Source organism: Massilia scottii (assembly GCF_030846495.1).
GTDB lineage: Bacteria > Pseudomonadota > Gammaproteobacteria > Burkholderiales > Burkholderiaceae_D > Telluria_A > Telluria_A violaceinigra.
On sequence record NZ_JAVCWM010000022.1, the window covers coordinates 56,587 to 114,257 of the forward strand.

The following is a 57,671-nucleotide window of genomic DNA, read 5'->3' on the forward strand; positions in this document are numbered from 1 at the left end:
TCATCGTGAGGACGGTGCGCTTTCAACGACGCGACCTGGCCCTTGGCGATGCTGCGGTACTGCCCCTTGCCGAAAGCGGGTGCATGGACGCTGTCGCCCCTGACATAAAATTTGGCGCACATTGCCGCCGGCGTAGCCGCGTCGTCGGGGCGCTCCAGCGATGTGCTTCCCAGATCGACCGGTGCGGCGCCGCCCGGTGCGAGGTAGCGCGTGTCGTACCTGGTAGCGCAGCCTGCCGGACGGACTCCGGCAGGCGCTTTGCAGTGCGCCTCCATCACAATACGGCCGCCCTGGGGCAGCACGCATTCCAGGGTGTCCCGGGCAAAGCCGGACCGGGCATGCAGGCCCAGCACCAGCACGGTCACGAGGGCGGTTTTCATTCGGTGCATTCTTCTTTCAGGCATGGCTGCTCAAGCGGCGTGGCGCCGCTCTCGTCGCGGTTGCGGTAATTGCGCAGGCTGCGCGCGGAAGGGTGGGCGAGGCCGGCTTGCCGCGCAAGCGCCATGCCGGTCTCGAAAAAGTAGGGCGCGGCCTCGATACTGGCCGGCTGCCAGGTGTCGCCACGGTCGCTCGAGCTCATGCGCAGCACGGCGCTCACCGGGCATTGCTGGGCATTGGTTTCGGCGCAGGCGGGAACGTCGGTCGCGTACAAGGGCAGCTCCTGCACCAGCTTGCCCTGGCGGATGGCCAGGGCGCCGTTTTTGCCCATCACGCGCAAGCCGCGCTGGGTTAACAGAGCATCGATACGCTTTTGTTCCTCTTTGTCGAGGTCGCTCTTGCCGGTGCGCGCCGGTACCCAGAAGCGTTTTTCTCCCGGCATGCGCAGGGACAGACCGGTACCCGGCTGGCCCTGGTGGCTGCCCAGGCGGGAGCACAGAAGTTCCAGAGTGCGCCGTTGCTGCAAATTCAGATATTCCAGGTTTGCGCCCGTGTACACCAGATTGCCGGTGCCGCGCGCGCGGTAATACACCTTGAAGTCTTGCTGGTCGTCGCGGTGGGTGCGACGGCTCGAGAAGTCACCCGGCTGCGCCCAGTCATGTTTTGCCTGCAGGATGAAAGCGCCGCCTTCGGCCAGCTCGCATTCGACAGTTTCGGTGCGCTCGACGGCGCAGGCCTGGCCCATGAACGCGGCGGCAAGGCAGAAGGAGAGCGTGTGCAGAAAACAGCGATAACCCATGGAGTTGCTTCCGGAAAGGTGATGGAGGTGGGCAGGCTTACCGGCGTTGCAGCGTGGCCCTGCCGGGCTGCTGTTCGAGCGCCTTACCTTGCGTGAAGATCCAGGAGGTTTTGGATACGGCCAGGTCTGACCAGCTGACCCCGTTGTCATGCGATTCGCTGCGCAGCACGCCGCCGACCGGGCAGACGGGGACCTGGTCGCCCCGGGCACCGTTGGCGCAGGCGTGCGACACGAGCGGGTATTCCAGCCCGATCAGCTTGCCCCGGCGGCTGACTGCCACGTTGATGCCATAAGTCAGTTCCTGACGCATCAGCATCTCCCTGACCTGGCGCGGCGGGTCGCCCGGAAACCAGATCTTCTCCGGATAGTCGAATCGGGTGAAGCGCTTGCCGTCCTGGTCGAGCATGGTGATGCCGATGTAGGGAACCCCGTTGGCAAGGCCGGCGCCGTTGCAGACCTGATCCTGCGCGGGACCCGCGGCCGCCGTCGGCAAGCCCATGAGCAAGGCCAGGTCGGGGTCCACGCTGATGGCGGCGCGGCCCGGTGCGGCCACATAGCTGACCGAGGCGAGCGGCACGAAGGGCTGCAGTTCGCCGCCGGACTGGCGGTTCTCATCTTCGTCATCCTGCAACATGCCGGAGAGAATAAATTCGGATTGATCGGGCAGGCGGCAACGCAATACCAGCTGCTTGCCTTGTTCCAGCAGCGCGCGCCGTCCCTGGCGTTTGTAGGCGATGGTCGAGGCAGCGGGTTTGGCGGCGTCCGGCTGGTCCTGCGCCGATGTGCCGATGGCGAATAATCTGGACGCGCTGGTGATGACCGGGGCGCTCCAGCTCTTGCCTTGGTCGGTGGACAGCGTTTGCGACACGTGCGACAGCGGCTGCCGGTAAAAATCGGCATCGGCATAGTGGCCCCAGTGCCAGCGCGTGAGCGCGTCTTCGACCACCCAGGTGGTGCCCTGCACCGCCATGCGCGTATAGCCGGGACGGCTCAGCGCACGCCGGGCCGATTCGCGGTTGGCCTGCTTTTCCACTTCTTTGTCGTAGTGCGGTTTCGCTTCCAGGGAAGCAAGCCGGCCCTTGGCGACGGTACGGTATTGGCCATACTCGGCGCCGCCCGCATGCACGGCACCGTCGCGGACATAAAAATTGGCGCACATTTGCGCCGGCGTACCCGAATCGTCGGTGCGGCGCATCGAGGTGATGCCCAGCTCGACCGGCGCGGCCCCGTCCGGCCCGAGGTAGCGCGTGGCGTACTGCGTATCGCAGGTTGCCGGGTCATTGCCGTACAGCGCTTTGCAATCTCCCTCCATCACGATGCGGCCGCCCTGGGGCAGCACGCATTCCAGCCGGTCCTGGGCAAAGCTCGAGTGGGCGTGCAGGCCCAGCACCAGCGCGGTCACAAGGGATGTTTTCATTCGGTGCATTTTTTCTGGCATGGCTGCTCAAGCGGCTCGGCGCCGTTCTCGTCGCGGTTACGGTAGTTGCGCAGGCTGCGCGCGGAAGGGCGAGCCACGCCGGCCTGCCGCGCGAGCGCCACGCCGGTCTTGAAGAAATAGGGCGCGGTTTCGATGCTGGCCGGCTGCCAGGTTTCGCCCCGGTCGCTTGACGTCGTGCGCAGCACGGCGCTCACCGGACACTGCTGAGCGTTGCGGTCGGCGCAGGCCGGCGCGTTGGTGTCGTACAAGGGCAGTTCCTGCACCAGCTTGCCCTGGCGGATGGCCATGGCGCTGTTTTTATCCATCAGGTGCAAGCCGCGCTGCTTCAACTGCGCATCGATGCGCTGCTTTCCCACTTCGTAGAGGTCGCCCATGCCGGTGGGCGCCGGGACCCAGAAGCGTTTTTCTCCCGGCATGCGCAGGGAAGCACCGGTGCCCGGCTGTTCTTCGTATATGCCCAGGCGGGCGCACAGGGCTTCCATATTGGCGCGTTGGTCCAGGCGCTGATGTGCCAGTTCTGCGCCGGTGTCCACCAGTTCCCTGCTGCCGCGCGCGCGGTAGGACACCTTGAAACCGCTCTGGTCCTCGCGCGCGCTGGCATGGCGCGCGAACACCGCCAGCGGGGTCCACTGATGTTTCGCCTGGAGGATGAAGGCACTGCCATCGGCCAGCTCGCACTCGACGGTTTCGGTGCGCTCGACGGCGCCGGCGCTGCCCATGAACGCAAGCGCAAGGCAAAAGGGGAGCGTGCTGAACAAACGGCGATAGGCCATGGAGACTCTTCCGACAGCTGACAAGGGTGGATGCGAGTAGCGATGTTAACACATGATCAACATGCGGCATCGATCGGATGCCACGTCACATAGTTGAATCCGAAATCGTGGGGCGGCCGAATAAAGGATGAGACCGCAGTTTATTTCACCGCTTTCCCACTTCATCACAGGCCTGCCCATGCACGATTACCGACTTGTACGCCATCCTTTTTGTGCCTTGCTGCTGGGCGCCTCGGCCCTGGTCCACGCCGGCGAGCCAGCGGAACCGCTGCCGCAAGTGGTGGTGGCCGCCTCGCGCGTCAGCCAGCTCGGCGTGGCCGATTCCGCCAATGCCGGCCTGGTCACCCAGCAGCAACTGGCGGCGCGCTCGGTGTACCGTCCCGGCGAGCTGCTGGAAGCCACGCCCGGGCTGATCGTCAGCCAGCACAGCGGCGAGGGCAAGGCCAACCAGTTTTACCTGCGCGGCTTTAACCTCGACCACGGCACCGACTTGCGCACTACGGTGGACGGCATGCTGGTCAACCAGCGCAGCCACGCCCACGGGCAGGGCTGGACCGACCTGAACTTCCTGATTCCCGAACTGGCCAACCGCCTGGAATACCGCAAGGGCCCGTACCATGCCGACGAAGGCGACTTCGCGGCCGCCGGCGCGCTGGCGGTACGTTACGCCGACACCCTGCCGGAAGGCATCGCCAGCCTGGGCCTGGGGCAGAACGGCTACCGGCGCGCGCTGCTGGCCGATTCGCCCGCGCTCGGCAAGGGCAGGCTGCTGTACGCGCTGGAATCGTTCCATAACGACGGGCCGTTCACCCGCGGCGACGATTACAACAAGGTCAACGGCGTGCTGCGCTTCAGCCAGGGCGACGCCGCCAATGGCTTGAACCTCACGGCCATGGCCTACCGGGCGCGCTGGAACGCGAGCGACCAGATTCCCCGGCGCGCGCTCGCCGATGGCCGCCTGGGGCGCTTCGACACGGTCGACGCCAGCGACGGCGGCAGTGCGCGCCGCTACAGCCTGTCCGGCGGCTGGCACGCCGCATCGGCGGCCGGCGTGACGAAGGTGAATGCGTCGGTGGCGGCGAACCGGCTTGAGCTGTACTCGAACTTCACCTATTTCCTGGACGACCCGGTCAACGGCGACCAGTTCAGCCAGCCGGACCGGCGCGTCACCAGCGCCCTGAACGCCGAGCACCGCTGGGGCAGCCACCGGGTCGGCGTGCAGTTCCAGAACGACAATATCCACAACGGCCTGTACGACACCGTCGCGCGCCGGCGCCGCGCCACCACGCGCGAGGATCACATCGTCGAAACCAGCGCCGCCGTGTTTTACGAGAACAGCACGCGCTGGACGCCCCTGTTCCGCTCGGTGGCCGGGGTGCGCGTCGATCACTATCGTTTCGATGTCGACAGCATCTTGCCTGACAACAGCGGCCGCGCCAGCGCCAGGCGCGCCAGTCCGACCCTGAGCCTGATTGTCGGCCCGTGGCGCAAGACCGAGCTGTACCTGAATGCCGGCACCGGCTTTCACAGCAACGACGCGCGCGGCACCACGATCCGCACCGACCCGAAAAGCGGCGAGCCGACCGACCGGGTGACGCCGCTGGTCAAGGCGCGCGGCTATGAAGTGGGCCTGCGCAGCGAAGCGCTGCCCGGCTTGCAAAGTTCGCTGTCGCTGTACCAGCTCGATGTCGATTCGGAACTGGTGTTCGTGGGTGACGCGGGGACCACCGAGGCGGGCCGGCCGAGCCGCCGCAGCGGCGTCGAGTTTTCCAATTACTACAAGCCGAGCGAGTCGATGAGCATCGATGCCGATGTGGCGTTTGCGCGCGCGCGCTTTCGGAATGCCGATCCGGCCGGACGGCGCATTCCCGGCGCGGTCGAAGGCGTGGCCTCGCTGGCGCTGGCGCTCGACAATCTCGGTCCGTGGTTCGGGGCCTTGCAGCTGCGCTATTTTGGTCCGCGTCCGCTGATCGAAGACAACAGCGTGCGGTCGCGCTCGACGACCACCCTGAACGGGCGCGTCGGCTACAAGCCGGGCAAGCGTCTCAAGCTGGAACTGGAAGGCTTCAACCTGGCCAACCGGCGCAGTTCGGCGATCGATTATTTCTACGAATCGCGCCTGCAAGGGGAGGCCGGGCCGGTCGAGGACATCCATTTCCACCCGACCGAATCGCGCTCGTTCCGGCTGACGCTGAGTTCATCATTTTGAGGCGTGCGGAGCAACAAGGCTGATAGACTGTGACGCGAATGCCTTACAGAACAGGAATTATCTATCAATCAACATCCCAACCGTGCGCACGCCGATGCGCTGAGCGCCCTGCGCATTGCCACAGCCGACCGCCACGCCGTGCTCGACGCCGGCATGCCGCTGGCCCAGCCCGACGCCGGCTTGCAGCACTACAGCGACCACCTGCACATGCTGCGGCGCTGGTTGTCTCCCTTGGAAACCTGGCTGGCGCGTTACAGCGATGGCCCGCAGGGTGAGCCCGGCTTGCCGGCGGTGGCGCGGGTGGCGCTGATCGATGCCGATCTGGCCGATCCGGCGCTGGGCGGCGTGCGTGCCGATACGCGGGCCGAGGACGATGCCGTGTGGCCGATGGGTGCCAGCGCGGCGTACCGCTGGGGTGTGACGTATGTGATCGAGGGTTCGCAACTGGGCGGGGCGGTGCTGTACCAGCGCCTGGCAGGGCCGCTGGCGCCGCATCCGCTGCGTTATCTGCGCAGTGGTGCCGAGGGGCCGGGTGCGCGCTGGCGCAACTTCATGCTGGCGCTGCGCGAGGGGGTGAAAAGCGAAGGGGAGATTGCCGATGCGTGCAGGGGAGCGTGCGATGCGTTTGACCGGATTTTGGCGATGAGGTAGGGGCAGTATCGTCATTCCCGCGCCGAGTGCCGCCTGGGCGCGGGAAGTCATTTCTGCCAATGGCGGGAATGACGGCAGTTAATTCCGCTCGCGTTCCACCCTGGTCACGCCCATCACGCGCCGCAGATTCCTGATCAGATGCGCCAGATGCACGCGGTCCTTGATCTGTATCGTAAACCGCAACTGCGTCATGACGTGTTCTTCGTCCTCGTCCATTCCCACATACGAAATGTTCGCATCCGATTCGCCAATCTCGGCGGCCACGCGCGCCAGGATGCCTTTTTCATTATTAATCAGCAGCCTGATCCGGCAATCGAAGCGGCGGTTCAATTCTCCGCCCCACTGCACGGCGATCCAGCGGTCCGGTTCCTTGCCGCGCAGCCGCTTGGCGCCGGCGCAATCGCTGGTATGCACGATCAAGCCCTGATCGCGCCGCAACTGCCCGATGATCTGGTCGCCCGGAATCGGCAAGCAGCACGGCGCCAGCTGCACCGACACGCCTTCGCTGCCATAAATGGTCACCGGGTCGAGTTCGCCCGGCGTCGCATTCGGATTGGCCGGCAAACTGACCAGATCGTCATCGACTAGGCCGAAAATATGCCGCGCCACCAGCGCCGCCATGCGCTTGCCGATGCCGATGTCCGCATACAGCTCATCCATCGACTTGGCCGACGATTCATTGAGCAGCTTCTCGACCGTCGGCTCGGGCAGATCCGGCTGGATATTGAGTGCCGTCAATGCCTGCGCCAGCAACTCGCGGCCCAGTTCGACCGACTCGTTCAGGTTGATGGTGCGCAGATGATGGCGGATTGCCGAACGCGCCTTGCCGGTGCGCACGAATGCCAGCCACGTCGGGCTCGGCCGTGAATCCGGATTGGTGACGATCTCGACAATGTCGCCATTGCGCAACTCGGTGCGCAGCGACGCCGCTTCGTTGTTGATCTTGACCGACACCGTATGGTCGCCGATGCCGGTGTGAATCGTGTACGCAAAATCGAGCGCCGTGGCGCCGCGCGGCAGGGCGATGATCTTCGATTTCGGGGTGAACACGTACACCGAGTCGGGGAACAGGTCGACCTTGACGTGCTCCAGGAACTCGGCCGAGTCGCCGGTCTGCTGCTGGATGTCGAGCAGCGATTGCAGCCAGGCATGGGTCTTTTGCTGCAGGTCCGACAGGTTCGACTCGCCATTCTTGTACAGCCAGTGCGCGGCCACGCCGGACTCGGCGGTGCGGTGCATTTCCTGGGTGCGGATCTGGAACTCGACCGGCGTGCCGTACGGGCCGATCAAGGTCGTGTGCAGCGACTGGTAGCCGTTGAGCTTGCGGATCGCGATGTAATCCTTGAACTTGCCCGGCATCGGCTTGTACAGGCCGTGCAGGGTACCCAGCGCCACGTAGCAATTGGCGAAGCTGTCGACCACGACGCGGAAACCGTACACATCGAGCACCTGCGAGAACGACAGATGCTTGCTGCGCATCTTTTTATAGATGCCGTACAGGGTTTTTTCGCGCCCGTAGACTTCGGCCGGCAGCTCGGCGACGGCCAGGGTGTTCTTGACCGATTCGAGGATCTTCTTGACCACTTCGCGGCGGTTGCCGCGCGCCGCCTTGACGGCCTTGGACAGGGTGCGGTAGCGCACCGGATACAGGTGCGAAAACGCCAGGTCCTGCAGTTCGCGGTAAATATTGTTCAGGCCCAGGCGGTGCGCGATCGGCACGTACACTTCCATGGTTTCGGAAGCGATGCGGCGTTTCTTGGCCGCCGTCATGTGCTCGAGCGTGCGCATATTGTGCAGGCGGTCGGCCAGCTTGATGAGAATGACGCGCACGTCCGACGCCATGGCCAGCAGCATTTTGCGGAAGTTTTCCGCCTGCGCTTCGATCAGGGTCTGGAATTCGATTTTTTCGAGCTTCGACAGGCCGTCGACGAGGCTGGCGACGGGGGCGCCGAAGCGCTCGATCAGCTCATCCTTCTTGACGTCCTGGTCTTCCATCACATCGTGCAGCAGCGCGGCCATGATGGCCTGGGCGTCGAGCTTCCAGTCGGCGCAGATTTCAGCGACGGCGATGGGATGGGAAATATACGGTTCGCCCGACTTGCGGACTTGTCCCAGGTGCATCTCGTCGGAAAAACGATACGCTTCCTTGACCTTTTTGAGTTCGGAGGCAGTGAGGTACTCGCTCAGCTTGGCCGACAGCTGGGAGACTGATGCCACGCCCGGGGCGGGAGCGGCGGGAACCGCGGCTTCTTGCGCCTTGGTGGCGGCGCGCGAAGACCGGGTCTTGGGTGTGCCTGAGAGTGTCGTATCCGGAGGAATCAGATTCATACGCAAAGTCAATCAGCCGAAATGTGAAAAAAGAAAATCAGGATGGCTTGTTGACACCGTTCGGGCACGAAAAACACTTACATCGGAACCTTTTTCAGCATCTCGATACCGACCTTGCCGGCTGCGATTTCACGCAGGGCGACGACGGTTGGCTTGTCCTTGGCTTCCACCTTTGGAGTGTGGCCTTGCAACAACTGACGCGCGCGATAGGTCGCGGCCAGGGTCAGCTGAAAGCGGTTAGGGATGTGCTTTAAGCAATCTTCAATGGTAATGCGGGCCATGTAATTTCCTCAATATGACGGTGTGTGCCGTGTCACGATTGTTGCGCATGGATACCCAGTTGGGCAAATAGCGAGGCGTTACGCGCAGCTTGTTGTGCAAAACGGCTGCGTGTCGCTCTGACAATCGCGCTCATCTCTGACAAGGCGACGTTGAACTCTTCATTGATAATAACATACTCGAACTCCCGAGCGTGAGCGATCTCGCCGCCGGCCGCCAGCAGACGGCGCGTGATCACGTTCGGTTCATCCTGGCCGCGCTTGTACAGGCGCTCTTCCAGGGCGGCGATCGAGGGCGGCAAAATGAAGATGCCGGCGGCGTCGGGAAACTGCTTGCGCACCTGGCGCGCACCCTGCCAGTCGATTTCGAGCAGGATGTCGGTGCCGGTTTTCATTTCCTTTTCGACCATCAGGCGCGAGGTGCCGTAGTAATTACCGTGCACTTCAGCCCATTCGAGGAATTCCTCGCGGCCGGCGCGCTCGACGAAGTCCTCGGCGGTGGTGAAATGGTACTCGCGGCCATCCTGTTCGCCGGGGCGGGGAGGGCGCGTGGTGGTCGAGATCGACAGCTTGATGCCCGGTTCCTGCGCCAGCAGGGCGTTGACCAGGGTTGACTTGCCAGCACCGGAAGGCGCGGCGACGACGAACAGGCTGCCTGAAAAACCATTGATTGGAGAGGGCATGGGTGTCTTTCTCGGGTACGGGTTGGTGCGTTATTGCGTTAGTACAGCTGCTTGCTTACTTATATACTTGCTACGGTAGTCCCAAAACGTCGTTCCTGGCATTGCCAGAAACGACTTCCCGCGCAGGCGGGAACCCAAGTTGATTGCGCAGCTGATGGCTACGGTACGAACTTGGGTTCCCGCCTGCGCGGGAACGACGAGCTGAGGGCAGGATGAAGGGTAGCGCTACTCCAGATTCTGCACCTGCTCCCGCATCTGTTCGATCAACAGCTTCAGTTCCATCGACGCATCGGCCAGTTCCTTCACCGACGCCTTGGCGCCCAGCGTATTGGCCTCGCGGTTCAATTCCTGCATCATGAAATCGAGCCGCTTGCCGACCTGGCCACCCTTTTTGAGGATATGCCGCGTCTCGGTCAAGTGCGCGGACAGGCGCGAGAGCTCTTCCGACACATCGATCCGGATTCCGTACAAGGTCACTTCCTGGCGAATCCGCTCGAACGCTTCCTGGCGCGTCAGGGTCGACGGCGTACCGTGCCCGGCCAGCCCCAATGCATCCTGCATGCGCTCGACCGCCTTTTGCTGGAATTGCGCGATCACCTGCGGAATGAGCGGCGTGATGCGCTTGACAATCACGTCCATCGCATCGATGCGTGAAATGAGCATCGCCTCCAGGGCCGCGCCTTCGCGCCGGCGGCTGTCGACAAACGCCGCCACGGTGGTGGCCGTGAGCGCGGCCACATCGGCCTGCAGCGACTCCTGGCCGACCTGGGCTTCCTCGATCACGCCGGGCCAGCGCAGCAGCTCGGCCACCGTCATCAGCGGCGCCGAGACGAAATGCCTGGTCACTTCGGTCTGCAAGCGCGCCAGATCGGCCAGCATGGCGGCATTCAAGGCTTGCGAACCGCCGGCGACCTTGCGCCCGAAACTCAGGCGTGCCTCGACCTTGCCGCGCGTGATGGCGGCCATGATCGCGGCGCGCAAGTCCGGTTCGAGCGCGCGCAACTCATCGTTGATGCGGAACTGCAGATCCAGAAAGCGCGAATTAACGCTCTTGATTTCAATTGTAAGGGTGCCCGCCGCGCCTTCGCTGGTGGCCACCGCGTAACCTGTCATGCTAGAAATGCTCAATGGAGTCCCCGGTATTTTTATCTTTTCTTTACAAAGCCGTGATTTATCCACACAATCGCCGTGTTAAGCAAGGAACACACAGATGGCTGCACAAAATAACGCTCCCCTGCCCGATGGTCTTGAAATTGCCGGATATCGCATTGTAAAGAAAATTGCGTCCGGTGGGTTCAGTATTGTATATCTCGCTTATGACGCCGAGGGGAACGCGGTCGCCATTAAAGAGTACCTGCCGAGCTCACTCGCTTTGCGGCAACCTGGCGAGCTCGTTCCGGTGATTTCACCACCCAATCTGCCGGTATTTCGCATCGGCCTGAAGTGCTTTTTCGAGGAGGGACGGGCGCTCGCGCTGATCTCCCACCCGAACGTGGTGCGGGTGCTGAACTTCTTCCGCGCCAACGATACTGTATACATGGTGATGGGCTACGAATCGGGCCACTCGCTGCAGGAACATATCGCCCGGCTCGGCAGCAAGGGCAGCCGCTTGTCGGAAGCCTTCATCCGCCAGATTTTCCTGGGCGTGTGCGGCGGCCTGCGCGAAGTGCACGCCAACAAGCTGCTGCACCTGGACCTGAAACCGGCCAATATCTACCTGCGCACCGACGGCTCGCCGATTTTGCTCGACTTCGGCGCCGCGCGCCAGACCATCAACGCCGATATCCCGAAGCTCACGCCGATGTACACGCCGGGCTTCGCCCCGCCCGATCTGTACTCGAAAACGGCGGCGCTGGGACCATGGTCGGATATTTACAGCATCGGCGCCACCATCTTCGCCTGCATGGCGGGCGCGCCGCCGCAGCCGGCCGACCAGCGCAAGACCGAAGACAAGATGCCGGGCTACTACGCCAAGCTGGAAGGCAGTTTTTCGCCGGCCTTGATCAACATGGTCAAGAACTGCCTCGACATGGACCCGCTGGCGCGGCCGCAAAGCCTGTTCGCGCTGCAAAAGGAACTGGCGCTGCCGCCACCGAAGAAGCCGGAAGCGCCGCGCGGTCTGGAAAAGCTCGGCGGCCAGGTCCGCGGGCTGGTCGACCGTTTGGGTGGTTTCGGCCGCAAAAAAGTCAACGATAAAAACACCTGATCCAGAAAGATATCTATGCAATTTTCCGTTTATCAGGAAAGCCAGCTCGGCGGCCGCAAGGTCAACCAGGACCGGATGGGATACAGCTTCACGCGCGACGCGCTGCTGCTGGTCCTGGCCGACGGCATGGGCGGCCACCTGCGTGGTGAAATGGCCGCGGCCATCACGCTGCAAACCATGTCGAGCATGTTCCAGCAGCACGCCACGCCGTATGTGAGGAAGCCCGAACGCTTCCTCGAAGAGGCGTTCCTCGAAGCGCACGACGAAATTCACCGCTACCGCATCGCCAACAACATGCCCGACACGCCGCGCACCACGGTGGTGGCGTGCCTGATCCAGCACAACACGGCGATCTGGGCCCACTGCGGCGACTCGCGCCTGTACTGGCTGCGCCGCGGGCAGATTCTGGGACGCACGCGCGACCACTCGCACATCGAGCACCTGATTGCCCAGGGCCTGGCCGATCCGGCCGAACGCGCGACGCACCCGGACCGCAACAAGCTGTATAACTGCATTGGTGCCAGTTCCCTGCCGAAGATCGAAGTGTCGCGCCAGGTCAGCCTGCTGACCGGCGACGTGGTCATGCTGTGCTCCGACGGCTTGTGGTCGATGCTGCCGGACGAGGAAATCGTCCATCGCCTCTCGACCCAGACCATCGTGCGCGCCATTCCCGACATGATCAGCACCGCGATTACCATCGGCGGCGAGACCTGCGACAACACGACCGCGCTGGCGATCATGTGGCAAGGCTCGCCCGAAGTGGAGACGGCGGGCGTGAACACGGACGGCAGCGCCGCGGTGATTTCGACCATGATGCTGCCCGAGAACCTGGTCAGCACCACGATCCTGAGCGCCCCGGAGCCGGAGCAGCCGCTCGAAATCGACGCCTTCAACGACGACGAGATCGAAAAGGCGATTGCCGAGATCCGCGACGCCATCGAAAAATCATCCCAAGTTTTGAAATAAGGTTTTTATGACATTTGAATCACGTCCGAGCGGCCGCGCCGTCGACCAGCTGCGCGACATCGTATTGACGCGCCAGTACACCAAGCATGCCGAAGGATCGGTCCTGATCGAGTGCGGCGACACCAAGGTCATTTGCACTGCCAGCATCGAAGAGAAGGTGCCGGGCTTTTTGAAGGGCAAAGGGCAGGGCTGGCTGACGGCCGAATACGGCATGCTGCCGCGTTCGACGCACACGCGCATGGACCGCGAAGCGGCGCGCGGCAAGCAAAGCGGGCGCACGCAGGAGATCCAGCGCCTGATCGGACGTTCGCTGCGCGCGGCGTTCGACCTGGAAGCGTTCGGCGAGCGTACCCTGAACCTCGATTGCGACGTGATCCAGGCCGATGGCGGCACGCGTACCGCGTCGATCACGGGCGCGATGGTGGCCGCGTACGACGCGTTCAGCAAGCTGGTGGCCAGCGGCGCGATTGCGGCGGTGCCGGTGAAGAGTTTTGTGGCGGCGATTTCGGTCGGCGTGTACAAGGGCATGCCGGTGCTGGACCTCGATTACGTCGAGGATTCGGGCTGCGACACGGATATGAATGTGGTGATGACCGAAGCCGGGCACTTTATCGAAGTGCAGGGCACGGCGGAAGGCGCGGCGTTCGATCGGGCGGGGATGAACCGTTTGCTGGACCTGGCGCAGGCGGGGATTGCGGATATTATCGCGTTGCAGAAGAAAGCGCTGGGGATCTAACCGCCCTCCGTTACCCTTTGCTCCGTCGTTCCTGCCATTGGCAGAAACGACTTCCCGCGCCAAGGCGGCGCTCGGCGGGAACCCAAGTTTGTACCGCAGATACAGGCGGCTCAACTAACTTGGGTTCCCGCCTCCGCGGGAACGACGGTTTTACGTTTACGAGTACTTACAACACCACCGTAATACTCCGAAACGTCTGCTCCTCCTCCGCCATCCCCTTCACATGCGGCCCGCCGTCATCACTGAGAATCTGCACCTTGCGCGTGCCTGGAATGGCAAACAGCGCCTCCGGCCGCACATCGTCAAAATCCTCATGCACCAGCTGTTCCGGCGCATCGTCCTTCTTGCCTGACCAGCGATACAGCGCAAACTCGCCATGATCGGCCGGCGGCCCGGCCACGATCATGTACGCCAGCCCCACCAGCTCCATGCTGCGGATCGCCAGGCCGCCCAGATCGAGTTCGAACGTCTCGCCAAACTCGGCCCGCTCGCCCTCGACCACTTTTTCCGGGTTGAGCAAATGCACCACCAGCGCCTTGCCTTCCGGAGCGGGATTGCGCAACCCGATCAGCAAGGTCCCTTCCGGCGTGGCCGCCAGCCCTTCGATGTTGAAAGCGCCATCGGCTTCCGGCGTCTTCCCGGACGCCTGCGCAATCGGATATTTTTTCAGCTGTTCGGCCGCGATCATGTCGTCCAGCAGGCCGCTGTAGGCCTTGCCGACCGGTTTCAAAAGCGTCTTGCCCTTGCCCGCCTCGGTCGCAAAGAAGCGGAAACGGCGCTCCTGCACCTCGCCCTTCTTGTTGCGGCCGTGCGAGGTAATCCAGTAAATCCGCTCGCCGATGGTGGCCGCGCCTTCCAGGTCCGATTCCTTGTTCTTCCTGGTGCCCAAAAAGTCCGACAGGTCGACCACCTCCACCGCATCGGCCACGCCGCGCTGGTAGATTTTCAGCTGGTTGCGTTCGTCGTTGGCGACCACGAACAGGTCCTCCCCGAGCGCGGCGGCAGCCGACGCATCGCACATGCCGCGATAAACGAAATGGTCTTCCAGTCTGGCGTGCAGCGCATCCGCGATCAGGGTTGCGCTGGCCGGTTCTTGGTGTTTGTTCACGGTGTTCTCCAGAGCGTTTGTCAAAAACGCCATGATAGAGGCTAACGCAGGCGCCGTGCCGCGCGCGTGACCAGCCAGCCCGCCACCACCGTGAAGGTGGCGATGACCGCCGCAATGATCCAGAAACCGGCCGGGTGGTGCGACAGCGGAATGCCTCCCACGTTCATGCCCAGCATGCCGGCGATGATGTTGATCGGCAGCGCCAATACGGTCACGATGGTCAGGATGAACAGGCTGCGGCCCGTCTCTTCGCTGACGCGCGCGGCGATCTCTTCCTGCAGCAGCTTGATGCGTTCCTGCAGCGACGACATATCGCTCAGTACGACCGAGAATTCCTCGGTCGCTTCGCGCAGCTCCTGGGTGTCCAGGTCGGCCATCCACAAGGGCGGGCGTTGCAGGAGCCGGAACAGGGCGGCCGGCTCGGGCGCCAGCAGGCGTTGCAGGCGCACCAGCACGCGCCGCATGGCGCCCAGGTCTTCGCGCTTGGCGGTGGGGCGGTCGGCCAGCAGCTTGTCTTCGATGTCGTCGACCCGTTCGACGGCGTCGCGCACGATTTTCACCAGCACGTCGGCCTGGTCGCGCAGCAGGTGGATCAGCAGTTCGACCGATGAGCGCACCGGCTCGCCCTGGCGTACCGCCTGGCGCACGCGTTCGATCGACTGCAGGGGCTTCCTGCGCGCGCTGACGACGACATTGCGCGCCACGCTGACCCACAGGGTCGAAATGTCCGACTCCTCGAACGAAAAATTGTGCAGCACATCGTTGACCACCGCGATCAGGGTGTCTTCAGCCAGTTCGATGCGGGTCGAACGCGAGCCGGTATGCAGCGTCTCGTAGAATTCATCGGCCAGGTTGGCGTGCGTGGTCAGCCACTTTTCGCTGGCCGCGTTGGACAGGTTGAAGTGCAGCCAGATGAACTGCGAGGGATTGTTGGCCGCGTGGTCGCGCATCCAGGCCAGCGCCGCGGCCGAATCGATGGCCAGCGCTTCCGGGCTGACGCCGAACAGATAGCCCCACACCAGCCCCGATGGGTCGGAGCCATAGCTCAAGCCGACCTTGTCCACGTCAAGCAAGGCAGCCCCCGGCGCGCATGCTTGCCTCATGGTCGGTTTGGGCGTCGCTTGGCGCGTCGCATGGCGCTGCTGTCGGCATCGGATCGTCGTCGTCAATTCAGGATGCCGATATAGTACAGTGTTTGCCCCGCAAAATCCCGCGAAAGCGGCGCCCGCGCCAGCCGGGCGGCCAATGGCGCTAAAATACGCACTTGCGGATGCCGCTGGCATCCATCACCCGCCAGACCAGACTCTTATGACCCAACGCCTTATCCTCGCTTCCAACAACGCCGGCAAACTCAGGGAGTTTGGCGAAATCCTCGCACCCGTAGGCTTCACCCTGCACGCGCAGGGCGAATTCGACGTGCCCGAAGCCGACGAGCCGTTTGCCACGTTTGTCGAAAACGCGCTCGAAAAGGCGCGCCACGCCTCGCGCCTGACCGGTTTGCCGGCGCTGGCGGACGATTCGGGCGTCTGCGTCAATGCCCTGGGCGGCGCGCCCGGCGTATGGTCGGCGCGTTTTGCGGGCGAACCGAAATCGGACGCGCGCAACAACGAGAAGCTGATCGCCGACCTGGCCGCACACGCCGACAAATCGGCGTACTACTATTGCGTTCTGGTGTTCGTGCGCCACGCGGACGACCCGCAGCCGGTCATCGCCGACGGCCGCTGGAACGGCGAGATCGTCGCCGAGGCGCGCGGCACGGGCGGTTTTGGCTACGATCCGCATTTCTGGATTGCGTCGCTGGGCAAGTGCACGGCCGAGTTGTCGCCGCTTGAAAAGAACGCGCTGTCGCACCGCGGCCAGGCCCTGCGCGCGCTGGTAGAGAAGCTGAAATGATTCCGATCAAAGTCGCCGGCAGCGCCGTCAAGACCGAGCCCCGCTCGCCGGCCGCCAGCGCCCTGCAGTACCTGCAGCCGGGCGCCCTGAACCTGGCTGCGCTGCCGCCGCTGTCGCTGTACATCCACTATCCGTGGTGCGTGAAGAAGTGCCCGTACTGCGATTTCAATTCGCACGAGGCACGCGGCGAGCTGCCGGAAAAGGAATACCTGGATGCGCTGCGGCTCGACCTGGAGCAGTCGCTGCCGCTGATCTGGGGCCGCAAGATCTACACCATCTTCATCGGCGGCGGCACGCCGAGCCTGATGTCGGCCAAGGGGCTGGACCGCCTGATGTCGGACGTGCGCACCCTGCTGCCGCTGGATGTGGATGCGGAAGTGACGATGGAAGCCAATCCGGGCACGTTCGAGGCCGAGAAGTTCAAGTCGTTCCGCGCCAGCGGCATCAACCGCCTGTCGATCGGGATCCAGAGCTTCAGCGGCAAGCACCTCAAGGCGCTGGGCCGGATCCATGACGACAACGAGGCGCGCCGGGCGGTCGAGATCGCGCATGCGAACTTCGACAACTTCAATCTCGATCTGATGTATGCCTTGCCGTCGCAGACCCTGGAAGAAGCACGGCACGACCTGGAAACGGCGCTCTCGTTCGCGCCGCCGCACCTGTCGCTGTACCACCTGACGATGGAGCCGAACACGCTGTTCGCCAAGTATCCGCCGGCGCTGCCGGACGACGATGCCAGCGCCGACATGCAGGACATGATCGCGCTGGAAACGGCGGCGGCGGGATACGGGCATTACGAAGTGTCGGCGTACGCGCAGCCGGGGCGGCGCGCGAAGCACAATGTGAATTACTGGGAGTTCGGCGATTATCTCGGCATTGGCGCGGGCGCGCACTCGAAGATATCGTTCCCGCACCGGGTGCTGCGCCAGGCGCGCTACAAGCAGCCCAAGGCGTTTATCGAAGCGGCGCGCGCCGGTAATCCGGTGCAGGAAGAACGCGAGATCGGGCGTGCGGATATGGGGTTCGAGTTCATGCTCAACACCTTGCGCCTGACCGGGGGGTTTTCACCGAACCTGTTCGGCGAACGCACCGGCATGGGGATCAATGCGATCGAGCAGACGCTCAATGCGGCCGAGGCCAAGGGCTTGATTTACCGCGATCACAAGATCATCCGGCCGACGGAGTTGGGCCAGCGCTTTTTGAATGATTTGCAGGAGATGTTTTTGTCGGCGACGTGATGGAGCCTAGGCCGCCAGTTTCAGCGGCATTTTGCCCGCAACCCGCTGCGGCCGGCCTTTCGGCGTCGCCGCCAGCTTGAACCCCCCAGCCACATCCGCCAGCCGCGCCGCCTGTTCTTCCAGGCTGCCGGCGGCCGCTGCCGCTTCCTCCACCAGCGCCGCATTCTGCTGCGTGACCTGGTCCATCTGCGCAATCGCTTCGTTGACCTGGTCGATGCCCACGCGCTGCTCGTTACTGGCGGCCGTAATCTCGGACATGATGTCGGTCACGCGCGCCACGCTGTCGACCACTTCGCCAATCGTGGTGCCGGCTTCCTGCACCAGGCGCGTGCCGTTGCTGACCTGGGCCACCGAGTCGCCGATCAAGCCCTTGATTTCCTTGGCGGCGCCGGCCGAGCGCTGGGCCAGCGTGCGCACTTCGGAAGCGACAACGGCAAACCCGCGTCCCTGTTCACCGGCGCGCGCCGCTTCCACGGCGGCATTGAGCGCCAGGATATTGGTCTGGAACGCGATGCCGTCGATCACGCCGATGATGTCGACGATCTTGCGCGACGACGCTTCGATCGATCCCATCGTATCGACCACCTGGCTGACGATCGCGCCACCCTTGCGCGCCACCTGGGACGCCGCCAGCGCGAGCTGGTTGGCCTGGTGCGCGTTGTCGGCGTTCTGGCGCACGGTGGAGGTCAGTTCTTCCATCGAGGCGGCGGTTTCTTCGAGCGAGCTGGCTTGCTGCTCGGTGCGGGCCGACAGGTCCAGGTTGCCGGCGGCGATTTCGGTCGAACCGATGGCAATCGCATTGGTGCCGTTCTGGACTTCCGAGACCACGCGCGTGAGCGAGTCGTTCATCGCCTGCAGGGCGCGCATCAGGTCACCGATTTCATCGCGCGCAGCGCGACCGAACTCGGTGGTCAGGTCGCCGCTGGCCACGGTGCCGGCCACCGCCACGGCGGCCTTGAGCGGGCCGGTGATCGAGCGCGTGATCAGGAAGGCGCACACGGCGCCGGTCAGCACCGCCAGGGTGCCGAGCAGCAGGAGCAGGCTGATGGTGCGGCTGTTGGCTTGTTCGATGGCGACGGCGGTGTCGTCGATGGTCTTGCGCTGCATGCCCAGCATGGCCTGAATGCTGTTCTGGTACGCGCTGGCGGCGGGGAGAAAGGTGCCGTTGAAGGCCAGGTCGGTGGTGGCGCCGTCGCCGGCCTTCTTGGCGGCCATGACTTTTTCCTTGGCCGCCTGGTAAGTGGCGCGCTGGGCCAGGATGGCCTGCATCGTCGCCTTTTCTTCGTCGCTGGTGAGCAGCGGCTCGATCTGCCTGATCAGCTCCGTGCTGCGTTTGACGCTGTCCGCAATCGCTACCGCGAACGTGGTCGACAGCGTCTCGTCGGCACTGCGGGCGATCAGCGAGGTGCGGGTGACGGCCGAATAGGTCATCACGTACCAGTCCGATATCATGCGTTCCTTGGTCAGCGGCTGCGCCATCATGCGCTCCGTGGCGCGCGCGTTGCCGCTCGCCGCCATCATGGCGTAGCCCGTGGACAGGATGGACAAAACCAGCACGATGGCGAAACCGATCGCAAGGCGCGATCCGATGCGGACGTTGGGGAACATGATGTTTTCCTGACAGTTGAGAAGTGAATAATTCCGGACGGCAATTATCCTATACGACAAGATACACATCCAGCTAACGTTTCTCGAACTGCAATTTCCCCATAAAATGTTGTTTTGAGGCAACGCCATCCCCCTTGCCGACCTGGTTTTTCCCGTTGGAATGGCAATTCAGCCTACTTTATTGTCATATTGGAATTATTCATCGGTCCGATATGCGTTGGACATGGCCGGCCATCAGGGCGACGGCGGCTGGTCGCGACTGTCGGATCGGCGCAACTTTTTGTTCGACTACACAGCGGTAACCGGCGCTTGCATACAGGCATCCCATCCGACTAGAATGAATGTCTGGGCGCTAACATGTCGCGCCGGGCAAGACACTGCGCCACCGCAAGGACATTGCGGCCGCCTGCGCCTGCCGGAGCTTGGATTTCCCTTGACCGGAGGGTCGATGTTCAGCACGCAAACGCTTGCCAGCCGTCTTCTCTACACCATGCTGCCGTGGTACCTGTTGCTATCGGTGTGCATGACGCTGCTGCAGCTGGGGATCCAGTACGTCGCGGTCAGCCGTGCCATCGGCAGCGATCTGGCTTCTCTTGGGCGCACCGTGGAACCGGGCGCGGCGCAAGCGCTGTGGGAGCTCGATACCGCCCGCCTGACGGCCGTGGTGCGCGGCGTGCGCCAGAATGCCATCGTCACCGGCGTGCGGATCAGTAATGCGGATGGCGTAGAGCTGGTCGGCGACGGCGACCGTCCCGCCTTGCGCGCCAGTCCGACGGCCCCGGCATCGCACCAGTACCAGCACGACAAAATGCCCTTGCGCTACGTTGAACGCGACAACAAGCAGCGCCTGATCGGCTACCTCGAACTGTATGCCAACGGCGACGTGTTGTGGGATCGCCTCAAGTCGAGCTTCTTTGTCGTGCTGCTCAATTCTGTGCTCGGCAGCACTTTCTTGTGGCTCATCGTTTCCTGGACCATCAGCTATCGCCTGTCGCGCAGCGTGACCGAGGTGGCGCGCGGGGTCGCGCAATGGCGTGCCGCGCCCGGCGAGAGCCGGGCCGGGGCAATCTCCTACCCCTACCAGGATGAACTGGGGCAGCTGGTCGGCGCGCTGAACTACAGCCATGCGCAGCTCTATGATTCGATGCAACAACTGAAGGAGATCAACCAGAACCTGGAAAACAGCGTGGCCGAACGGACTTGCCAATTGCAGCAGGCCAAGGATGCCGCCGAGGCAGCCAACCTGGCAAAGGGGCAATTCCTGGCCAATATGAGCCATGAAATCCGTACCCCCATGAACGCGGTGCTGGGCATGCTGTACCTGGCCCTGAAAACCGACCCGGCGCCGGCGCTCCAGAATTACCTGGGCAAGGCGCAAAGCGCCGCGCTGTCGCTGCTGGGCATCATTAACGACATCCTCGACTTCGCCAAGATCGAAGCGGGCAAGCTCGACATTGAAAACATCCCGTTCACCCTCGACAGTGTCCTGCAGCAACTGACCGACGCGGTCGCGTACCAGGCCGAGCAAAAGGGGGTGGAATTTTTGATCCGTTACGACCCGGCCATGCCGGCCGAGCTGGTCGGCGACCCCTTGCGTCTCGGCCAAATCCTGCTGAACCTGTGCGGCAACGCGATCAAGTTTACCGAGCAGGGAGAGGTCGAACTGAGCTTTCGCGCGGTCGCCAGCACCGACAGCGACACCACCATCGAGATGGCGGTGCGCGACACCGGCATCGGCATGTCGCCGCAAGTGCAGCGCGAACTGTTCGCCAAGTTCACCCAGGCCGACCAGAGTACCACGCGGCGTTTCGGCGGCACCGGACTGGGCTTGGCCATCAGCAAGGAATTGGTCGAACTGATGGGCGGGCGCATCTGGATTGCGCATTCCGCGCCGGGCCAGGGCAGCACCTTGTGCTTCGAGCTCACCCTGGCGCGGGCCGTCCCCGCTGCGCAGGCGCCGGCGGCGCTGCTCGATCCGGTCGGCCCCTTGCTCAAGGGAATCCGGGTGCTGGTGGTCGACGACAGCGAATCCGCGCGCGACATCATGGCCGACATGCTGCGCTTCCTGCAGCTCGACGTGGCCGTGGCCGCGAACGGGGTGCAGGCGCTGGCCGCGCTGGCCGCCTCCAACGACAAGCCGTTCGACCTGGTGCTGATGGATTGGCGCATGCCCGGCATGAACGGCGACGAAGTGACGCGCCATCTGCGCGCCGACAGCCGCATCGCCTACGTGCCCAAGGTGGTCATGGTCACCGCCTATGGCCGCGAAGATGTGTTCCGGCTGGCGCAGCAAGCGGGCGTGGATGGTTTCCTGATCAAGCCTGTCTCGCCGTCGACCTTGCTCGATTCCGTGCTCTCGGTGCTGGGCCGCAAACGCATCCTGGACAATGACGAGCTGCGCCGCCCGGCCGTGCGCCTGCGCGCGTCAGGCTTGTCGGGTGCGCGCCTGTTGCTGGCCGAAGACAATGACATCAACCGTGAATTCGCCAGCGAACTGCTGCGCAGCGAGGGCATCCTGGTGGACGAGGCGGTCAATGGCCGGCAAGCCGTCGATATGGTGCGCACGGGCAATTACGACGGCGTGCTGATGGATATCCAGATGCCCGTGATGGATGGATTCGAGGCAGCGCGCGAGATCCGCGCCATGGCCGCCACGGCCGACGGCGCGCGCTTCGGCACGCTGCCCATCATCGCCATGACCGCCCTGGCGATGGCCCACGATGTGGTGCAGAGCCGCGCCGCCGGCATGAACGACCATGTGACCAAGCCGATCGCGCCCGAGCGCCTGATGGCCACCCTGGCGCATTGGGTCCGGCTGGCACCGCAGCGCGTTGTCGTGGGCCCGCCGGCGCCGGCGCCGGAACGGGCACCGCTGCGCTTTCCTCCCGATTTGCTCGCGCTCACCAGCCTTGATGTGCGTGAAGGCGTGCGCCGGATCGGCGGCAAGGCCGATGCCTACCGCAGGCAATTGCTGCGCTTTCGCGACAACTACGGCGACGCCGCCGCGCAACTGAAGGCCTTGCTGGCGCTACCCGATCATGAACCTGCAGACGCTTACTGCCACAGCCTGCTCGGCGTGACCGGCAATCTGGGCGCCACCGCCTTGTTTTCCCGGCTGGGCGCGATCAGCGGCAAACTCAAGAACGGCGCGCCGCCCGCCGCGGCCGACCTGGAATCGATGCACGGCTTGCTTGCCGCGCTGCTGGCCGACATCGACGGCATGGCCGCCGCGAATGCGCGCGCGAACGCGGACGCGGACGCCGCCGCACCGGCCTTGCCGGCCTTGCCGCATGCCTCCCTGATTGCCTTGCTCGACCAGCTGGCAAGCGCGCTCGACTACGATCTGGGGCGGGCCGAATCCTTGCTGGCGCAATTGCGCGCGAGCACGGTCGGCACCAGCGCCGCCGCCGCGATGGCCGAGATCGCCAGCTGTGCCGACGCCTTTGCGATCGAACAGGCGGTGGAACTGGCCCAGGCCCTGCGCCTGCGCCTGAGCCAGGCCAGCGACGACCATTCCATGCCGCCGCCGCACAGCGACGGCGCCCTCCGACAGGCGCAACCCGGAACCCATCCATGAGCCGATTCAGCCGACACCGCCCGCGTATTCTGATCGTCGACGACGTGCACGAAAATTTGCATCTCCTGATGAATATCCTGAGCGCGACCCACACGATGACGGCCGCCACCTCGGGCGAAAAGGCGCTCGAGCTGGCGCACCGCAGCCCGCAGCCGGAATTGATTCTGCTCGACATCAAAATGCCGGGCATGGATGGCTACACCGTCCTGTCGCGCCTGAAATCGGACCCGGCCACGACCCATATTCCCGTCATCTTCGTCACCGCCCTGGACGACGCGGCCGACGTCGCCAGCGGGCTGGAACTGGGCGTGGCCGACTACATCACCAAGCCGGTCGATCCGGAATTGCTGCTGCTGCGCGTGAGCACCCAGCTGACCTTGCAACGCTATCGCGAGGACGCGGGCCTGTTCGACAGCGAGCCCAGCGCCGATCCGGCCAGCGCGCCGACCCTGCTGCTGGTCGACGACGTGCCCCAGAACCTGCACGGGCTGCTCGAAGCATTGCGCGACGATTACCGCATCATGATCGCCGGTTCGGGCGTAAAAGCGCTCGAGCTGGTGCAGGGCGCGGCGCCGCCCGACCTGATTTTGCTGGACATTATGATGCCCGGCATGGGTGGCCTCGAGGTATGCCAGCACATCAAGTCGCTGCCCGAGCACAGCCGCATTCCGGTCATTTTCGTCACCGTGGCCGACAGGGCGCACGACAAGCTCAAGGGCTTCGAGCTGGGCGCGGCCGACTACATCACCAAGCCGTTCGACATCGAAGAAGTGCGCGCGCGGGTGCACACCCACCTTGAGCTGAGCCGGCTGCGGCGCCACCTCGAACGCGTGGTCGCCCAGCGTACCGCCCTGCTCCAGAAGAGCGAGGAGAAATACCGCATCCTGGCCGACTACTCGCCGAACTGGGAATACTGGCTGGGGCCGGACGGCAGCTATCTGTATGTCTCGCCCGCCTGCAGCGCGGTGTCGGGCTATGCGCCGGCCGACTTTTTTGCCGACCCGGGCTTGATGGAAAAGATCATCGATCCGGCCGATCTGGCGGGCTGGGCCGAGTTCGGGCCGGCCTGCGGCATGGACGAGATCGCGCCGTTCGCGTGCCGCATCCGCGCCCTGGACGGCAGCGAACGCTGGGTCGAGCATGTGGCAAGGCGGGTGCTCGACGCCGAGGGCACGCCGCGCGGCTGGCGCGGTTCGTATGCGAATATCACCCAGAGGCGGCAGGCCGAACAACAGCTCGATTTCGTCACCCACCGCGATCCCCTGACCGGCTTGTCGAATCGCGCCCTGTTCGGCGAGTTGCTGGTGCACGCCGTCAAGCAGGCCAGGCATGCGCAATCCGACTTTGCGCTGCTGTTCATCAACCTCGACAACTTCATGACGATCAATGAAAGTCTCGGACACAGCGCCGGCGACCGCTTGCTGACCGAGGTGGCCATGCGCCTGCGCGCGCTGTTGCCCGGGGTGGACGCGATCGCGCGCGTGGGCGGCGACGAATTCAATATCGTCCTCGAGCGCGAAGCGAACGCGCCCGGGGTCGACCTGGTCGCGCAGCGCATCATCGATGCCCTGTCCCTGCCATACCAGCTGGACGGCACCAGCGCCTACGTCGGCGCCAGCGTCGGCATCGCGCTGTTCCCGGCCGACGGCGGCGATGTGGAGACCTTGCAAAGCAGCGCGGCCGCGGCCCTGCATCAGGCCAAGGCCAAGGGACCCGGCGCCTTGCGCTTTTTCTCGCCGGAGATGAGCAGCCGCGCCAGGGACAGGCTGGGACTGGAGGCGGACTTGCGCGGCGCCCTCGAACGGCGCGAGTTTTCGCTGCACTACCAGCCCCAGGTGGATCTGCGCAGCGGCGAACTGATCGGCCTGGAAGCGCTGATCCGCTGGACCCATCCGGTGCGCGGCAATGTGGCGCCGGCCGCGTTTATCCCGCTGGCCGAGGAATGCGGCCTGATCGTCGAACTGGGCGACTGGGTCTTGAAAACGGCTTGCCACCAGATCCGGCGCTGGAGCGACGCCGGGCTGGCGCCGCGCCACACGGCGGTGAATATCTCGGCGGTGCAGCTCAGCAGCGGGCGCTTGCTCGATTCGGTCAGGCGCGCGCTCGACGACGCCGGCATCGCCCCGGAACAGCTGGAACTCGAAATCACCGAGAGCTTCGTGATGCTCGAGCGCGAGCTATCGTTCCAGTCGCTGGCCGACTTGCGCGCGCTCGGGGTGCGCCTGTCGATCGACGATTTCGGCACCGGCTACTCGTCGCTTGCCTATCTGCAGCAGCTCAAGGTCCACAAGCTCAAGATCGACATGTCCTTCGTGCGCGACATGATGAACAACAGCGGCAACGCGGCCATCGTGCGGGCCGTGATCGCGCTCGGGCAGAGCCTGGGGCTGGAAGTGATCGCCGAGGGCGTCGAAGAGGCCGGACAGGCGCGCTACCTGCGCGACCTGGGCTGCGACGTGATGCAGGGCTATCTGTTCAGCCGGCCGCTGGTGGGGGAGGACACCGGCGCCTTGCTCGCCGATTTCACGACACGGCATTTTACTTTTTAGGCGAGCTGTACGTCTGAATGCGCAGTTTGGCCTTGAGTTTTTTCACATCGCCCGACGCGATCAACAGGTCGACGATGGCGTTCATTTGTTCCACGGAAATGGGGCCATCTTTCCTGACCAGGTTCGACAGTTCGACTTGCGAGTCGTAGTAGTCGGCCACGATCACTTGCTCGCGCACCTTGGGGTCTTTCAGGTATTTCGCCATGATGACTTCGGGCACGATGCCGACATCGGCGCGATCGGCCAGCACGAAGCGGATGACCCCTTCGTTGGAGCCGAAGAGATAGACCTTGAAGTTTTCCTTGATATAGACTTCGTCGGGGTTGTTGTTGAATAACTGGTAGTGGTAGCCGCGTACCCCGGTCACGGTTTTTTCCTTCAGATTGTCGAACACCTTGTGTCCGCCGAAGCGGTTGTCGCGGCGCGCGAAATAGATGTCGCCGCTGGTGAAGATGGTCTTGGTTGCCAGCAAGCCGTGTTCCGGCTTGGTCCATAAAATGGTGCGCAAAGGATACACGTCGGCTTGCTTGTCGAGGAAGATGCGGTCGAGGCGCATGCGTGGATAGATGACCAGTTCGAAACGAAACTTGTCTTGCACCTCATTCATCCGGTTGACGAAATCGGCCAGGTCGCCGCTGGGCACCTTCCTGCTGTCCAGGTACATGAGCTGTGCCCAGGAATCGGTGGCGACGATCACCTTGATGCGGGCATGCGCGGCCCCGGCGGCGAGCGCCATGCACAAGGCCAGCAGGGAAGACTTCAGCAGCGTTATGGAATGGCTCACCTTGGACCCGCTAAAGGAGGAATTCTTGGCATAGCATACCGCGAAACAAGGTTTCATCCAATACAGTGCGCGCAGATCACGAAAGCGATTTGCCGTCCCTGGCCGCGACGCAGCGGCCGAGCGCGATTTGCCTCGGGGCGGTGTGCCTGTTCGCCCGCTTTAACGGTCTTGTACCATCGCCTGGATGACTTTCGCCATGCCGTCGACGACCTTGGCCATGCTGGCGTAGTCGAGTTTGTCCGGCGTATCGGTGCTGCGGTGATAGTGCGGGTAACGCATCGTCGCGGTATCGGTAATCATGACGGCGTCATAGCCCTCCTTGTTGTAGGAGGTGTGATCGGACCAGGTCACGCCCTTGACGAACGACGGCGCCGCCAGGGACTCGGCGGGGAAGCTGGACGCCTTGCGGAAGGCCGACACGGTCTTGCGCACCAGGCTTGATGAGCCGAGGGTGCCGACAAAGGCGATGAAATTGCCCTGGTCCGGGTAAAAGGCGGACACGCCGGGCGGATAGCGCTGGCTGTTTTTGGCGTTGGTGTAGTAGCCGATGGTTTCCAGGATCAGCGCCGCCTCGACGTGCTGGCCGCGCGCCTTGAGCGCCCTGGCGTGATGGCGGCTGCCCATGCCTTCGCCGCCGAAATAGGGCGGTTCTTCGTTGACGAACAGGACGAACCGCAGTTCGTTACCGGGAGCGGGGACGGCGCCCTTGAACATGCGCGCCAGTTCGACAACGGCGGCGCTGCCGCTGCCGTTGTCGTTGGCGCCCGGTGTGCCGGGCGCGGAATCGTAATGCGCGCCGACGATATAGATGCGCTCGGGCTGCTTGCCGGGAGCAATATTGGCGATCGATACTTCCAGATTGCGCACGCGGTGACCGTCATAGGTGTATTCGTCGCGCCGCACCGCGTAGCCCTGGGCGGCGAGGGTGGCTTCGAGATACAGGGCGGCTTTTTCAAGCGCGGCCGGGGTGCCAGTGTTGTGCTCGCTTGACGCGATCTGGCGCACGTGTCCGGCCAGGCGTGCGGGCAAGCCGGCTTCCGGCGCGGCATTGGCGGGACCGATCAGTGCGGCGGCGGCCACGGCGACGGTGGTGTTGAACAGCGTGCTCATACGAATGCGCATTGTGGCCCTGGATCGGTCGACAGAATGAATGGCCGTCCTCGGTATTGCGTCGCTCCTGCCAATGGCAGGAGCGACGAAGTCGTTGGCGGGCACGGTTTACTGCGGGGCGGTCCAGCCGCCGCCCAGCACGCGGTACAGCGTCACCTGGTTTTGCAGCCGCTGCAGGTTGGCCTGCACCGCCGCCTGTTCGGCGGAAAACAGCGAGCGCTGGGCGTCGAGCAGGTCGAGGTAGCTGGCCGCGCCGCTGCGGTAGCGCAGGTCCGACAGCTTGAAGCGCTCGGCCTCGGCCTGGGCCACCGAACGCTGGGCGCGCAGCTGCTCGCCGAACGTGGCCTGGCCCGCCAGCGCGTCCGACACTTCGCGGAACGCCGTCTGCACCGATTTTTCGTACTGCGCCACGGCGATGTCGCGCCCGGCCTTGGCGCTGCCCAGGTTGGCGTTGTTGCGGCCGTAGTCGAAGATCGGCAGCACCATCTGCGGCGCGAACGACCAGCCGTACGAGCCGCTCTTGAACAAGCCGCTCAGCTCATTGCTGGCGCTGCCGGCGCTGCCGGTGAGCGTGATGCGCGGGAAGAAAGCCGCGCGCGCCGCGCCGATGTTGGCGTTGGCGGCGATCAGCTGCTGTTCGGCGGCGCGGATGTCCGGGCGCACCGTCAGCAAGTCTGACGGCAAGCCGGCCGGCAGTTCGCCCAGCGCCATCGCCGCCAGGGTGGTGCTGGTGTCCGGCCCGGCCGGCAGGGTCTGGCCGACCAGCAAGGTCAGCAGATTGAGGTCTTGCGCGCGCTGGCGCTGTTGCTGCGCCAGCACCACGCGGGCGCCGTCGAGCAGCGACAGTCCCTGCTGCAGGTCGAGCTTGGAGACGACGCCGTTGTCGTACTTGAGCTGGATCAGCTTGAGCGATTCCTCGCGCGCGGCCAGGGTTTTTTGCGTCAGGCCCAGCAATTCTTCATCGGCCAGCAGGCTCAGATACGCGTTGGCGACCGAGGCGACCAGGCTGATGTGCGTGCTCTTGCGCGCTTCCTCGCTGGCCAGGTACTGGGCCAGGCCAGCGTCGCTCAGGCTGCGCACGCGGCCGAACAGGTCGAGCTCGAACGAGCTGACGCCAAACCCGGCCGTGTAGGTGCTGTTGATGCTGTCGTCCTTCCCCGGCACGCGGCTGCCGCTGACGCTGGCGTTGAGCGAAGGCAGGCGGTCGGCGCGGCGGATCTGGTACTGCGCGCGCGCCTGTTCGATGTTCAGGATCGCCACGCGCAGGTCGCGGTTGTTGGTCAGCGCCAGTTCGATCAGTTGCTTCAAGCGGGCATCGGCAAAGAAGCGCTGCCAGGCGATGCCGGATGCCGCTTCGGTGCTGGCGCTGCTCATTGCCGGCGCCGGGAAGGCGGGCGCGACCGGCGCGGCCGGACGCTCGTACCTGGGCGCCATCGACGCGCAGCCGGCCAGGACCAGGGGAAGGGCCAGCGCCAGGGGAGTGAGTCGTGTCATCAAGGTGCTCAGTTCATGCGTCATGTTTTACCTCTGCGATTGGCGCGGCGCCGTCTTCATGCGCGTATTTCTTGCGCTGGCGCTCGCTGCCCTTGAATAGTTTGCGCACCACCACGAAGAATACGGGGATGAAGAACACGCCCAGTGCGGTCGCGGTGATCATGCCGCCTGCCACGCCGGTACCGATGGCGCGCTGGCTGGCCGAACCGGCGCCAGTGGCGATCACCAGCGGCATCACGCCGAGGATAAAGGCGAACGAGGTCATCAGAATCGGACGGAAGCGCAGATGGCACGCTTCGATCGCCGCTTCCACCAGCGGTTTGCCCTGCGCCTGCAGGTCCTTGGCGAATTCGATGATCAGGACCGCGTTCTTCGCGCCCAGGCCGATGATGGTGATCAGGCCGACCTTGAAGTAGACGTCGTTGGGAAAGCCGCGTCCGCCGGCGGCGATCAGCGCGCCCAGCACGCCGAGCGGCACCACCAGCAGCACGGCGACCGGAATCGACCAGCTTTCGTACAGCGCGGCCAGGGCCAGGAAGACCGCCAGCAGGGCGAAGCCGAGCAGCACGAACACGGTCGAGCCGGACAGTTTTTCCTCGCGCGACTGGCCGGTCCATTCGAAGCCGAAGCCGGGCGGCAGTTCGGACGCGATGCGTTCCATTTCGGCCAGCGCGTCACCGGTGCTGCGGCCCGGAGCGGCGTCGCCGGCGATACGCATGGTCGGGTAGCCGTTGTAGCGCACGGTCTGCATCGGGCCGGTGATCCAGCGCGTCGTGGCGAACGAGGACAGCGGCACTTGCTGGCCCTTGTTGTTGACCGCGTTCAGTTTCAGCAGGTCTTCCGGCTGCATGCGGTCCTTGGCGTCGGCCTGGACCACCACGCGCTGCAGGCGCCCGGCGTTCGGGAAGTCGTTCACGTAGGACGAGCCGAGCGAGGTCGAAATGGCGGTGTTGATGGCGTCAAACGTCACGCCCTGGGCACTGGCCTTGTCGCGGTCGATGTCGAGCTGCACCTGCGGCGCATCTTCCAGGCCTTCCGGACGCACGCCGGCCAGGACCGGGCTCTTGCTGGCCGCGCCGAGCACCTGGCCGCGCGCCGCCAGCAAGGCTTCGCGTCCGAGTCCGGCACGGTCCTGCAGGCGGAACGAGAAGCCGGTGCTGCTGCCCAGTTCGGGAATTGGCGGCGGACTGATGGCGAAGATGAAGGCGTCGCGCACGCGGCTCATGCGGCCCGAAATGCGCCCGGCCACGTCGCTGGCGCTGTGGCCGGCGCCGCCGCGCTCTTTCCAGTTCTTGAGCGTGATGAAGCCGAGCGCCATGTTCTGGCCCGAACCCGAAAAGCTGAAGCCCTGCACGCCGACCATGCTGGCCACTTCCGGCTGCTTGAGGATGAAGTCTTCGGCCTCGCGCAGCGCCTTGCCGGTGCGTTCCAGGGTGGCGCCGGGCGGCAGCTGGAAGTTGGCGATGATGTAGCCCTGGTCTTCGTTGGGCAGGAAGGAGTTGGGCAGGCGCACGAACATCAGCGCGACCACGGCCACCAGCGCGGCGAACACGATCATCGAGCGGCCGGTGTGGCGCAAGGTGGTGGCGACCCAGCCTTCGTACTTCTTGGCGGTGCGCGTGAAGCCGCGGTTGAACCAGCCGAAGAAGCCTTTCTTGGCGTGGTTGTGACCCGCTTCGACAGGTTTCAGGAAGTGGGCGCACATGGCCGGCGTGAGCGAGAGCGCCATGAAAGCCGAGAACAGGATCGACGAGACCATCACCGCCGAGAACTGGCGGTAAATGTTACCGACCGCGCCGCCAAAGAAGGCCAGCGGCACGAACACCGACACCAGCACCACGGTCACGCCGATGATGGCGCCCGAAATCTGGCTCATCGCCTTGCGCGTCGCTTCCAGCGGCGGCAAGCCTTCTTCGCTCATGATGCGTTCGACGTTTTCGACCACCACGATGGCGTCATCGACGACGATACCGATCACCAGCACCATGCCGAACATGGTGAGCACGTTGATCGAAAAGCCCAGCGCCAGCAGGGTCGCGAGCGATCCGAGCAATGCCACCGGCACCACGATGGTGGGAATGATGGTGTAGCGGAAATTTTGCAGGAACAGATACATCACCAGGAACACCAGGATCACCGCTTCGACCAGGGTTTCCAGCACTTGCTTGATGGAGATCTCGACGAACGCCGAGCTGTCGAACGGGACCGCGTATTTCATCCCGGCCGGGAAGTATTTGGACAGTTCGTTCATGCGCGCGCGCACCAGCTTGGCCGTTTCCAGCGCATTCCCGCTCGGGGAGAGCTGGATGCCGATGCCGGTCGATGGCTTGCCGTTCAGGCGCGCCGAGGTGGAATAGCTCTGGCCGCCGATTTCGATGCGGGCCACGTCTTTCAGGCGCACGGTCGAGCCGTCCGGATTGGCGCGCAGCACGATATTGCCGAACTGCTCGACGCTGGCCAGCTGGCCGCTCACGACCACGGTGGCGGTAATGGCTTGTCCGCCGATGTTCGGCAAGTCGCCGATGGTGCCCGAGGCCACTTGCGCGTTCTGGGTGCGGATGGCGCTGTTCACATCGGCCGGCGACAGGTTGAAGCCGACCAGCTTGGCCGGATCGATCCAGATGCGCATGGCTTTTTCGGTACCGAACAACTGGGCCTGGCCCACGCCGCGGATACGCTGGATTTCCGGCAGCACCGTGCGCGAGGCGTAGTCGCCGAGCGCGATCGGGTCCCATTTCGGGTCATCCGACGAGAGGATGGTAAACAGCAGGAAGTTCGAGCGCGCCTTGTCCACGCGCACGCCTTGCTGCACCACCGCCTGCGGCAGGCGCGGGGTGGCGCGCCCCAAACGGTTCTGCACGTCGACCTGGGCCAGGTCGGCGTTGGTGCCGGTCTCGAAGCTGAGCGTGATGGTGCCGGTGCCGTTGGCCTGGCTGTTCGATTCCATGTAGATCAGGCCGGGCGAACCGTTCATCTCGCGTTCGATCACGCTGATGACGCTGTCCTCCAGGGTCTGGGCCGACGCGCCCGGGTAGGCGGTGGTGACCACGATCGCCGGTGGCGCCACGGTCGGGTACTGGGCGATCGGCAGCTGGGTGATCGCCACCGCGCCGACAACCATGATGAATAATGCGATCACCCACGCAAAAATGGGGCGGTCAATAAAGAAACGGGCCATGAAGTAATCCTGAGTAGATGTTTAACGTCCGGCGGCCGGAGCGGCGCTGGCTGCCGGCGCTGCACCGGCAGCCGGCGTGGCAGTCGGCGTCCATGGCACCGGCTTGACCGTCATGCCGGGCGCCTGCATCTTCTGGAAGCCGTCGACCACGACCTGTTCGCCCGGCTTGATGCCTTCGAGGACAATCCACTTGCCGTTCTGCTGGGACGCCACCTTGACCGGACGCGGGCCCGGTTTGCCGTCCGGACCGACGATGATGACCGTGTCGCCCTGGCTGCCGCGGGTGACGGCTTGCTGGGGAATGAGCATGCCGGCCGGCAGTTCCGCCTGCGACAGGCGCACGCGCACGTACTGGCCCGGCAGCAGCATGCCATCCTGGTTCGGCACTTCGGCGCGCAGGGTGACCTGGCCCGAGGTCGGATCGACGCTCACGTCGGAAAACAGCAGCTTGCCCTTGCCCGGCAGTTCGGAGCCGTCTTCCAGCAAGATCGACACCGGCAGCGATTCGGCGTTGCGCACCTTCAGGTTGGCCGACTTGCGCAGGCGCTGCAGGTCGGCGGCCGACTGGGTGAAGTTGACGTAGACGTTGTTGGTCTGCTGGATCAGGGCCAGCTGGGTCGCTTCGGTTGCGCTCACCAGCGCGCCTTCGGTGACCAGGGCGCGGCCGATACGGCCGGCGATCGGCGCCGTCACCCGGGTGTAGCCATTATTGATCTGGGCGATCTGCACCGCCGCCTTGGCCGCTGCCACGTCGGCCTCGGCCTGCTTCTGGGCGGCGACGACGTTGATGTATTCCTGCTTGCTGACCGCGTTCGCTTCCACCAGCGGCTTGTAGCGTTCGGCCTGGGCGGCGGCCTGGGTCAGGTTGGCCTGGGCCTTGCCGAGCGTGGCCTGGGCGCTCAGGAGCGAGGCGGCGTACGAGGCCGGATCGATCTGGAACAGTTCCTGGCCGGCCTTGACTTCGCTACCCTCTGTAAACAAGCGCTTGAGCACCACACCGTTCACGCGTGCCCGGACTTGCGCCACGCGGATCGGTTCGACCCGGCCCGGCAGTTCGGTTTGCAGGGCGACCGGTTCAAACCTGGCGGTGATCACCCCCACTTCCGGCGGCGGGCGCTGGGCACCGGCTCCGGGCGCAGCGTCTTTCTTGTCGCCGCAGGCCGATAACAAAGCCAGCGCTGCGAGCGTGCAGGCGGCGATCCGGGTCAGGGACGGGGAAGGGAGGAGGGTGTGGCGCATTACGTGTGCATCCTTTTAAGTAAGGGATGGGCTGTGTTTACATCCGCCGGAGGGGTGTAATTACAAACTTCATCGCGGGCTTCCTGATTTTGGAATATACTAACATGACTGTATGTTTAACGTTTGACACCCCCTGAAAGGGATTCGTTGCATGGTCCGCAGGACAAAGGAAGATGCGCTGGCGACGCGCGACAGCATCATGGATGCCGCCGAGCAGCTGTTCGTCGAGCAGGGTGTGTCGGGCACCACCTTGCAGCATATTGCGACGGCGGCTGGCGTGACGCGCGGTGCGATTTACTGGCATTTCGAGGACAAGGGCGCGCTGTTCAACGCCATGATGGAGCGCGCCACCATGCCGCTCGAATCGGCGATGCAGACGCTCGACTGCGCGGTCGGGGCCGACCCGCTGGGGCATTTGCGCAGCTATGCGCTGTGCGTGTTCGACCTGACCGTCAACGATCCGAAGGCGCGCCGGGTGTTCGAGATCGCCACGCTCAAGCTGGAGTATGTCGGTGAAATGTCGACCATGCGCGAGCGCCGCAGGCAGCATCGCGAGCATTTCATGGCCAGTGCCGAAAGGATCGTGAGGGAAGGGATCGCCCATGGCCGCTTAAAGGAAACGGTCAAGCCGCGTGCCGCGGCGCTGGGATTGTTCATTCTGATCGAGGGACTGGTGCGCGGCTGGCTGATCATGCCCGATTTCGACCTGGAGCAGCTGGGCGTGGAAATCGTCGATACGCATCTTGATTCTCTCCGCGCCTGACAACGATGGTTGTGACTTTCGGGATCGTGCTCCCGGAGCGGGCGGATGCATCCGCCCGCTCCGGGTAAGGGCGCTGCTTAACGCATGCCGGTAATGATCTGCTTCAGCTTGCCCGAATCGGCACAGAAGGCACGGATGCCTTCGGCCAGCTTCTCGGTCGCCATCGCATCTTCATTCATCATGAAGCGGAACGTTTTCTCGTCGATCGCGACCTTCTCGATCGACACCGCCGACGCCGTCGGGGTCAGCTTGCGCTCGACCGGCTCATTGCTGTCGGCCAGTTTTTGCAGCAGTTCCGGGCTGATGGTCAGCAGGTCGCAGCCGGCCAGTTCCAGGATCTGCGAGGTGTTGCGGAAGCTCGCGCCCATCACTTCGGTGGTGTAGCCGAACTTGCGGTAGTAGTTGTAAATGCGCTTGACCGACTGCACGCCCGGGTCTTCCGCGCCGGTGTATTCGAGGTCGTTGGCTTTCTTGAACCAGTCGTAGATGCGGCCGACGAACGGTGAAATGAGCTGCGCGCCCGCTTCGGCGCAGGCAATGGCCTGGGCCAGCGAAAACAGCAGCGTCATATTGCAGCGGATGCCTTCCTTCTGCAAGATCTCGGCGGCGCGGATGCCTTCCCAGGTCGAGGCGATCTTGATCAGCACGCGCTCGCGGCCGGCGCCGGCTTCTTCGTACAGGGCGATCAGTTCACGGCCCTTGGCGACGGTCGCTTCGGTATCGAACGACAGGCGCGCATCGATCTCGGTGGAGACGCGGCCCGGAATGATCTTGAGGATTTCCATGCCGAAGTCGACCAGCACGCGGTCGATCACGTCGCCGGTGGACAGGTCCGGAAAGTCGCGCACGGCTTTTTCGAGCAGGGGTTTGTATTCGGGCTTTTGCACCGCCTTGAGGATCAGCGACGGATTGGTGGTCGCGTCGCGCGGCGTGTACTGTTTGATCGACTGAAAATCGCCGGTGTCGGCAACGACCTTGGTGAATTGCTTGAGTTGTTCGAGTTGGTTCATGGTTGCGCTAACGGGTAAGGAGATCGAACCTTATTGTACAACCATGTACAGACTTGTCTATCCGATAAAGGAATCGAACTGCATGTCGAATTCCTGCAACGCCTTTTGGGCGTTCTGCATCTTCTTGCGGAACTCCGGCCCGCGCTGCAAGGCCAGCCCCACCGCCAGCACGTCGATCACCACCAGATAGGCCAGGCGCGCCGAAATCGGGGTGTACGGATCGATATTGAACACCAGGTCGATCGGAATGAGCACCGTGGCCATGTCGGCCAGCGGCGTGCCCGAGGGCGCCAGCACGATCACATCGGCCCCGCCGCGGCGCGCCAGCTTGGCCGAACGCACCAGCGCCGAGTTGTTGCCGCGCTGGGAAATGGCCACCACGGCGTCGCCCGCGTGCAGGAGCGAGGCGGCGATGCTGTGGATGGCCGGATCGGCGTAGGCCACGGTCGGCACGCCGGAGCGGAAGAACTTGTGCTGGGCGTCGGTGGCGACGATGCCGGACGTGCCCTGGCCGTAGAACTCGATTTTTTTCGCGCGCGACAAAATGTCGAGCGCGCGCTGGATCGCTTCGGGATTGAGGTTGTTGCGCAGGTCGAGCAGGGTGTTGATCGAGCGGCTGCAGATCTTGTTAACCAGGTCCGCCGCCAGGTCGTCCTGGGTCGGCTGCTCGTTGGCGCCGGGCAGGGCCAGGGCCAGGCCCTGGGCGAGTTTGAGCTTGAACTCATGCCAGCCGTCGTAGCCCAGGGTGCGGCAAAAGCGCACCACGGTCGGCTCGGACACCTGGGCGCTCTTGGCCAGCGCCGTGATGTTCTGGCTGACCGTGGCGGACGGCTGTTCAAGCACCGCCAGCGCGACTTTTTTCTCGGACTTTGAGAGCGAGTCGAGCTGGGTGCGAATGGAATCGAGTAGCACGGGTTCAGTCTTCAGGAAGCGGTGAAGCAGGGGTTTTGCGGTGCACTGCACCGCGCCTGCGGAACGGTCTGGCCATGCATGGCCAGACTCCTTGCGCTTTCATTCTTAGTCTTCCGGTAAAGCTTCTTCGCGCCACTGCAAGCCATCGCGTCCGATCAGGGCGCTGGCCGCGGCCGGACCCCAGGTGCCGGCGCTGTATGGAATCGGTACGCTGTCTTCCTGGTCCCAGTGGTCGAGGATCGGTTCGACCCATTCCCACGCCGCTTCCAGTTCGTCGCCGCGCATGAACAGGGTCAGTTGGCCGCGCAGCACGTCGAGCAGCAGGCGCTCGTAGGCATCCATGCGCGGGGTCTTGAACTGCTCGCGGAAATCGAGTTCGAGTTCGGCCTGTTTCAGGCGCATGCTGTCGCCCGGGGTCTTGGCCATGAGGTTGAGCGAGAGGCCTTCGTCCGGCTGCAGGCGGATCACCAGGCTGTTGGGCTGGAAGCTGCTGGTCGGCTGGTTGAAGATCGAGTGCGGGATCTGCTTGAAGCGCACCACGATTTCGGCCAGGCCGTCAGCCATGCGCTTGCCGGTGCGCAGATAGAAGGGCACGCCGGCCCAGCGCCAGGTATCGATTTCGGCCTTGATGGCGACGAAGGTTTCGGTGCGCGACTGCTGCGGCGCATCCGGTTCGTCGCGGTAGCTCGGCACGGCCTTGCCGTCGACGTGGCCGGCGCGGTATTGGCCGCGCACGATGTTTTGCGCCAGCGTGGTCGGGGTGAAGCGCTTGAGGGAGCGCAGCACCTGCAGCTTGGCGTCGCGCACGGCGTCGGGAGCGATCGAGGTGGGCGGTTCCATGGCGACGATACAGAGCAATTGCAGCAAGTGGTTTTGCAGCATGTCGCGCAGGGCGCCGGAGGTATCGTAGTAACCCATGCGGTTGCCCACGCCGATTTTTTCGGCGATGGTGATCTGCACGTCCGAAATCCATTCGCGGCGCCACAGCGGCTCGAACAGGATGTTCCCGAAGCGCAGGGCCAGCAGGTTCTGTACCGTTTCCTTGCCGAGGTAATGGTCGATGCGGTAGATCTGCGATTCGGCGAAGACCTTGCCGACTTCGGCGTTGATCTGCTTGGCCGATTCCAGGTCGCGCCCGAGCGGTTTTTCGAGCACCACGCGCGAGTTGGCGGTGGCAAGACCCGCGCTGGCCAGGTTGTCGCAGATTTGCGCGAACAGGTGCGGCGGCGTGGCCAGGTAGTAGACGCGGGTGATCTTGTCGTCGTTGCGCAGCGCTTCGACCAGGGCGCCGTAGGTGGAGGCGTCGGTGGCGTTGAGCGAGACGTAGACGATGCGCTTGACGAATTTGGCCCAGCCTTCCTCGACCAGCTTCTTGACGTGGGGTTTGGCGGTGCTTTCGACGGTTTGCAGGAATTCTTCTTGTGCGATGTCGTTGCGGCCGACGCAGATGATGCGGGCGGTCTGCGGCAGGTCATTGGCGACATCGCGCGCGTACATCGCAGGGAGCAGCTTGCGCATCGACAGATCGCCGCTGCCGCCAAAAAGAACGAGGTCAAAATCGGTAAGAGCCATAGTATGTGATCGCTGAAAGTAGGGGGCCGGAATGATGATGCCGCTAGTTGCCGCCGGCTGGCGCACGCATGGGAGCGCCTGCAGGGAAGGGTAGCGAAATTGGTTGTGTAAATTTACTACATATTTTAGTGGTTCGCAAGAAATTTTACTACGCAACGCGTCTGTTCAAACATACGGATGCCGCAAGGTCAGGGATCAGTGCGCTGATAATCTTTGAAGGAAGCGAACGTCGGGCCTTGATGAGGAACTGAAGCAACGCTGGAGGAAAGGGTGAGCGCACGGCTTACCGCACGGCTTACCGCCTCGTCTCCGGAGCACAGCCTTATTCAACCAACGTTCAGTCAGACATGTTATCGAATCGCATCGCCGACATGTTCCCTCATTTTGTGGAGGACTCATCATGGAAACGATCCACCAAGTCACGGCCGCCCTGGCCGCCCTGTTCGCCGCTGCGAGCGGCAGCGCACTGGCCCAGGACGACCACGCACAGTCGGGCTTCTGCGCGCCGACGACGAAGGCCACCCCCGTCCTGAGTACCAGCGATTTCGATGGCGACCGAACGGTGACGCGCAACGACCTGCGCATGCTCAGGCAGCAGGTCAGGTCGGGCCAGTACGTCGCCTTTTTCGACCGCAACGCCGATCATGTCCTCGACAGCAAGGATATCGCCATCGCGGTGGCCGAAACCGGGTCGCTCAGCACTGAACTCGACCGCCAGCTGGCCGCCGCCTATCGCGCCACAAAGGCCTACCGCAACATCCGCGCCGCCATCCACGACGGTTTCGTGCCGTGGACGCCGTCGTTCCACGGCCACGGCACGCATTGGGTCCAGCGTCCGGAAAAGGGGGCGCTGGGCTACGCTTTCGACCCTGGCGCGCCGGAAGGGCTCAATTACGATGCCAGGGGCCGCCTGTGGGCTGTTTTCTACTATTCCGGCCCATCGCCGACCCGCTTGAATGGGGAGAAATATCCGCCCGGCGACAGTTTCGTGCCGTTCGCGCACTTGTATGGTGAGGGATTTTCCGGCGAGCAGGACGTCTGGCACCATCACAACGGCGTTTGCTTCACAGGGCTGAACTACGAACACCCCACCCTGGCTGCGCGCAAGCTGTCGTTCCGGCAGGGCCTGAGCCCGAAACAGTGCCTGCCGGCCAGTGCCATCGCAAAAGGTTTGCCGGTCTCCCCCGATGTCAAATGGACGCCGCAATTCCACATGCTGCATGCCTGGATCTACGAGTTGAATCGTTGCGGCACCTTTGCCCATGCGCATCCGGATCTTGCACCGAGCTCCCCGCCGCTGGAAAGCAGCCTGCCGAAGGAGAACGTCGATCCGCAGAATCCGCATCCCGCCTATCCGTTTGCCCGGGGTACCATGTGCGCCTGGCTCGGCGAACTCGGTCAGGTGCCGCCGTTCTGTGTGCGGCAGAAGTAAGGATGTTGGCGGCGCGCGGGTATTGTCCGTTCACGTCAGCGGCAGGCGGATCGTAAACGTGGTTCCCTTGTCCTTGCCCGCGCTGGCCACCGACAAGGTGCCGCCATGCAGCTCCACCAGATGGCGCGCGATGTACAAGCCCAGTCCCAGCCCGGCCGCATTGGCGTGGCGCTGCAAATTGAACGCCCCGAACACATGCGGCAGATCGTCCGCCGCGATCCCCTGGCCGGAATCGGCCACGGCGATCTCCACCTGCTCGGCGCCCTGGCTGATATCGATGCGGATAGTCCCGCCGCGCGGCGTGAACTTGATCGCGTTGAACAGCAGGTTCCACAGCACCTGCTGCAAACGCCGGCCATCGGCCTCCAGCCGTACCAGGTCGCCATGGTCGTGCGGCGTCACCGCCAGCACGATCTCTTTTTCGCTGGCGTTGCCTTCCACCGTCAACAAGGCGTCGCGCAGCACCTGTCCCAGCACCACCGGCGTGCGCGCGATCGACATCTGCCCGGTCAGCGTGCGGGCGGCGTCGATCAGATCGTCGATCATGGCCGCCTCCTGGCCGATGTGCACGCGCATCGCCGTCAGGCCGCTCTCCACCTTCGCAGGCAGATCGGGCACGGTCTTGAGCAGCACCTCGATGCGCATCGACAGCGCCGACAGCGGCGTGCGCATTTCGTGCGATACCGTGGCCAGGAACAGATCGCGCGCGCGGTTGACGCGATTGAGTTCCTCGATGGTTTCGCGCTGGCGGTCGATCGATCCGGCCAGCGTTTGCAGCAGCGCGCCGTAGGTTGCCAGGCGCGCCTCCGACACCGGCGACTCAAGCCGTACTTCGCTCCACAGCGCATTGCCCGACACGCCCACCGCCGCGCCGATGCGCTCGCAAGCCATGGGCGAACTGAAATCGTTAAAACGCCAGCCGTACACCAGCACGCCGTACACCTGGCCGAACTGGGTCAGCGCCATGCTGCACACGCGCATGCCGTGAAAGCTGCCCTCTTCGGCGACGTCACCGGAAAACACGCGCGCGGCGATGCGTTTTTCCAGTATGGTGCCCGGACCGTCGTCGCACCACATGGCCGACGTGGCCAGCACGCGCGCGGTGGACGAGGCCACCAGCGGGCCCACCTGGCGCCAGCCGCGCACGTCGTACAGCGATACCGTCAGGCCGCTGGCCTGCGAAAACTGGGTCAGCGGGGTGACCCATTCATCCCAGTCGATGCCCGCGTCGCCGGCGACGGCCAGGTTGATCATGCCGGATTGTCGGTCGGCAGTTCGACCGAATCAGGCAGGCGCGTTCCGTGCGCCACGGCGTCTTCGATGAGAGGACTCTGGCGCGACGGCGAGCGCGAAAGCAGGCCGTAATACGAGGAGAACGGCAGCTGCGGCACCACGCCGGCCGGATCGGCATAGCCGTTTTCCTCGTCGAGCAGCTGCAAACCGCCTTCGGCGATCACGTATTCGCGCGTGATCTGGCGATTGCGGCTGCCGCGCACCTTGGGCACGGCGATGGCGCGCCGCAGCACGGTGGAGATTTCGACGTAGTTGAGCAAGATGATGTTGTCGACCAGGTGCGAGCCCTTGAGTTCTTCGCTGATCTGCGAAATGCCGAGCAGCTCGGGACTTTCGTAGTTGAAGAGGATGGTCGCCAGCCGGTTCTTGAAGAAGGTGGCCAGCGCATACAGGTAGTCGGCCACCTCGGAGGGGCTGGTCATTTCGTACACCGCGCACGAATCGAACACCACGCAGTCGATGCCTTTTTCCTCGACCAGCTTGATGATGCGGTCGAAGTGGATATCGAGTTCGAGTTCGAGCGGCGATTCGTAGTGGATGAACAGGTCGCCGCTGTCCATCAGAGCGGCCAGGTCGAAACCGAGGGTGGCGGCGTTGCGGATCAACTGGCGCGGGTGTTCGTCCAGGCTGACCAGCAGCGTCTTGTGGCCGGTGCTGATGGCGGCGGTGAGGAACTGCACGCTGAACACAGTCTTGCCGGTGCCCGAGATGCCGCTCACCATGGTGACCGAGCCGGCGTACAGGCCGCCGTCCATCATGTCGTCGATGGCTTTGGAGCCGGTCGAGACGCGCTCGTCGGAGGTTTGCTGGTCGTTCGTATTGACGGGACGCGACTGCGCGCGGCGGTAGATGTGCACCCCGCGTCCGGCTTCGATGCGCATGGTGTGGCTGCCGGCGATGAAGTCCTGGCCGCGCGACTTGAGCACCGTCAGGCGCCGGTGCACACGCCGGCGCTGCTCTTCGCGCGTGAGCGAGATGATGGTGTCGAACACGAAGCGCTCGTGCGACGGCACCGAGCCGAGGCTTTCGTCGCGTTCGGCGGTGACCATGGTGGTCACGCCCATGCGCGACAGGCCTTCGATCAGCAGGTGCACGTCTTCGCGGAAGGGTTTGTCGTGCACTTCGGCGTACAGGCGCATGGGCGTGAGGCCATCGATCAGCAGGCGCTTGGCGCCGATCGATTTGAGGGCGTCGGCAAAGGCGCCGTCGGCGTTGCGAAATTCGCTCAGCAGCACGGCGGGACTGGTCTGGATCACCTTGATCTTGCCGGCGTCGATCAGGCCTTGCAGATCCCAGTTGAAGCCGGCCGCGTCGCGCAGCAGCTTGGCCGTATCGAGTTCGAACGACACGATCGCGCCCGGCTCGTCGTACAGCGCCGCGCCGGCATAGATGAAGCCGAGACCGAGCGTGGTCTTGCCGGTGCCGGGCGCGCCTTCCACGATCAGGTTGTTTCCGCGCGGGATGCCCCCAAGCAGTACTTCGTCCAGTCCGGCGATGCCTGTTTTGACCAGCATGTTTAATTCTTTCTTCAATGTATTTTCTGCATTCTTAATTGCACGCCAGTTTATCACCGGGCATTGAATCGTTTCGTCACGCGTGGCATTTTGCCGTGCAGCGTTGTTCGCAGGTATATTACTCAGCAGAATCGATGACATTGGGAAGTGCATCGATCGCCCCGAAAGCGACTAACTCAATAGGATGCATATGAAATACTTGGTAATTGCAGCGGTTTTTTGCGCCGGACCGGCGTGTGCGGGCGGGTTAGACGACATGAAGGCGGCGCTGGCGCTGTTGCAGGGGCAGGGCACGCTGCGCGCGGCCTACGAGGTGCGCGAAACGCACACGGAGTTCGATGCCAAGCCGCTCAAGGGGCCGGAGACGGTGATGGCGGTGGCGCAGGTGATGGACGATCCGGCCGGGCTGGAGATCCGCTGGGACCGTGGACTGCTCAAGCGCGCGGCGGACGAGTCGAGCGTGGCGAAAGGGGCCAAGCGCAAGCAGGCGTTGTCGCAGCTGCTGGGGTCGAGTTCCGCGCCGCGCCTGGCGGTTGCGATGAATTATGCGCCACGCTTATTGCAGTCGCTGTCGATCAGCCAGTTCAAGTCGGAGCGCGCCGATACGTATCAGGGCAAGCCGGCCAGGCTGGTGGAGTTGGTGATGACGCCGCAGGAAGAGGTGAACCAGAACGTCAGCATCAAGGAAAACACCATCGAGGCGCGCTTCTGGCTCGGACCGGACGGGGTGCCACTGGCGGCGGTGACGAATCACACGATCAGGGCCAAGCTGATGGTGTTCATGTCGTACCAGAAGACGACGAAGGAAGAGTTTACGTTCGGGGTGGTGAATAACCGGCTGGTGGTGCTCAAGCGCGAGGTGCAGGGGAAGGAGAAGGGGCCGGGGACGGAGAATGAGTTCAAGAATTTGTATACGATGACGCCGAAGTTGTAGGCCGGCCGCAGTCCCCAGAGCTGTCGTTCCTGCCACTTGGCAGGAACGACAGTTTTTAAGCGAACGTAAAAGTTCAGATCACGGCTGGTACGCATTTTCCTCACGCCCAGCCACATCGACCCGCAGCGACAGCACTTGTCCATTCAACGGATAGCTCTCGCGCTCCGCATCCGGCCGTCCATGGCTGGCGCTGGTCACGTACAAGGTGCGCAGATCGTCGCCGCCGAACGCGATCATGGTCGGGCATTTCACCGGCAGCTTCACTTCGCGCAGCAGTTCGCCCGACGCCGCAAAGCGCAGCAAGCGCGCACCCTCGAACATCGCGCACCAGTACGCGCCTTCGCTGTCCACCGCGGCGCCATCGGGCCGCCCGCCGTAGTCGGCCGCCTTCTTATCGGCCGAAAACAGCTGGAACGTCTCGCGCGCCTTGGCCTCGCCGCTGGCCACATCGAAGCGATAGCGGTCGATCCTGTGCGAGGCGGTGTCGGCGTGATACATCGCGCCTGCGTCCGGCGTGAAACCGAGTCCGTTCGAATTCATCATTCCGCCCGACCATTTGAGACTGATCTTGCCCTTCTCAAGGCAAAACATCTGCGCCGCCTGCTGGTCGCGCGGCTCGTAGATGGTGCCGACCCAGAAGCGCCCGGCCGCATCGACCCGGCCATCGTTAAAGCGCGTGGTGGCGGTGTCGTACGGCGCGGCGGCGATGTCCGTCACCGTGCCGCTGGCCGTATCGAGGTGCACGAAGCCGGCCCGCGTTGCGACCACCAGGCCGCCGCCGGCGTGAATGGCCAGCGCCGCCGGTTCGCTCGCCATGCGCCACGAGCGGTGCGCGCCGCTGGCGGGATGCAGCGCGTGCACCGTGAAGCCGCCGATATCGACCCAGTACAAGGTCTGTTCGCCGGCATGCCACAGCGGGCATTCGCCCACCAGCATGGGCGTGCCGTGGACGACGGTAAAGGCGTCGGCGCCCATCACACCGCTGCCTTGGCCATGGCGATCAGGCCATTGGTGGAACTGTCGTGCAGCTCCGGCTGGGCGTCGCCGGTCAGTTCCTCCTCGATTTTCTTGGCCAGCACCTTGCCCAGTTCGACGCCCCACTGATCGAAGCTGTTCACGTCCCAGATCACGCCCTGCACGAAGGTCTTGTGCTCGTACAGCGCGATCAGGGCGCCGAGCGTGTACGGCTTGAGGTACTCCATCAGGATCGTGTTGCTCGGACGGTTGCCGGGGAAGGTCTTGTGCGGCGCCAGCGTTTCGATTTCGGCCAGCGACAGTCCCTGCGACTGCAAATCGATACGCACTTCATCGATGGTTTTGCCGCGCATGAACGCTTCGGACTGCGCAAAGCAGTTCGCCAGCAGCGCGGCGTGGTGGTTTTCCAGTTCGTGCGCGGGACGCAGCGCGGCGATGAAGTCGATCGGCGTGACGTCGCTGCCCTGGTGCAGCAGCTGGAAGTAGGCGTGCTGGCCGTTGGTGCCGCAATCGCCCCAGATCACCGGGCAGGTCGGGGTGTCGACCGGCTGGCCGCCCTTGGTCACGCGCTTGCCGTTGCTCTCCATGTCGAGCTGCTGCAGGTAGGCCGGGAAGCGGTTCAGGTCCTGATGATACGGCGCGATCGACACCGAGCCGCAGCCGAGGAACTGGCGGTTCCAGAAGCCCACCAGCGCAAGCAGCACCGGCATGTTCGACGCCAAAGGCGCCTGCTGGAAGTGCTGGTCCATCGCGTGCGCGCCGGCCAGCAGATCGCTGAAGTGGCCGAAACCGATTGCCAGCGCCACCGACAGGCCGATCGCCGACCATACCGAATAGCGCCCGCCGACCCAGTCCCAGAACGGGAACATATTGGCCGGGTCGATGCCGAAGGTCTTGATCGCTTCGGTGTTGGTGGAGACGGCGACGAAGTGGCGCGCCAGCGCGTCTTCCGGCGCGTGCTGCAGGAACCAGGCGCGCGCGGTCTGCGCGTTCATCATCGTTTCGGTGGTGGTGAAGGTCTTGGAGGCGATGATGAACAGGGTCGTTTCGGGATTGACCTTGCCCAGCGCGGCGTCCATGTCGTGACCGTCGACGTTGGAGACGAAATGCATGGTCAGGCGCGGGTGCGCGTATTGACGCAGCGCCAGGCACACCATTTTCGGTCCCAGGTCGGAGCCGCCGATGCCGATGTTGACGATGTCGGTGATGGGTTTTCCGCTGTGGCCAAGCCAGGTGCCGGCGCGCACGGCGTCGGTGAAGATGCGGACCCGGTCGAGCACCGCGTGGACATCGGCATTGACGTCCTGGCCGTCGACCACGAGCGCGGTGCCGCGCGGCGCGCGCAGGGCGGTGTGCAGCACGGCGCGCCGTTCGGTCAGGTTGATGCGCTCGCCGGAGAACATGGCGTCGCGCTGGGTTTCGACGCCGCGTTCCTGCGCCAGCTCGACCAGCAGTTCAAGCGTGCGCCCGTCAAGCCGGTTTTTTGAATAGTCTAGGAACAAACCCGCCGCATCGACAGTCAGTTTGGGGAAGCGTTGCGGGTCGGCGGCGAACAGGCCGCGCAATTCCCAGTCTTCGGCTTCGATCGCGTGCGTTTCGAGGGCCTGGAAGCTGGCGGTGGAGGTAAGGGCAGGCTGGCGCATTGGTGCTCGCTGTTCGTTTGGTTAAGATCGGGTGCCGGCCGCGCGGCCAGCGCATCGAAGAAGATTATCGAATAATACAGAAATTCACGTAAATTCACTACAAAAATATGGCGGCCCCGACTGGTGGAGGGCCCGCATGATCGATGTTGCCGGCGCTCTTTATGGGCTGTGGATTTGCAATTAACGATCAAATTAAGCAAGCCGGGCCACCGGAATGTACGGTTTTCGCCAATTTTGTAGTAAAATTTCACGAAATAAATTCATAAGGAACGACCATGGCGTTGCATCCCGTAGTTGAATCGGTCACCAAACGCATCATCGAGCGCAGCCGGCCGTCACGCGGCGCGTATCTGGCGCACCTCGACGCAGCCCGCGTCGACGGGCCGCAGCGCGGCGCGCTGTCGTGTACCAACCTGGCGCACGGCTTCGCCGCCTTCCCGGCCAACGACAAGCTGATGCTCAAGCAGGTGAAGAAGCCATCGGTGGCGATCGTCTCGGCATATAACGACATGCTGTCGGCGCACCAGCCGTTCGAGCACTTCCCGGCCATGATCAAGGATGCGGTGCGCGAGGTTGGGGCGGTGGCGCAGTTCGCCGGCGGCGTGCCCGCCATGTGCGATGGCGTCACCCAGGGCCAGCCGGGCATGGAATTGTCGCTGTTCTCGCGCGACGCCATCGCCATGGCGACCGCGATCGCGCTGTCGCACAATATGTTCGATTCGGCCGTGTACCTGGGCGTGTGCGACAAGATCGTGCCGGGCCTGCTGATCGGCGCGCTGCATTTCGGCCACCTGCCGGCGGTATTCGTGCCGGCCGGGCCGATGACGACCGGGATGTCGAACAAGGAAAAGGCGCGCATCCGCCAGCTGTACGCGCAGGGCAAGGCCACGCGCGACGAGCTGCTCGAATGCGAATCGCAGTCGTATCACGGCGCCGGCACCTGCACCTTCTACGGCACCGCCAACAGCAACCAGATGCTGATGGAGATCATGGGCCTGCACATGCCGGGCGCCGCCTTCATCACCCCGGGCACGGCGCTGCGCGACGGTCTCACGCGCGCCGCAGCGCAGCGCGCGGTCGCCATTTCGCAGCAGGGCGAGCGCTACACGCCGGTCGGACAGATCGTCGACGAAAAGTGCATCGTCAACGCGGTGGTGGGCTTGCTGGCCACCGGCGGCTCGACCAACCACACCTTGCACCTGGTGGCGATCGCCAAGGCGGCCGGCATCGTGATCGACTGGAACGACTTCAACGAGCTGTCGGCGATCATCCCGATGCTCACCCGGATCTACCCGAACGGCGACGCCGACGTGAACCATTTCCAGGCCGCCGGCGGCCCCGGTTTCGTGATCCGCGAACTGCTCGACGCGGGCCTGCTGCACGACGACGTGACCACCATTCTCGGCAAGGGCTTGCGCGCGCACTGCGCCGAACCGTTCCTCGATGGCGAAAAGGCGATCTGGAAGGAACTGCCTGCGCTCACCGGCGACGACAGCGTGCTGCGGCCCGCTTCGGCACCGTTCGCGCGCGACGGCGGCATGATCCTGGTGGCCGGTAACCTGGGCCGCGCGGTGATGAAAATCTCGGCGGTCAAGGAAGAGCACCGCATCGTCGAAGCACCGGCGCTGACCTTCAATTCGCAGGAAGACTTCATGCACGCCTACACGGCGGGCAAGCTCGATCGCGACTTCGTGGCCGTGCTGCGCTTCCAGGGGCCGCGCGCGAACGGCATGCCGGAACTGCACGCGCTCACGCCGGCGCTGGCCAACCTGCAGGACGCCGGCCGCCACGTGGCGCTGGTGACCGACGGCCGCATGTCGGGCGCGTCGGGCAAGGTGCCGGCGGCGATCCACGTGTCGCCGGAGATCCTGGCTGGCGGCCCGCTCGGACTGGTGCGCGACGGCGACATCATTCGCCTCGACGCCACCACCGGCACACTGGAAGCGCTGGTGCCGGCCGACGTATGGGCTGCGCGTTCGCAGGCCACGGCCGACCTGTCGTCCAGCCATATCGGCATGGGCCGCGAACTGTTTACGATGTTCCGCAATGCGATCAGCGAAGCGGAGAAGGGTGCCACCACCTTCCCGCTGCCATCGCCGATTCCTACCACCGTGTCGCTGCACGACACCGCCGACATTGGCGACACCGTGCCCGGCTCCGACGAAGACTTTTTGATCAAGAACCCAAAATGACCATGACCCTACTCGACATCATGCGCTCGGCGAGCGTGATTCCCGTGATCGCCATCGACGATCCAGACCACGCGGTGCCGCTGGCGCAGGCGCTGGTTGCGGGCGGCATCCGCGTGCTCGAAGTGACGCTGCGCACCGCGCACGGCCTGGGCGCGATCCGCGCGATGGCGCAGGTGGAAGGCGCCATCGTCGGCGTCGGCACCCTGACGCAGGCCGATGAATTTGCGGCCGCGCGCGATGCGGGCGCGGTGTTCGGCGTCTCGCCCGGCCTCACGCCTGCGCTGATCGAGGCGGCGCGCAAGAGCGGCTTGCCGCTGCTGCCGGGCGTGATGACGCCATCGGAAGTGATGGCCGCGCGCGAAGCGGGCTTCCGCCAGCTCAAGCTGTTCCCGGCGGTGCCGGCGGGCGGCGTGGGCATGCTCAATGCGATCGGCGGCCCGCTGCCGGACGTGACGTTCTGCCCGACCGGCGGCATTTCGATCGAGACCGCGCCGCAGTTTTTGGCGTGTAAGAACGTGGCCTGCGTGGGCGGTTCGTGGCTCACGCCGAAGGATGCGATCCTGGCCGGCGACTGGGCCCGCATCACCGAGCTGGCCAGGGCGGCGTCCGCACTGCGCTAAGGCGTACCGCCGTGCGACCGTGCTGGCGCGGCAAACCGGGCCGTCCCATGACGCCCGGCGAGATCGGCATGGCGTCGGCCCTGTTCGGCGACGCCATCGATTACACGCGGGTCGAGGTGCACGCGCGCCGCTACCTGCCGTTCGGGCTGCAGCCGAAGAACTGCGCCATGACGCCCAACGGCACCATCTACTTCGACAAGTCCTGCTGCCTGCCCGATTTTTCGGCCGGCAGCGAGCATGCGCGCCACTGGTTCATGCACGAGATGGTGCACGTGTGGCAACACCAGCTGGGCTATCCGGTATGGTGGCGCGGCGCGGTGCGCATCGGCTTGAGCTATCGCTACGAGCTGGCCGAACACAAGACCCTGGCCGACTTCAACATGGAAGCGCAGGGCGACCTGCTGGCCGATTATTTCGTGCTCAAGTTCCTGCACTCGTCCACGGCGATGCGGCAGCAGCGCTACGCGAAAAGCCTGGCGCTGTTCGAGACCGTGCTGACGGGCTTTCGCCGCCATCCGGCGGGCAGGAATCATTTGCCGGGTGCGCGCCGCCTGGCGTGAGCGCTTGCCGCAATCCCGCTCCCGCTTCCGCCGCGGGGCCGGCCCTGTCGTCCTGCCTTCAACAGACATGACGGACGTTCGACCCCGGGTCGGACAAACACCCCCAAGCTGCGTCAAGTCCCACACGGCGTTACCGTATGTGCTGAGTCAACACTGCGCGGAGCCAGCCCTCTACTCTTGATGTTTATTTACGGCATCATTTTTCCGAGGGGTGTTTCATGCGGCCCAGCCAGCAGATCCTGTGTTGTATCGTCGCGGCCATGTTCAGTGCGGATGCCTGCGCGGCCCCGCACCTGGGCGAACTTGATGTGCGGCAGGGGAGTGGAGGCATCCCCTGCTTTACGGTGTTCCAGAAGGATGAGCGCCTGTTCGGCTCGCCCGAATTCCGCTCGATCAGCGTCGCGGATGTGACGGCGGGCGGGCGCACGCTGATGTGGGCGATGGCGATTCCGCCCGAGCGGGCGTTTCTCGTGACGTTTCGTTTATGCATACCGTATGCGGGGCGTTTGCCCGTCTTGCCGAAAACGAACGCCTTGCCGCTACAGTTGGGCAAAGTCTACGAGGTGCTTATCGACATCAAGCCACCCATGTCAGCCACCGCTCCCCGCGCTTACCGGGCCCGGTTTTGCCTGAGCGGGAAGACGGGCGGCGGGCTGCAGCTTCGCACGCTCAACAGCGGGGCAGTCGACGCCAAGGGACGTCCGGGGTGCGGCGCTTAGGAAGCCGCTGCACGGTTCGCCTGCGATTGCATGCCGCGACACCGTGTTGGCCACAATTGCCCGCCGGTTTCGCTTTCTTCGCAACACCTCGCCCGCGGCTTTTCGCCGCTTCCTGAAATCCCTGCGCCCGCGCAACTCAGCGTTGCTTTCGTTCCGCTAATGTCGGTTAAAGATTCCACGCGGAAATATCTTAAAACCGACAAATGCGAACCGGGAAATGGCGATGATCTCCTCTTTAGAGAGCTTGCAAGACCTTGTGGGCGACCGGCAGCACGACCGGCTGTTGCGCCTGTCATTTCCCCACGATGACGGCCCGTTCGCGCAGCTGCTCGTCAATCAGCTGTACGCATCGGAAGGCTTGTCCCGGCCATTTGAGTTCGTTGTGGAACTGTTGGCCGATGATCCTGGCATTCCGTTAAAACAACTCCAGGGCAAGCTCATGTGCATCGAACTGGTGCGCAAGGATGGCAGCCTGCGTCATTTTTCGGGGCGGGTGTTCAGTTTTTCCCTGAAAAGAGTTGATGGCGGCGTGTCGTTTTACGAAGCGCGGCTGGCGCCGTGGTTCAAGTATCTGAGCCTGCGCAAGGATAACTATTTATTCCACTACACGACGCTGTATCAGCAGGCGCGGAGCATTTTCGGGGATTACCCGAATCTGGCCGACTGGGATTGGCGGGTGCAGGGGGCGAGCGGGGTGATGACGGATTGTTGCCAGTTCGACGAGACCGACAGCAATTTCCTGGAGCGGCGTTGGGCTGCCGCCGGCATTTTCTATTGGTTCGAACACAGCGCCACGGGTCACAAGCTGGTGCTATCCGACGATTCGAGCGCAGCGCCGCCGATTGACGGCAGTCCGGAGATTGCGTTCCAGCGTCATGGCGGCACAGTCGAAGAGGACGGCATCGGCGAATGGTCGCCCGGGCGCCGGATCACGCAGGGCGCCATCGCGCTCGCGTCCTACGATTTCAAGGCGCCGCAGCCGGCGCTGACCTCCCTGCCGACGCTGCATCAGCAGGGCGAGGTGTTTCACGTCGAATCGTACGAATACACGGGCGCGTTCGGATTCAAGGATGGTGGCGATGCCCGTTCGGTGGCACAAACCCGCATGGAGGCGCTGGAAGCGGCTGGCAAAAGCTTCAAAGGTGTTGGCAACAGCCGTTATGTCATGCCGGGCCGCTGGTTTCGTCTGACCGGTCACTTCGACCGGCGAGTTGCGGAGAACGACGAGCAGGCCAGGGAATTCCTGATCGTCGAGGCGATTCATACCGCGAGCAATAACTACCATGTGAGTGCGACCGCGCCGTCCCATTACGACAATCAGCTGGTGTGCGTGCGAAAAATCGTGCCGTGGCGCGCGCCGTGCAGTCATCACAGCAGCGAGACGAAAATCCACGGCATTCAGACCGCCACGGTGGTCGGCCCCGCCGGCGAAGAAATTCATACGGATATGTATGGCCGGGTACGGGTTCAGTTTCATTGGGACCGGGCCGGCGCCAGTGACGAAAAGAGTTCGGCCTGGATTCGCGTCGCGACACCGTGGGCAGGCGAGAATTTCGGGATGGTGTCGATTCCGCGCATTGGCACGGAAGTGCTGGTGCAGTTCATGGATGGCAATCCGGACCGGCCGATCATCACGGGCATGGTGCCGAACGCGAATACGCTGCCGCCCTGGGCACTGCCGGCCAATAAGACCCAGAGCGGCATCCTGTCACGCTCGACTCCCGGCGGCAGCTACGACAACGCCAATGCCTTGCGCTTCGAGGACAAGAAGGGGCAGGAGCAGTTGTGGCTTCATGCGGAGAAGGATCAACTGACCGAAGTTGAGCATGACGAGGATAAATGGGTTGGCAATGACCGGCGCAAGACGGTTGACCGCGACGAGAGCAGTCATATCAAGCGTGACCGCACCGAAACGGTTGATCGGGACGAGGCGATCACTGTGCATCACAACCGCACGGAACGCGTCGACCATGACGAGCGTATCAGCATCGGAGAGAACCGCAGCGAAGACGTCGGCAAGGACGAGACGATTTCGATCGGCAGCAATCGCAGCGAGAGCGTCGGCAAGAATGAAACGATCAGCGTTGGCTGCAATCGCAGCAAGACGGTGTCCAAAAACGAGAAAGACAAGATCGGGAAAAACTGGTCGATCAACGTCGCCCGCATGAAGACCGAGACGATCGGCATGGCGTCCATGCAGAACGTGGGCATGGGGCGGATCGATACGGTGGGCATGGCTTACAACCTGAACGTCGGGATGATCATGGCGACGGTGGTCGGGAAGAGCCAGACCACCAAGGTCGGCAAGGTGGTGTCGGTGTCCGCTGGCGAGAAGATAGAACTTGTGTGCGGCGGATCGAAATTCGTCATGACGCCGGACGCGATTTACCTTGAAAGCAAAAACATTCACATCAAGGCGAGCGGCAAGGTGCATGTCGATGGGCCGGCCGACGTGCTTCTCAATTCGGGCGGCGCCGAGAGCCCTCCGGGAGGCGATGGGGAGAAGGCCTCATGATGGCCTCCGTCGCCGTGGAGGAGGTGCCTGCCGGCGATGCCGGCGTGTGTGCCACCATCCATAACCATACGGGCGTCCCGCACTTCTGGTTCCAGCAATCCGGTCCCGAAGGCGAACGCCTCGATGTTCTGGTGGTACGCGCCACGTTCGACTTTGCCGCGCATGGCGAGCGCATTACCCTCGCTGCGATCCAGCACCCCGTCGTTGTTGGTGATGTGTACGCCGGACCTGCATCCACCGATCCGCTGCGCGCCATTATTCAGGAGGATGGCGATCTGGTGCCGTACAAGCCTGGCACGGACATCCTCGTCAGCGGTCGCGCACTGGCGCCTGGTGGATTGCCGCATGCCCAGTGGGTGGCGGGACTACGCGTCGGCGCGCTTAAAAAACTGTTACGCCTGCATGGGCCGCGCCAGTTTCGCAAGCGATTGTTTGGGTGGCGCGTCGGGCTGGCGTCGCCTGTGGCATCCGTGTGCCTCGATTACCGGCTGGCGTATGGCGGCTGCATTGACGTCGCGGCTGCATTCACCGGCGATGGGGAGCCCGACACGATCAGGCATCGCGCAAATCCGGCCGGCATCGGCTGGTTGCCCAAGCCCGCCGATTACAAGCACCTCGGACGGGCTGGCCGCGCCTTCATAGCACGCTGGGTGGCTGGCCAGAAGGTGCTGGATGCTCCGCAAATCGAGGCTGCGCTCGATCCGGTCACGCATCCGTTCCAGTGCTTGCCGCCCCAAGGGTTTGGTCCGATCGCACGCTGGTGTACGCCACGCGTGGGTTACCAGGGTGACTACGATGCGCATTGGCGTTCCACCCGGTATCCGCTGCTGCCAGACAATTTCGATGCGCGCTACTTCCAGAATGCCCCGTCCGACATGGTGATGACGCCGCATTTGCGCGGCGACGAAACCGTGACGATGACCGGCCTGCTTCCGGAGAAAACGGACATGGCCTTGTCCGGATGGATGCCGATCGTCGTCGCCCGGCTCGCCAGCGGAGGCGATGTGATCAGCGTGCCGCTGCTCGATACCCTGCGTTTCGACCTGGACCGGCGCCAGGTGTCGATGGTCTGGCGAACCCATTTCGATTACGACGATCCCGTGGTGGACATTGCGATAGCGGTTACGACCTCCGGAACCGCGACCAAGCCAGATCAGCCGGTAGTGCAACCATTGAGCGGGGTGGATGATGGGTCTGGTCCGACATATCGCGCATGCTGACGGCTGGCTCGTCGTCGCCACGGAGCCTGATTTGTGCCAGGTGGGGAAGTGCGTGGTGGCGTTTAACAGCTTCGCCCAACTCGATTACAAGCATGCGGCTTCGCCGGATGTGAAAGCGCGCGGGACGCCGGTGTACCGGATCGGCGATCTCTTCAAGAACACGCAAGCGAACGCGGGCGCGCACATTATGTCCGGCACCTCGCTGTCCACCGGTTATGTGCAAATTCTGGAAGGGCATTCCAACGTCAAGGTCAATGGGATTCCTGTAGCGCGTCACGACAGTGGCTGCCGTATCAATTGCGACAGCGCAGGCATGGGTGGCGCGCGTGGGCAGGTGGTGACGATGGTCAAAACCGTCGCGCCGCCCGCAGCGGCATCAGCCGGGACCCCTGCAACCGCTGCGGCGAGTGTCAGCAAGAAGCTGTTGGCCATGAAAGCACTGCGGGACAAGCTGCTTGCAGGGCGCCTGGACTTCGATGCGCTTGACGAATTCTTCAATTTTGATCGCGCGAACGCTGTGTCGGATGGCTGGATCGGAGAGATCCAGGGCACGCCCGGAACGGTCGGCGATTGGGCGGCGCAGGGCGCACGCGGCGTGCTTGGGGGCGTGAAGGGTTTTGTCATGGGCACTGGCGAACTGGCCTATGAAGCGGTCAAAGGGGTGCCCAAGTTGTTGCGCAGGGGCGGCACCGTGCAAGGCCAGCAGCTTGCAATGCTCGATAAGCTGATACTTATCGAAGATATTCGTCTCGGTAACGTTAGCGCGACGAGTGTGGCGCAAGATGTGAGTGGGCTTGCGTCGGCGATGGTCAGCCCGGTTACCAATCCTTGGTCGAAGGGGCAGTATGTCGAATCGGTGACGCGGGGGGTGTTTGAAGTCGCCATGTTTGGTAGCGGCTGGCTAAAAGCCGCACGTGCGGCAAAAGCCAAAAAGTTGTTGGACTTGACTAAGGTTAAGGATGCTGCGGCTACCGCTGCCACTACCACTACCGCGACGGCTGGTATCACTGCTGTTCGAGCAGGCGCCAGCGTTACCGTCCCGGTTGGCGTTCCTACTGGTGGAATAGTTACCGGTACTAGCGGGACCGGCGTTACCACTGCCGCAGCTACGGCCGCAGGTGCTAGCGCTACGGTCGGCACAGCTGCTACCGCGACAGTCCCTGCTGTCAGCGTGCGAGCTGCTTCACGTTCCGCCGGTGCTTCAACGCCCCCTGGCGGGGTGTATATTTCGCTTGCGCCAAAGCGCGCACGTCCTCCGCCTAACGGCTATGTTGGCCCGGATGGATACATTACACATGGAATTCGAGAAGGGCCACTACGTTCTGAGGAAGGACGTAAGCTAGTAGCATCTTACCGAGCGCAAGGTATTCCGCCAGGGAAAGCATTGGAAATGGCTAAAGAGTTGATGGCCAGCGGATCGACATTGCCAAAAGCAGTAGATCTCGCCGCAGGAGATTCCCTCTATAAATTAGTGCCAGAAGGAAAAATGCCCGGTCAGTATTCAGCATTCTTTGCGACGAAGGATGAGGTGTCTGCGTTGAAGGGTATGAGTTATGACCAAATATCAGATCGTATTGGAATTCCGTTGGAAAGTCAGCAAACCCTCAGATTTGATGTGGTAGAGGTTAAAGCTACCAGAGCTGTTACAGTATTTGAATCAACAATTGCTCGTACTTCCCAGAACGGATATATTCAGCCTGGTGGGGGAGTTCAAACTCTTATAACCAATCGTAGCGCTTTTACAGATCCGATTGTAATTGGAAAATTGCCATGACATCAACAAAGAGAAAGCTGGTTAAATTAGATGGGCAGACAGGAGACTATGCGGAAGTGGACAAGATCCGATTAAAACGTGAAGCGCGGGAATTAATTGAATATATCAAGAAAAATATTGATCCGAACAAAGATGAGTATGGGATATGGACGTCAGTTGTCCCATTATGCCAAGATGTGCTTGCCGAAAAAATTCCGTTGCCTGTCTCTTTTTTTAGCTTGCCGCTTAGATATGAATCACGTGAACAACTTTTAGAAACTGGTTTTGATGAACTATTTTCTGAGTTTAAATTGACGATTTCCGGTGCTGCGCGCGAAATTCTTGACGAGGTGGTTATTGACGGCGTCAGGTACATGTACGCGGATTTCGAAGAATGAGCGAGACTGGCGCGCAAGCGCTGATCAATCACCCGCCTGCGCACCATTGCCGTCAAGCAGGCACAAATGGTGCGTTCCATTTTTCCACGCCCGGAATCGAGCTTTCCGTTTGAAGCAGGTGTACCGCTCCTATTCTGCTTGGGAAACTACCATGAGTGCAACGAAAAGAAGGCTGGTAAAATTATTGGGTGACACACATCGCTTTGCTGAAATCGATGAGCGGCGTCTAAAACGTGAGACACGGGTGCTGCTCGACTATATAACAAAAAATATTGATCCGGATAAGGACGAGCACGGCATATGGAGATGGGTGGTTCCGATGTGTGAAAGTGTACTGGCTGGAACCATTCATCTACCGGTTCCTTTCTCGGAGCTGCCTCTCAAATATGAAATTCGCGAGAGACTGTTGACGCCAGAATTTGAGAAAGTTTTGGCTGAGTTCAGATTAACCATTTCCGGAACTCCACGCGAAGTTTATGAGGAAATCGTCATCGACGGTGTCAAGCATGCGTATGTCGATTTTGAGGAGTGAATGCGGCCCCATTTGAATAACATCGGGGCCAGGTGGACAAGCCAGCCGCTCCCACACACCTGTGCTAGAAACTACTGCTGCCCCGCAAACTCAAACTCCACCAGCGCATCATCCGGCCAAGTCGCATCGTGCAGCGGCACCACATACATCATTCCGTCCGGGCCAATGGCCTTGGCCGGTGCAGTCACCTTGCGTTCTCCCGCCACCATGCGATAGCCCGCAAGCGCGCGCGGCGCCAGCTGAATCACATGCACGCGCGAGCTCCGGCAAGCGCCGCCGAGCGTCGTAATCAGCGTACGCTTGAAGAACGAGACGTCCTTGCGGTCCACCGCCCAGCGCACTTCGCATTCCAGCCGTAAATCCCCCAGCCGGCGCGCGTTGGCCGGCACCTCGGGCGTGTGCACGTCCGGGCGCCAGCGGAAGCTGCCTTTCTTGCGATTGAGGATGATTTCAGCATCCTCATCCAAGGCAGACTGATCGCGCGGCATCGCGAACGTGCCATCGGCAGCCAGCGGCACCCCGATGCTGGTCTCGTTGCCCGCGATCCGGATCGTCACACCTTCGATGCTGTCGCTTGGCATACTCGGGCGCAGCAGGAAACGCAGGGCCGCGGCCGGCGCCAGTGTGTGCTTTTTATCGAACGCATCGAGCCCGGCAACAAACGCGCGGTACGTCTTGAAATCAGGATCGCGCAGCGCGTTGACCTGCACCGTATCAACTTCCTTGACGTCTTCGGCTTCCTGGGCGGGAGCGATGCCTGCCGCCAGCATCATGGCAATCAGTAATGTGAATTTCATCACGTCTATTCGTAACGCAAACAATCGACCGGCAGCAGTCGTGACGCGCGCCGTGCCGGGTAATAACCGAAGAACACGCCCACCAGGCTGGAGAAGCCGCAGGCAACAATCACCGCGGACACGGTGATCACGACATCGAACTTGCCGGTGGCGGTAATTGCCGCCGCCAATCCCATGGCGATGGCAATGCCCACCACGCCGCCAGCGAGGCAAATCACCACCGCCTCGGTCAAAAATTGCAACAGCACATCGCGCGGCTTGGCGCCGATGGCCATGCGGATCCCGATCTCGCGCGTGCGCTCGGTCACCGACACCAGCATGATGTTCATGATGCCGATGCCACCCACCACCAGCGAAATGGCGCCGATCACGCCGAGCATGGCGGCAATACCGGCGCTGATCTTGCCGGCCGTCTCCGCGAACGACGCCAGGTTGTCGATGCGGAAGTCGTCCGGCTCCTCGAACTTGATGTGATGGCGGTCGCGCAAGGTTTCGTTGATGTCTTCGATGGCGTCCTGCAAATTGCCGTCGGACTTACCCTGCGCCACGACGTAATGCACATTGTCGGGGAAGGGATTGCGGACCAGGTGGGCGCGGGCGGCGGTAATCGGCACCAGCACCAGTTCGGATATGTCCGGCCCGTCGACCTGCTTGCCCTCGCCGTGCAGCACCCCAACGACCTGGAAGGCGACGTTTTCGATGCGGATATATTTGCCGAGCGGGTCCATTTTGTAGAAGAACTGGTCGGCGACCTTGTGTCCGATGATCACGCTGCGCGAGGCGGCGCGCACGTCGGCTTCGCTGAACACGCTGCCCAGTTCGATCTTCCAGTTGCGGATCTTGAACATGGCGGGCGTCACGCCGTGCACGATGCTCGACGAGGTTTCGTTGCCGACTGCCAGCTTGAAGCCCCCTTGGAGCGCCGGCGCCGCGCCGGACAGGCTGGACAAGGAATTCAAGGCGGCCGCGTCGGCCAGGGTCAATGCCGGCGCGGCACCGGCGCGCATGCGCTGGGCCGCGGCGCGGTTGCCGCCCGGCGAAATGAACAGCATATTCGTGCCCAGCGCTTCGAGTTCCTTGCCGATGAAGCGCTG

At 63.5% G+C, this 57,671-nt stretch carries 46 protein-coding genes (2 of these 46 only partly in view); 21 read left to right on the top strand and 25 right to left on the bottom strand.

Annotated features, from left to right (window positions below):
* The 4 genes in view from RBA41_RS24860 to RBA41_RS24875 are tightly spaced (at most 37 nt apart) and all read right to left on the bottom strand, a layout consistent with a single transcriptional unit that may run on beyond the window.
* On the bottom strand, positions 1-380 hold the start of the coding sequence (locus RBA41_RS24860; protein ID WP_306626915.1) for a hypothetical protein. 685 nt of this gene lie to the left of the window's left edge; only the first 380 of its 1,065 coding nucleotides appear in the window; the start codon lies at positions 378-380; its stop codon lies beyond the left edge, outside the window.
* On the bottom strand, positions 377-1,177 hold the full coding sequence (locus RBA41_RS24865; RefSeq protein WP_306626916.1) for a hypothetical protein: 801 nt from the start codon (positions 1,175-1,177) through the stop codon (positions 377-379). The genes RBA41_RS24860 and RBA41_RS24865 overlap by 4 nt, the downstream gene beginning before the upstream one ends.
* A gap of 37 nt (positions 1,178-1,214) precedes the next feature.
* On the bottom strand, positions 1,215-2,594 hold the full coding sequence (locus tag RBA41_RS24870; RefSeq protein WP_306626917.1) for a hypothetical protein: 1,380 nt from the start codon (positions 2,592-2,594) through the stop codon (positions 1,215-1,217).
* On the bottom strand, positions 2,591-3,388 hold the full coding sequence (locus tag RBA41_RS24875) for a hypothetical protein (RefSeq protein WP_306626918.1): 798 nt from the start codon (positions 3,386-3,388) through the stop codon (positions 2,591-2,593). Before RBA41_RS24875 ends, RBA41_RS24870 begins: the two co-directional genes overlap by 4 nt.
* A gap of 178 nt (positions 3,389-3,566) precedes the next feature.
* Between RBA41_RS24875 and RBA41_RS24880 the strand changes: the two genes are divergently transcribed.
* Positions 3,567-5,597, top strand: a complete 2,031-nt coding sequence (locus tag RBA41_RS24880) for a TonB-dependent receptor (RefSeq protein ID WP_306626919.1) — start codon at positions 3,567-3,569, stop codon at positions 5,595-5,597.
* Positions 5,598-5,705: 108 nt separating this feature from the next.
* Complete coding sequence (locus RBA41_RS24885) at positions 5,706-6,248, top strand: biliverdin-producing heme oxygenase (protein WP_374709596.1); 543 nt, start codon at positions 5,706-5,708, stop codon at positions 6,246-6,248.
* Positions 6,249-6,326: 78 nt separating this feature from the next.
* Here the strand turns inward: RBA41_RS24885 and RBA41_RS24890 are convergent, their stop codons facing one another.
* The 4 genes from RBA41_RS24890 to RBA41_RS24905 form a co-directional block, all read right to left on the bottom strand.
* Complete coding sequence (locus RBA41_RS24890; RefSeq protein ID WP_306626921.1) at positions 6,327-8,576, bottom strand: RelA/SpoT family protein; 2,250 nt, start codon at positions 8,574-8,576, stop codon at positions 6,327-6,329.
* Positions 8,577-8,653: 77 nt separating this feature from the next.
* Positions 8,654-8,857, bottom strand: coding sequence for a DNA-directed RNA polymerase subunit omega (gene rpoZ, locus RBA41_RS24895; RefSeq protein WP_054264095.1), 204 nt, complete (start codon positions 8,855-8,857; stop codon positions 8,654-8,656).
* A gap of 32 nt (positions 8,858-8,889) precedes the next feature.
* Complete coding sequence (gmk, locus tag RBA41_RS24900) at positions 8,890-9,537, bottom strand: guanylate kinase (protein WP_306626922.1); 648 nt, start codon at positions 9,535-9,537, stop codon at positions 8,890-8,892.
* Between the two features lie 225 nt (positions 9,538-9,762).
* Entirely contained in the window at positions 9,763-10,650 is an 888-nt protein-coding gene (locus RBA41_RS24905; RefSeq protein WP_306626923.1) for a YicC/YloC family endoribonuclease, read from the bottom strand.
* Between the two features lie 97 nt (positions 10,651-10,747).
* Here RBA41_RS24905 and RBA41_RS24910 point away from each other — a divergent pair, with 97 nt between their 5' ends.
* The 3 genes from RBA41_RS24910 to rph are packed head-to-tail and all read left to right on the top strand — an operon-like array spanning position 10,748 to position 13,445.
* Positions 10,748-11,743: a serine/threonine protein kinase gene (locus tag RBA41_RS24910; protein WP_306626924.1), complete on the top strand. Its 996-nt coding sequence runs from the start codon at positions 10,748-10,750 to the stop codon at positions 11,741-11,743.
* Between the two features lie 15 nt (positions 11,744-11,758).
* Positions 11,759-12,709 carry a PP2C family protein-serine/threonine phosphatase gene (locus RBA41_RS24915; RefSeq protein WP_054264091.1) on the top strand — a complete coding sequence of 317 codons (951 nt, stop codon included), beginning with the start codon at positions 11,759-11,761 and terminating at the stop codon, positions 12,707-12,709.
* Positions 12,710-12,716: 7 nt separating this feature from the next.
* Entirely contained in the window at positions 12,717-13,445 is a 729-nt protein-coding gene (gene rph, locus RBA41_RS24920) for a ribonuclease PH (RefSeq protein WP_306626925.1), read from the top strand.
* A gap of 166 nt (positions 13,446-13,611) precedes the next feature.
* On the opposite strand, the gene RBA41_RS24925 is transcribed toward rph, so the two are convergent.
* Complete coding sequence (locus tag RBA41_RS24925; protein ID WP_306626926.1) at positions 13,612-14,553, bottom strand: DUF3616 domain-containing protein; 942 nt, start codon at positions 14,551-14,553, stop codon at positions 13,612-13,614.
* Positions 14,554-14,594: 41 nt separating this feature from the next.
* Positions 14,595-15,656: a transporter gene (locus tag RBA41_RS24930; RefSeq protein ID WP_306626927.1), complete on the bottom strand. Its 1,062-nt coding sequence runs from the start codon at positions 15,654-15,656 to the stop codon at positions 14,595-14,597.
* A gap of 205 nt (positions 15,657-15,861) precedes the next feature.
* Between RBA41_RS24930 and rdgB the strand changes: the two genes are divergently transcribed.
* Together rdgB and hemW are read left to right on the top strand one after the other, a co-directional pair.
* Positions 15,862-16,446 carry an RdgB/HAM1 family non-canonical purine NTP pyrophosphatase gene (gene rdgB / locus RBA41_RS24935; protein ID WP_306626928.1) on the top strand — a complete coding sequence of 195 codons (585 nt, stop codon included), beginning with the start codon at positions 15,862-15,864 and terminating at the stop codon, positions 16,444-16,446.
* The gene (gene hemW, locus RBA41_RS24940; RefSeq protein ID WP_306626929.1) at positions 16,443-17,684 is read left to right on the top strand and encodes a radical SAM family heme chaperone HemW; all 1,242 of its coding nucleotides are present in this window, start codon (positions 16,443-16,445) and stop codon (positions 17,682-17,684) included. The genes rdgB and hemW overlap by 4 nt, the downstream gene beginning before the upstream one ends.
* A 6-nt stretch (positions 17,685-17,690) precedes the next feature.
* Here the strand turns inward: hemW and RBA41_RS24945 are convergent, their stop codons facing one another.
* Positions 17,691-19,292, bottom strand: a complete 1,602-nt coding sequence (locus RBA41_RS24945; RefSeq protein ID WP_306626930.1) for a methyl-accepting chemotaxis protein — start codon at positions 19,290-19,292, stop codon at positions 17,691-17,693.
* A gap of 448 nt (positions 19,293-19,740) precedes the next feature.
* Here RBA41_RS24945 and RBA41_RS24950 point away from each other — a divergent pair, with 448 nt between their 5' ends.
* Both RBA41_RS24950 and RBA41_RS24955 read left to right on the top strand, forming a co-directional pair.
* The gene (locus RBA41_RS24950) at positions 19,741-22,869 is read left to right on the top strand and encodes a response regulator (protein WP_306626931.1); all 3,129 of its coding nucleotides are present in this window, start codon (positions 19,741-19,743) and stop codon (positions 22,867-22,869) included.
* Complete coding sequence (locus RBA41_RS24955) at positions 22,866-25,418, top strand: EAL domain-containing protein (protein ID WP_306626932.1); 2,553 nt, start codon at positions 22,866-22,868, stop codon at positions 25,416-25,418. Before RBA41_RS24950 ends, RBA41_RS24955 begins: the two co-directional genes overlap by 4 nt.
* Here RBA41_RS24955 and RBA41_RS24960 read toward each other — a convergent pair.
* From RBA41_RS24960 to RBA41_RS24980, 5 genes are all read right to left on the bottom strand, one after another.
* Positions 25,408-26,202: a substrate-binding periplasmic protein gene (locus tag RBA41_RS24960; protein ID WP_306626933.1), complete on the bottom strand. Its 795-nt coding sequence runs from the start codon at positions 26,200-26,202 to the stop codon at positions 25,408-25,410. The genes RBA41_RS24955 and RBA41_RS24960 overlap by 11 nt on opposite strands.
* 159 nt (positions 26,203-26,361) lie before the next feature.
* Positions 26,362-27,312, bottom strand: coding sequence for a M28 family peptidase (locus tag RBA41_RS24965; RefSeq protein ID WP_306626934.1), 951 nt, complete (start codon positions 27,310-27,312; stop codon positions 26,362-26,364).
* 108 nt (positions 27,313-27,420) lie between these two features.
* Positions 27,421-28,806 (bottom strand): efflux transporter outer membrane subunit, encoded by a 1,386-nt coding sequence (locus RBA41_RS24970; RefSeq protein ID WP_306626935.1) that lies wholly within the window; start codon positions 28,804-28,806, stop codon positions 27,421-27,423.
* A 13-nt stretch (positions 28,807-28,819) separates the two neighbouring features.
* On the bottom strand, positions 28,820-31,984 hold the full coding sequence (locus tag RBA41_RS24975; protein WP_306626936.1) for an efflux RND transporter permease subunit: 3,165 nt from the start codon (positions 31,982-31,984) through the stop codon (positions 28,820-28,822).
* Positions 31,985-32,005: 21 nt separating this feature from the next.
* The gene (locus RBA41_RS24980) at positions 32,006-33,223 is read right to left on the bottom strand and encodes an efflux RND transporter periplasmic adaptor subunit (RefSeq protein WP_306626937.1); all 1,218 of its coding nucleotides are present in this window, start codon (positions 33,221-33,223) and stop codon (positions 32,006-32,008) included.
* Between the two features lie 151 nt (positions 33,224-33,374).
* Here RBA41_RS24980 and RBA41_RS24985 point away from each other — a divergent pair, with 151 nt between their 5' ends.
* Complete coding sequence (locus tag RBA41_RS24985; protein ID WP_306626938.1) at positions 33,375-33,986, top strand: TetR family transcriptional regulator; 612 nt, start codon at positions 33,375-33,377, stop codon at positions 33,984-33,986.
* Between the two features lie 77 nt (positions 33,987-34,063).
* Here the strand turns inward: RBA41_RS24985 and tal are convergent, their stop codons facing one another.
* The 3 genes from tal to zwf all read right to left on the bottom strand — a co-directional run bounded on the left by tal (position 34,064) and on the right by zwf (position 37,480).
* Entirely contained in the window at positions 34,064-34,996 is a 933-nt protein-coding gene (tal, locus tag RBA41_RS24990) for a transaldolase (protein WP_306626939.1), read from the bottom strand.
* 57 nt (positions 34,997-35,053) lie between these two features.
* Positions 35,054-35,908, bottom strand: a complete 855-nt coding sequence (locus RBA41_RS24995) for an SIS domain-containing protein (protein WP_099875690.1) — start codon at positions 35,906-35,908, stop codon at positions 35,054-35,056.
* A gap of 105 nt (positions 35,909-36,013) precedes the next feature.
* The gene (gene zwf / locus RBA41_RS25000) at positions 36,014-37,480 is read right to left on the bottom strand and encodes a glucose-6-phosphate dehydrogenase (protein WP_099875691.1); all 1,467 of its coding nucleotides are present in this window, start codon (positions 37,478-37,480) and stop codon (positions 36,014-36,016) included.
* 400 nt (positions 37,481-37,880) lie between these two features.
* Here zwf and RBA41_RS25005 point away from each other — a divergent pair, with 400 nt between their 5' ends.
* Positions 37,881-38,912 (top strand): hypothetical protein, encoded by a 1,032-nt coding sequence (locus RBA41_RS25005; RefSeq protein ID WP_306626940.1) that lies wholly within the window; start codon positions 37,881-37,883, stop codon positions 38,910-38,912.
* Positions 38,913-38,942: 30 nt separating this feature from the next.
* On the opposite strand, the gene RBA41_RS25010 is transcribed toward RBA41_RS25005, so the two are convergent.
* Positions 38,943-40,166, bottom strand: coding sequence for a sensor histidine kinase (locus RBA41_RS25010; RefSeq protein ID WP_306626941.1), 1,224 nt, complete (start codon positions 40,164-40,166; stop codon positions 38,943-38,945).
* Positions 40,163-41,719 (bottom strand): ATPase domain-containing protein, encoded by a 1,557-nt coding sequence (locus tag RBA41_RS25015; RefSeq protein ID WP_306626942.1) that lies wholly within the window; start codon positions 41,717-41,719, stop codon positions 40,163-40,165. Before RBA41_RS25015 ends, RBA41_RS25010 begins: the two co-directional genes overlap by 4 nt.
* A 256-nt stretch (positions 41,720-41,975) precedes the next feature.
* Between RBA41_RS25015 and RBA41_RS25020 the strand changes: the two genes are divergently transcribed.
* Entirely contained in the window at positions 41,976-42,653 is a 678-nt protein-coding gene (locus RBA41_RS25020) for a hypothetical protein (protein WP_306626943.1), read from the top strand.
* 78 nt (positions 42,654-42,731) lie between these two features.
* Here RBA41_RS25020 and RBA41_RS25025 read toward each other — a convergent pair whose 3' ends face one another.
* Positions 42,732-43,628 carry an SMP-30/gluconolactonase/LRE family protein gene (locus RBA41_RS25025; RefSeq protein ID WP_306626961.1) on the bottom strand — a complete coding sequence of 299 codons (897 nt, stop codon included), beginning with the start codon at positions 43,626-43,628 and terminating at the stop codon, positions 42,732-42,734.
* Positions 43,628-45,271 carry a glucose-6-phosphate isomerase gene (gene pgi / locus RBA41_RS25030; RefSeq protein WP_306626944.1) on the bottom strand — a complete coding sequence of 548 codons (1,644 nt, stop codon included), beginning with the start codon at positions 45,269-45,271 and terminating at the stop codon, positions 43,628-43,630. Before pgi ends, RBA41_RS25025 begins: the two co-directional genes overlap by 1 nt.
* Positions 45,272-45,546: 275 nt before the next feature.
* Here pgi and edd point away from each other — a divergent pair, with 275 nt between their 5' ends.
* The 9 genes from edd to RBA41_RS25075 all read left to right on the top strand — a co-directional run bounded on the left by edd (position 45,547) and on the right by RBA41_RS25075 (position 55,780).
* Complete coding sequence (edd, locus tag RBA41_RS25035) at positions 45,547-47,463, top strand: phosphogluconate dehydratase (protein WP_306626945.1); 1,917 nt, start codon at positions 45,547-45,549, stop codon at positions 47,461-47,463.
* Entirely contained in the window at positions 47,460-48,083 is a 624-nt protein-coding gene (gene eda, locus RBA41_RS25040; RefSeq protein WP_306626946.1) for a bifunctional 4-hydroxy-2-oxoglutarate aldolase/2-dehydro-3-deoxy-phosphogluconate aldolase, read from the top strand. The genes edd and eda overlap by 4 nt, the downstream gene beginning before the upstream one ends.
* Positions 48,084-48,094: 11 nt before the next feature.
* Entirely contained in the window at positions 48,095-48,643 is a 549-nt protein-coding gene (locus RBA41_RS25045; RefSeq protein WP_306626947.1) for a Rhs element Vgr protein, read from the top strand.
* 218 nt (positions 48,644-48,861) lie between these two features.
* A complete protein-coding gene (locus tag RBA41_RS25050) occupies positions 48,862-49,362 on the top strand; it encodes a hypothetical protein (RefSeq protein WP_306626948.1) in 501 nt (166 codons plus the stop codon).
* A gap of 223 nt (positions 49,363-49,585) precedes the next feature.
* Positions 49,586-51,877 carry a type VI secretion system Vgr family protein gene (locus RBA41_RS25055; RefSeq protein ID WP_306626949.1) on the top strand — a complete coding sequence of 764 codons (2,292 nt, stop codon included), beginning with the start codon at positions 49,586-49,588 and terminating at the stop codon, positions 51,875-51,877.
* Positions 51,874-53,097: a DUF2169 family type VI secretion system accessory protein gene (locus tag RBA41_RS25060; protein ID WP_306626950.1), complete on the top strand. Its 1,224-nt coding sequence runs from the start codon at positions 51,874-51,876 to the stop codon at positions 53,095-53,097. The genes RBA41_RS25055 and RBA41_RS25060 overlap by 4 nt, the downstream gene beginning before the upstream one ends.
* A 52-nt stretch (positions 53,098-53,149) precedes the next feature.
* Positions 53,150-54,871, top strand: a complete 1,722-nt coding sequence (locus RBA41_RS25065) for a hypothetical protein (RefSeq protein WP_306626951.1) — start codon at positions 53,150-53,152, stop codon at positions 54,869-54,871.
* Positions 54,868-55,248 (top strand): hypothetical protein, encoded by a 381-nt coding sequence (locus RBA41_RS25070; protein WP_306626952.1) that lies wholly within the window; start codon positions 54,868-54,870, stop codon positions 55,246-55,248. Before RBA41_RS25065 ends, RBA41_RS25070 begins: the two co-directional genes overlap by 4 nt.
* Before the next feature lie 151 nt (positions 55,249-55,399).
* Positions 55,400-55,780, top strand: coding sequence for a hypothetical protein (locus tag RBA41_RS25075; protein ID WP_306626953.1), 381 nt, complete (start codon positions 55,400-55,402; stop codon positions 55,778-55,780).
* A gap of 71 nt (positions 55,781-55,851) precedes the next feature.
* Here RBA41_RS25075 and RBA41_RS25080 read toward each other — a convergent pair whose 3' ends face one another.
* On the bottom strand, positions 55,852-56,577 hold the full coding sequence (locus tag RBA41_RS25080; RefSeq protein ID WP_306626954.1) for a hypothetical protein: 726 nt from the start codon (positions 56,575-56,577) through the stop codon (positions 55,852-55,854).
* A 5-nt stretch (positions 56,578-56,582) separates the two neighbouring features.
* On the bottom strand, positions 56,583-57,671 hold the 3' portion of the coding sequence (locus RBA41_RS25085; protein ID WP_306626955.1) for an ABC transporter permease. Its footprint extends 135 nt past the window's final position; the window shows 1,089 of its 1,224 coding nt (coding positions 136-1,224); the start codon falls outside the window, past its right edge; it ends in the stop codon at positions 56,583-56,585.

Bases quoted from the DNA above. Each gene is read 5' to 3' on its own strand.
- RBA41_RS24865 (WP_306626916.1), bottom strand. From the start codon at position 1,177: ATGGGTTATCGCTGTTTTCTGCACACGCTCTCCTTCTGCCTTGCCGCC.
- RBA41_RS24870 (WP_306626917.1), bottom strand. From the start codon at position 2,594: ATGAAAACATCCCTTGTGACCGCGCTGGTGCTGGGCCTGCACGCCCAC.
- RBA41_RS24875 (WP_306626918.1), bottom strand. From the start codon at position 3,388: ATGGCCTATCGCCGTTTGTTCAGCACGCTCCCCTTTTGCCTTGCGCTT.
- RBA41_RS24880 (WP_306626919.1), top strand. From the start codon at position 3,567: ATGCACGATTACCGACTTGTACGCCATCCTTTTTGTGCCTTGCTGCTG.
- RBA41_RS24890 (WP_306626921.1), bottom strand. From the start codon at position 8,576: ATGAATCTGATTCCTCCGGATACGACACTCTCAGGCACACCCAAGACC.
- rpoZ (WP_054264095.1), bottom strand. From the start codon at position 8,857: ATGGCCCGCATTACCATTGAAGATTGCTTAAAGCACATCCCTAACCGC.
- gmk (WP_306626922.1), bottom strand. From the start codon at position 9,537: ATGCCCTCTCCAATCAATGGTTTTTCAGGCAGCCTGTTCGTCGTCGCC.
- RBA41_RS24905 (WP_306626923.1), bottom strand. From the start codon at position 10,650: ATGACAGGTTACGCGGTGGCCACCAGCGAAGGCGCGGCGGGCACCCTT.
- RBA41_RS24910 (WP_306626924.1), top strand. From the start codon at position 10,748: ATGGCTGCACAAAATAACGCTCCCCTGCCCGATGGTCTTGAAATTGCC.
- RBA41_RS24915 (WP_054264091.1), top strand. From the start codon at position 11,759: ATGCAATTTTCCGTTTATCAGGAAAGCCAGCTCGGCGGCCGCAAGGTC.
- rph (WP_306626925.1), top strand. From the start codon at position 12,717: ATGACATTTGAATCACGTCCGAGCGGCCGCGCCGTCGACCAGCTGCGC.
- RBA41_RS24930 (WP_306626927.1), bottom strand. From the start codon at position 15,656: ATGAGGCAAGCATGCGCGCCGGGGGCTGCCTTGCTTGACGTGGACAAG.
- rdgB (WP_306626928.1), top strand. From the start codon at position 15,862: ATGACCCAACGCCTTATCCTCGCTTCCAACAACGCCGGCAAACTCAGG.
- hemW (WP_306626929.1), top strand. From the start codon at position 16,443: ATGATTCCGATCAAAGTCGCCGGCAGCGCCGTCAAGACCGAGCCCCGC.
- RBA41_RS24945 (WP_306626930.1), bottom strand. From the start codon at position 19,292: ATGTTCCCCAACGTCCGCATCGGATCGCGCCTTGCGATCGGTTTCGCC.
- RBA41_RS24950 (WP_306626931.1), top strand. From the start codon at position 19,741: ATGTTCAGCACGCAAACGCTTGCCAGCCGTCTTCTCTACACCATGCTG.
- RBA41_RS24955 (WP_306626932.1), top strand. From the start codon at position 22,866: ATGAGCCGATTCAGCCGACACCGCCCGCGTATTCTGATCGTCGACGAC.
- RBA41_RS24965 (WP_306626934.1), bottom strand. From the start codon at position 27,312: ATGAGCACGCTGTTCAACACCACCGTCGCCGTGGCCGCCGCCGCACTG.
- RBA41_RS24970 (WP_306626935.1), bottom strand. From the start codon at position 28,806: ATGACACGACTCACTCCCCTGGCGCTGGCCCTTCCCCTGGTCCTGGCC.
- RBA41_RS24975 (WP_306626936.1), bottom strand. From the start codon at position 31,984: ATGGCCCGTTTCTTTATTGACCGCCCCATTTTTGCGTGGGTGATCGCA.
- RBA41_RS24980 (WP_306626937.1), bottom strand. From the start codon at position 33,223: ATGCGCCACACCCTCCTCCCTTCCCCGTCCCTGACCCGGATCGCCGCC.
- RBA41_RS24985 (WP_306626938.1), top strand. From the start codon at position 33,375: ATGGTCCGCAGGACAAAGGAAGATGCGCTGGCGACGCGCGACAGCATC.
- tal (WP_306626939.1), bottom strand. From the start codon at position 34,996: ATGAACCAACTCGAACAACTCAAGCAATTCACCAAGGTCGTTGCCGAC.
- zwf (WP_099875691.1), bottom strand. From the start codon at position 37,480: ATGGCTCTTACCGATTTTGACCTCGTTCTTTTTGGCGGCAGCGGCGAT.
- RBA41_RS25005 (WP_306626940.1), top strand. From the start codon at position 37,881: ATGGAAACGATCCACCAAGTCACGGCCGCCCTGGCCGCCCTGTTCGCC.
- RBA41_RS25010 (WP_306626941.1), bottom strand. From the start codon at position 40,166: ATGATCAACCTGGCCGTCGCCGGCGACGCGGGCATCGACTGGGATGAA.
- RBA41_RS25015 (WP_306626942.1), bottom strand. From the start codon at position 41,719: ATGCTGGTCAAAACAGGCATCGCCGGACTGGACGAAGTACTGCTTGGG.
- RBA41_RS25020 (WP_306626943.1), top strand. From the start codon at position 41,976: ATGAAGGCGGCGCTGGCGCTGTTGCAGGGGCAGGGCACGCTGCGCGCG.
- RBA41_RS25025 (WP_306626961.1), bottom strand. From the start codon at position 43,628: ATGGGCGCCGACGCCTTTACCGTCGTCCACGGCACGCCCATGCTGGTG.
- pgi (WP_306626944.1), bottom strand. From the start codon at position 45,271: ATGCGCCAGCCTGCCCTTACCTCCACCGCCAGCTTCCAGGCCCTCGAA.
- edd (WP_306626945.1), top strand. From the start codon at position 45,547: ATGGCGTTGCATCCCGTAGTTGAATCGGTCACCAAACGCATCATCGAG.
- eda (WP_306626946.1), top strand. From the start codon at position 47,460: ATGACCATGACCCTACTCGACATCATGCGCTCGGCGAGCGTGATTCCC.
- RBA41_RS25050 (WP_306626948.1), top strand. From the start codon at position 48,862: ATGCGGCCCAGCCAGCAGATCCTGTGTTGTATCGTCGCGGCCATGTTC.
- RBA41_RS25055 (WP_306626949.1), top strand. From the start codon at position 49,586: ATGATCTCCTCTTTAGAGAGCTTGCAAGACCTTGTGGGCGACCGGCAG.
- RBA41_RS25060 (WP_306626950.1), top strand. From the start codon at position 51,874: ATGATGGCCTCCGTCGCCGTGGAGGAGGTGCCTGCCGGCGATGCCGGC.
- RBA41_RS25070 (WP_306626952.1), top strand. From the start codon at position 54,868: ATGACATCAACAAAGAGAAAGCTGGTTAAATTAGATGGGCAGACAGGA.
- RBA41_RS25075 (WP_306626953.1), top strand. From the start codon at position 55,400: ATGAGTGCAACGAAAAGAAGGCTGGTAAAATTATTGGGTGACACACAT.
- RBA41_RS25080 (WP_306626954.1), bottom strand. From the start codon at position 56,577: ATGAAATTCACATTACTGATTGCCATGATGCTGGCGGCAGGCATCGCT.